41 protein-coding genes and 1 other RNA gene are annotated in these 57,671 nt (G+C 54.3%); 16 read left to right on the top strand and 26 right to left on the bottom strand.

Annotated elements, in window-relative coordinates; all coding sequences use genetic code 11:
- Positions 1 to 57: 57 nt before the first annotated feature.
- Together MKJ04_RS12010 and pruA are read right to left on the bottom strand one after the other, a co-directional pair.
- A complete protein-coding gene (locus MKJ04_RS12010) occupies positions 58 to 438 on the bottom strand; it encodes an NADH-quinone oxidoreductase subunit A (protein ID WP_241641884.1) in 381 nt (126 codons plus the stop codon).
- Positions 439 to 648: 210 nt separating this feature from the next.
- A complete protein-coding gene (gene pruA, locus MKJ04_RS12005; protein ID WP_241641883.1) occupies positions 649 to 2,283 on the bottom strand; it encodes an L-glutamate gamma-semialdehyde dehydrogenase in 1,635 nt (544 codons plus the stop codon).
- A 24-nt stretch (positions 2,284 to 2,307) separates the two neighbouring features.
- Between pruA and MKJ04_RS12000 the strand changes: the two genes are divergently transcribed.
- Positions 2,308 to 2,532: a hypothetical protein gene (locus tag MKJ04_RS12000; protein WP_241641882.1), complete on the top strand. Its 225-nt coding sequence runs from the start codon at positions 2,308 to 2,310 to the stop codon at positions 2,530 to 2,532.
- Between the two features lie 93 nt (positions 2,533 to 2,625).
- Positions 2,626 to 3,039, top strand: coding sequence for a hypothetical protein (locus MKJ04_RS11995; RefSeq protein ID WP_241641881.1), 414 nt, complete (start codon positions 2,626 to 2,628; stop codon positions 3,037 to 3,039).
- A gap of 350 nt (positions 3,040 to 3,389) precedes the next feature.
- On the opposite strand, the gene MKJ04_RS11990 is transcribed toward MKJ04_RS11995, so the two are convergent.
- Together MKJ04_RS11990 and MKJ04_RS11985 are read right to left on the bottom strand one after the other, a co-directional pair.
- Positions 3,390 to 4,091 (bottom strand): YjjG family noncanonical pyrimidine nucleotidase, encoded by a 702-nt coding sequence (locus MKJ04_RS11990; RefSeq protein ID WP_241641880.1) that lies wholly within the window; start codon positions 4,089 to 4,091, stop codon positions 3,390 to 3,392.
- 205 nt (positions 4,092 to 4,296) lie between these two features.
- On the bottom strand, positions 4,297 to 4,683 hold the full coding sequence (locus tag MKJ04_RS11985; protein WP_241641879.1) for an ArsR/SmtB family transcription factor: 387 nt from the start codon (positions 4,681 to 4,683) through the stop codon (positions 4,297 to 4,299).
- A 74-nt stretch (positions 4,684 to 4,757) separates the two neighbouring features.
- Here MKJ04_RS11985 and MKJ04_RS11980 point away from each other — a divergent pair, with 74 nt between their 5' ends.
- Complete coding sequence (locus tag MKJ04_RS11980; RefSeq protein ID WP_241641878.1) at positions 4,758 to 5,432, top strand: carboxypeptidase-like regulatory domain-containing protein; 675 nt, start codon at positions 4,758 to 4,760, stop codon at positions 5,430 to 5,432.
- Positions 5,433 to 5,660: 228 nt separating this feature from the next.
- Positions 5,661 to 7,010 carry an NAD(P)/FAD-dependent oxidoreductase gene (locus tag MKJ04_RS11975; RefSeq protein ID WP_241641877.1) on the top strand — a complete coding sequence of 450 codons (1,350 nt, stop codon included), beginning with the start codon at positions 5,661 to 5,663 and terminating at the stop codon, positions 7,008 to 7,010.
- 130 nt (positions 7,011 to 7,140) lie between these two features.
- Here MKJ04_RS11975 and MKJ04_RS11970 read toward each other — a convergent pair whose 3' ends face one another.
- Positions 7,141 to 9,480 (bottom strand): M1 family metallopeptidase, encoded by a 2,340-nt coding sequence (locus tag MKJ04_RS11970; protein WP_241641876.1) that lies wholly within the window; start codon positions 9,478 to 9,480, stop codon positions 7,141 to 7,143.
- A gap of 73 nt (positions 9,481 to 9,553) precedes the next feature.
- On the bottom strand, positions 9,554 to 10,144 hold the full coding sequence (locus MKJ04_RS11965) for a HupE/UreJ family protein (RefSeq protein WP_241641875.1): 591 nt from the start codon (positions 10,142 to 10,144) through the stop codon (positions 9,554 to 9,556).
- A 221-nt stretch (positions 10,145 to 10,365) separates the two neighbouring features.
- On the opposite strand from MKJ04_RS11965, the gene MKJ04_RS11960 reads away from it, so the two are divergent.
- Both MKJ04_RS11960 and MKJ04_RS11955 read left to right on the top strand, forming a co-directional pair.
- A complete protein-coding gene (locus MKJ04_RS11960) occupies positions 10,366 to 11,604 on the top strand; it encodes a lactonase family protein (RefSeq protein ID WP_241641874.1) in 1,239 nt (412 codons plus the stop codon).
- A gap of 205 nt (positions 11,605 to 11,809) precedes the next feature.
- Entirely contained in the window at positions 11,810 to 12,871 is a 1,062-nt protein-coding gene (locus tag MKJ04_RS11955; RefSeq protein ID WP_241641873.1) for a Gfo/Idh/MocA family protein, read from the top strand.
- 158 nt (positions 12,872 to 13,029) lie between these two features.
- Here the strand turns inward: MKJ04_RS11955 and MKJ04_RS11950 are convergent, their stop codons facing one another.
- The 5 genes from MKJ04_RS11950 to MKJ04_RS11930 form a co-directional block, all read right to left on the bottom strand.
- Positions 13,030 to 13,920 carry an ATP-grasp fold amidoligase family protein gene (locus MKJ04_RS11950; RefSeq protein WP_241641872.1) on the bottom strand — a complete coding sequence of 297 codons (891 nt, stop codon included), beginning with the start codon at positions 13,918 to 13,920 and terminating at the stop codon, positions 13,030 to 13,032.
- Between the two features lie 250 nt (positions 13,921 to 14,170).
- Positions 14,171 to 16,309: a T9SS type A sorting domain-containing protein gene (locus MKJ04_RS11945; RefSeq protein ID WP_241641871.1), complete on the bottom strand. Its 2,139-nt coding sequence runs from the start codon at positions 16,307 to 16,309 to the stop codon at positions 14,171 to 14,173.
- A 424-nt stretch (positions 16,310 to 16,733) separates the two neighbouring features.
- Positions 16,734 to 19,358 carry an ATP-dependent chaperone ClpB gene (gene clpB / locus MKJ04_RS11940; protein WP_241641870.1) on the bottom strand — a complete coding sequence of 875 codons (2,625 nt, stop codon included), beginning with the start codon at positions 19,356 to 19,358 and terminating at the stop codon, positions 16,734 to 16,736.
- Positions 19,359 to 19,659: 301 nt separating this feature from the next.
- Complete coding sequence (nfi, locus tag MKJ04_RS11935) at positions 19,660 to 20,343, bottom strand: deoxyribonuclease V (RefSeq protein WP_241641869.1); 684 nt, start codon at positions 20,341 to 20,343, stop codon at positions 19,660 to 19,662.
- A gap of 98 nt (positions 20,344 to 20,441) precedes the next feature.
- Entirely contained in the window at positions 20,442 to 21,125 is a 684-nt protein-coding gene (locus MKJ04_RS11930; RefSeq protein ID WP_241641868.1) for a hypothetical protein, read from the bottom strand.
- Positions 21,126 to 21,250: 125 nt separating this feature from the next.
- On the opposite strand from MKJ04_RS11930, the gene MKJ04_RS11925 reads away from it, so the two are divergent.
- Both MKJ04_RS11925 and MKJ04_RS11920 read left to right on the top strand, forming a co-directional pair.
- On the top strand, positions 21,251 to 21,934 hold the full coding sequence (locus MKJ04_RS11925; RefSeq protein ID WP_241641867.1) for a dienelactone hydrolase family protein: 684 nt from the start codon (positions 21,251 to 21,253) through the stop codon (positions 21,932 to 21,934).
- Positions 21,935 to 22,067: 133 nt separating this feature from the next.
- Positions 22,068 to 22,694, top strand: a complete 627-nt coding sequence (locus tag MKJ04_RS11920) for a phosphoribosyltransferase (RefSeq protein WP_241641866.1) — start codon at positions 22,068 to 22,070, stop codon at positions 22,692 to 22,694.
- 4 nt (positions 22,695 to 22,698) lie between these two features.
- On the opposite strand, the gene MKJ04_RS11915 is transcribed toward MKJ04_RS11920, so the two are convergent.
- Positions 22,699 to 24,057: a GDSL-type esterase/lipase family protein gene (locus MKJ04_RS11915; protein ID WP_241641865.1), complete on the bottom strand. Its 1,359-nt coding sequence runs from the start codon at positions 24,055 to 24,057 to the stop codon at positions 22,699 to 22,701.
- A gap of 364 nt (positions 24,058 to 24,421) precedes the next feature.
- Between MKJ04_RS11915 and MKJ04_RS11910 the strand changes: the two genes are divergently transcribed.
- Positions 24,422 to 26,650, top strand: coding sequence for an NADP-dependent isocitrate dehydrogenase (locus MKJ04_RS11910; RefSeq protein ID WP_241641864.1), 2,229 nt, complete (start codon positions 24,422 to 24,424; stop codon positions 26,648 to 26,650).
- Positions 26,651 to 27,037: 387 nt separating this feature from the next.
- On the opposite strand, the gene MKJ04_RS11905 is transcribed toward MKJ04_RS11910, so the two are convergent.
- Together MKJ04_RS11905 and MKJ04_RS11900 are read right to left on the bottom strand one after the other, a co-directional pair.
- Positions 27,038 to 27,415 carry an endonuclease domain-containing protein gene (locus MKJ04_RS11905; protein ID WP_241641863.1) on the bottom strand — a complete coding sequence of 126 codons (378 nt, stop codon included), beginning with the start codon at positions 27,413 to 27,415 and terminating at the stop codon, positions 27,038 to 27,040.
- 228 nt (positions 27,416 to 27,643) lie between these two features.
- Entirely contained in the window at positions 27,644 to 28,147 is a 504-nt protein-coding gene (locus MKJ04_RS11900; RefSeq protein WP_241641862.1) for a DUF4920 domain-containing protein, read from the bottom strand.
- Between the two features lie 300 nt (positions 28,148 to 28,447).
- Between MKJ04_RS11900 and MKJ04_RS11895 the strand changes: the two genes are divergently transcribed.
- Positions 28,448 to 28,645 carry a hypothetical protein gene (locus MKJ04_RS11895; protein WP_241641861.1) on the top strand — a complete coding sequence of 66 codons (198 nt, stop codon included), beginning with the start codon at positions 28,448 to 28,450 and terminating at the stop codon, positions 28,643 to 28,645.
- A gap of 125 nt (positions 28,646 to 28,770) precedes the next feature.
- On the opposite strand, the gene MKJ04_RS11890 is transcribed toward MKJ04_RS11895, so the two are convergent.
- The 5 genes from MKJ04_RS11890 to MKJ04_RS11870 all read right to left on the bottom strand — a co-directional run bounded on the left by MKJ04_RS11890 (position 28,771) and on the right by MKJ04_RS11870 (position 38,182).
- Entirely contained in the window at positions 28,771 to 30,243 is a 1,473-nt protein-coding gene (locus MKJ04_RS11890; protein ID WP_241641860.1) for a glycosyltransferase family 39 protein, read from the bottom strand.
- A gap of 261 nt (positions 30,244 to 30,504) precedes the next feature.
- Positions 30,505 to 32,247 (bottom strand): SWIM zinc finger domain-containing protein, encoded by a 1,743-nt coding sequence (locus MKJ04_RS11885; RefSeq protein ID WP_241641859.1) that lies wholly within the window; start codon positions 32,245 to 32,247, stop codon positions 30,505 to 30,507.
- 91 nt (positions 32,248 to 32,338) lie between these two features.
- A complete protein-coding gene (locus MKJ04_RS11880) occupies positions 32,339 to 32,767 on the bottom strand; it encodes a hypothetical protein (RefSeq protein ID WP_241641858.1) in 429 nt (142 codons plus the stop codon).
- 466 nt (positions 32,768 to 33,233) lie between these two features.
- On the bottom strand, positions 33,234 to 36,197 hold the full coding sequence (locus MKJ04_RS11875) for a M16 family metallopeptidase (protein ID WP_241641857.1): 2,964 nt from the start codon (positions 36,195 to 36,197) through the stop codon (positions 33,234 to 33,236).
- 47 nt (positions 36,198 to 36,244) lie between these two features.
- Entirely contained in the window at positions 36,245 to 38,182 is a 1,938-nt protein-coding gene (locus tag MKJ04_RS11870; protein ID WP_241641856.1) for a DNA polymerase III subunit gamma/tau, read from the bottom strand.
- Between the two features lie 436 nt (positions 38,183 to 38,618).
- On the opposite strand from MKJ04_RS11870, the gene MKJ04_RS11865 reads away from it, so the two are divergent.
- Positions 38,619 to 41,756, top strand: a complete 3,138-nt coding sequence (locus MKJ04_RS11865; protein WP_241641855.1) for a T9SS-dependent M36 family metallopeptidase — start codon at positions 38,619 to 38,621, stop codon at positions 41,754 to 41,756.
- A 248-nt stretch (positions 41,757 to 42,004) separates the two neighbouring features.
- Here the strand turns inward: MKJ04_RS11865 and cfa are convergent, their stop codons facing one another.
- Positions 42,005 to 43,126, bottom strand: coding sequence for a cyclopropane fatty acyl phospholipid synthase (gene cfa / locus MKJ04_RS11860; protein WP_241641854.1), 1,122 nt, complete (start codon positions 43,124 to 43,126; stop codon positions 42,005 to 42,007).
- 288 nt (positions 43,127 to 43,414) lie between these two features.
- On the opposite strand from cfa, the gene ssrA reads away from it, so the two are divergent.
- Positions 43,415 to 43,785: a transfer-messenger RNA gene (gene ssrA, locus MKJ04_RS11855) on the top strand.
- Between the two features lie 557 nt (positions 43,786 to 44,342).
- On the opposite strand, the gene MKJ04_RS11850 is transcribed toward ssrA, so the two are convergent.
- The 4 genes from MKJ04_RS11850 to kaiC are packed head-to-tail and all read right to left on the bottom strand — an operon-like array spanning position 44,343 to position 47,826.
- Positions 44,343 to 45,635 carry a sensor histidine kinase gene (locus MKJ04_RS11850; RefSeq protein WP_241641853.1) on the bottom strand — a complete coding sequence of 431 codons (1,293 nt, stop codon included), beginning with the start codon at positions 45,633 to 45,635 and terminating at the stop codon, positions 44,343 to 44,345.
- A gap of 34 nt (positions 45,636 to 45,669) precedes the next feature.
- On the bottom strand, positions 45,670 to 46,002 hold the full coding sequence (gene kaiB / locus MKJ04_RS11845) for a circadian clock protein KaiB (RefSeq protein WP_241641852.1): 333 nt from the start codon (positions 46,000 to 46,002) through the stop codon (positions 45,670 to 45,672).
- Positions 45,999 to 46,295, bottom strand: a complete 297-nt coding sequence (locus MKJ04_RS11840; RefSeq protein WP_241641851.1) for a circadian clock KaiB family protein — start codon at positions 46,293 to 46,295, stop codon at positions 45,999 to 46,001. Before MKJ04_RS11840 ends, kaiB begins: the two co-directional genes overlap by 4 nt.
- 19 nt (positions 46,296 to 46,314) lie before the next feature.
- Positions 46,315 to 47,826 (bottom strand): circadian clock protein KaiC, encoded by a 1,512-nt coding sequence (gene kaiC / locus MKJ04_RS11835; protein ID WP_241641850.1) that lies wholly within the window; start codon positions 47,824 to 47,826, stop codon positions 46,315 to 46,317.
- Positions 47,827 to 48,436: 610 nt separating this feature from the next.
- Here kaiC and MKJ04_RS11830 point away from each other — a divergent pair.
- The 3 genes from MKJ04_RS11830 (at position 48,437) to MKJ04_RS11820 (ending at position 52,963) form a co-directional block, all read left to right on the top strand.
- A complete protein-coding gene (locus tag MKJ04_RS11830; RefSeq protein ID WP_241641849.1) occupies positions 48,437 to 50,569 on the top strand; it encodes a PAS domain-containing protein in 2,133 nt (710 codons plus the stop codon).
- Positions 50,570 to 50,813: 244 nt separating this feature from the next.
- Positions 50,814 to 52,076, top strand: a complete 1,263-nt coding sequence (locus tag MKJ04_RS11825; protein WP_241641848.1) for a DUF819 domain-containing protein — start codon at positions 50,814 to 50,816, stop codon at positions 52,074 to 52,076.
- Positions 52,077 to 52,246: 170 nt separating this feature from the next.
- Positions 52,247 to 52,963, top strand: coding sequence for a DUF6438 domain-containing protein (locus tag MKJ04_RS11820; protein ID WP_241641847.1), 717 nt, complete (start codon positions 52,247 to 52,249; stop codon positions 52,961 to 52,963).
- A 55-nt stretch (positions 52,964 to 53,018) separates the two neighbouring features.
- On the opposite strand, the gene MKJ04_RS11815 is transcribed toward MKJ04_RS11820, so the two are convergent.
- Positions 53,019 to 54,251 carry a nucleoside recognition domain-containing protein gene (locus tag MKJ04_RS11815; RefSeq protein WP_241641846.1) on the bottom strand — a complete coding sequence of 411 codons (1,233 nt, stop codon included), beginning with the start codon at positions 54,249 to 54,251 and terminating at the stop codon, positions 53,019 to 53,021.
- A gap of 186 nt (positions 54,252 to 54,437) precedes the next feature.
- Between MKJ04_RS11815 and MKJ04_RS11810 the strand changes: the two genes are divergently transcribed.
- Positions 54,438 to 57,254 (top strand): substrate-binding domain-containing protein, encoded by a 2,817-nt coding sequence (locus tag MKJ04_RS11810; RefSeq protein ID WP_241641845.1) that lies wholly within the window; start codon positions 54,438 to 54,440, stop codon positions 57,252 to 57,254.
- Between the two features lie 65 nt (positions 57,255 to 57,319).
- Here MKJ04_RS11810 and MKJ04_RS22785 read toward each other — a convergent pair whose 3' ends face one another.
- Positions 57,320 to 57,445, bottom strand: a complete 126-nt coding sequence (locus MKJ04_RS22785; protein ID WP_262918076.1) for a hypothetical protein — start codon at positions 57,443 to 57,445, stop codon at positions 57,320 to 57,322.
- Between the last annotated feature and the right edge of the window lie 226 nt (positions 57,446 to 57,671).

Here is a 57,671-nt window from a genome sequence, read left to right as displayed (position 1 = left end):
TGTAGGCGGCTGATGCCCAGTAGTGGAACACCGGTGCACTTGCAAAAGTTTAAAGCCCTATTCCCACTTCAGGATGCCTTTTTTGATCACGTAGAAGAAGCCCGCCAGCAGCAGGCCCATAAACACGAGCATCTGCAGGAAACCCTCCAGGCCGAAGCTGCGGAAGTTTACCGCCCACGGATAGAGGAATATAATCTCCACGTCGAACAGCACGAAGAGGATGGCCGTCATGAAGTACTTATAGGAGATTGGCGTGCGGGCGTCGCCCACCGACTCGATGCCGCTTTCCCAGGCGGCGCCTTTCACGGCACTGTCGCGCTTGGGGCCCAGCAAGTGTGTGAGCGTGAGCGCGAAAATCACGAAGCCAAGGGCGGCTGCAAACTGGATGAGAATGGGTAGGTAATCAGATGGTACATACTGATCCACAGTTGGTTCCATAATGCGGTGGTCCTTTTGTAAAAGTAAGGAACAAAATTAGGTATAAATAGCCAACAATCAAAAGCATAAATCTATAGTAGATAATGCATTTAATCAGGTGTGTGCAAGCAATCCCGGAGCGAAAGGTGGCAACCTTTGGCTGGCAGCAAAAACAAAGCGGCCATGCTCCTCTCAGAACATGGCCGCTTTACAATATATAACGTCAGAAACTTACTTGTTCTCGCCCAGGAAAGGGTAGCGGTAATCTACCGGCGGATTGAACGTTTCCTTGATCGAGCGGGCCGATACCCAGCGCAGCATGTTCAGCATAGAGCCGGCCTTGTCGTTGGTGCCAGAGGCGCGCGCGCCGCCAAACGGCTGCTGGCCCACCACGGCGCCTGTCGGCTTGTCGTTGATGTAGAAGTTACCGGCCGCGTTCTGCAGCTTGTTGGCCGCATACTCTATAAAGTAACGGTCCTGGCTGAAGATAGCGCCTGTCAGGGCGTAAGGGGAGGTGGAGTTCACCAGTTGCAGCGTTTCGTCAGCATTGTGCTCATCGTATACATACACCGTGATCACCGGCCCGAAGATCTCCTCGCACATGGTCACGTAGCTCGGGTTGTGCGCCAGCAGCACGGTTGGCTCAATAAAGTAGCCCTTCGACTTGTCGTGGCCGCCGCCCGCGATCAGCTCCACTTCGTTGCTGTCCTTGGCGTTGTCGATGTACCGGGCAATCTTGTCAAACGACTTCTCGTCGATCACCGCGTTGATGAAGTTGGAGAAATCCTCCGGAGGACCCATCTTGATCGACTTGAGGTCCTCGATCACGAAGTTTTTCACGTCTTCCCACAGGTTGCTCGGGATGTAGGCGCGCGAAGCGGCGGAGCATTTCTGGCCCTGGAACTCAAACGCGCCGCGCGTGATGGCCGTGGCCAGCGTCTTGGCATCCGTGGTTCTGTGCGCAAAGATAAAGTCCTTGCCGCCTGTCTCGCCCACAATGCGCGGGTATGATCTGTACTTGTGGATGTTGTTTCCGATGGTCTTCCAGATGTTCTGGAAAACGCCCGTGCTGCCCGTAAAGTGGATACCGGCAAAGTCAGGGTGGTTGAACACGATATCGCCCGTTGTCGGGCCGTCCACATACACCAGGTTGATCACGCCTTCCGGCAAACCAGCTTCCTGCAACAGCTCCATGATCATGTGCGCCGCATAAATCTGCGTGTGCGCCGGTTTCCATACCACCACGTTGCCCATCATGGCGGCAGAGGTTGGCAGGTTGCCCGCGATAGCCGTGAAGTTGAACGGGGTCAGAGCGAACACGAAGCCTTCCAGCGGACGGTGCTCGGTGCGGTTCCATACCCCCGGAGAAGACTCCGGCTGCATGCGGTAAATGTCGGTGGCGTACTGCACGTTAAAACGCAGGAAGTCCACCAGCTCGCAGGCTGAGTCGATCTCGGCCTGGTAAGCGTTCTTCGACTGGCCCAGCATGGTGGCCGCGTTCAGTCGTGCTCTCCAGGGGCCGGCCAACAGGTCGGCGGCTTTCAGGAAAATGCTCACGCGATGTTCCCAGGCCATATCGGCCCACATCTCGCGTGCGGCAAGGGCCGCGTTAATGGCTTGTTCCACGTGGGACGCGTCGCCTTCGCTGAAATGCCCCAGGATGTGCTGGTGGTCGTGAGGCTGCAGCATCGGCTGCTTGTTGTCGGTAAACACGCGGTCGCCGCCAATATACATGGGCACGTCCAGCTGCTTCGACTTTAGATCTTTGTAGGTGCGGAGTAGCTCGTCCTTTTCTGGGGAGCCCGGCGCGTAAGATAATACTGGTTCGTTAGTGGGAGTAGGTACTTTGAAGAATCCGGTTGCCATGCGTTTATAATTGTGATTATAAATATGAATAAGGTATTCCTGAAGGCGCTGCAAAACAACGGCCCTTCTAAACAAAGGTACAGGATTTTCCCCGGAAAAGCCTCATCCGAGGGCCGGTTCCGGGCCCGTGGCTTGCGCGTGACTCCTGCAGAAGAGGGCCGTTTGCGCCGGATGCCATCGGGGAAAATCATACCCCTGCAGCACAGGAAAGGCGGCTGCGTGGCTGTTACAGATAAATGCCGCACATAACTCCATGTTTGTTGTTCAGACAACCTTTTGGGGCCCAGATGCCGTAAAAGCCTTCCCTGCCGATTTGTATGGCAGGCATGAAACAACTCCATTATGAAAAACAGAAACAGAACATACGTAAAACTGATGCTGGCCCTGGCACTTGGTTTCTCTTTTGCCGCCGAGGCAACCAATTATACCATGGGCAAGCACCAGCCCACCCTAACGCTACAGGCAGACGAAAGCGTGACGCAATGGCAAAGAGAGCTCCTGGGAGACTACGCAGACATCCAATCGCTGACAGCCCTCAACCTGCGGCAGGCATACATCACGCTGCTGGAAAACGTGCGGGAGAAAAAGGGAGCCTGGGACGACCAGGACTGGAACAAGGCCCAGGCCGTGATCAACAAGCTGGACGCCCGGAAGAACAAGCTGGAGAAAAGACTCGGCCTGGACGACAAAGCCAAAATCAAGCTGCTGCAGGGAGAACTACGGGCACTGGAAACCGCTGCTGACGCAAAAGACTAAGCATAAGACTACCTCAAAAAAAAGCCCGGTGCTATACCCAAACAAGGTATGGCACCGGGCTTTTTTAGGTATGGATTGGGCTTTTGCTATGTGGATTCGCTGCTCTTTCTTTCGCTGTTCTGGATTTTTTTTCGTTCGCTGTTCTGGATTTCTTAATCCAGAACTAAGCCTGCCGGGGATTTCCTAATCCCCGTGTTCCATTAAACGGGGATTAGGAAATCCCCGGCAGGAAACTTTCGGGCTGGGAAGCCCGAAAGAGCAATTTACGGGAGCAGTTTCAGGTATACTATGCAACACATCTACTCTTTTCTGGGTCTCCATCCTTGAGACCACCAGCTAAGTGAGATCATTTACAAAAACTGCTTCAGCTCGCTGAGGCAGGAGATTTCGTGTGTCGGCTTGGGGCTGCGTTTCTGGCTGTGCTTCTCGGGGTTAAAGAATACCTGGTCGATACCGGCCTGGCGGGCGCCCTCGATGTCGCACTCGTAGTTGTCGCCTACCATCAGGCACTCGTCCGGCGTCACGTTAATGCGTTCCAGCAGGTGCTCAAACATGCGGCGGTCAGGCTTTTTGAAGCCACACGACTCCGACGTGATCACCTCCCGGAAATAGCCGTGCAGGTTGGATGCGCTCATTTTGATGTGCTGCACCTCCCGGAAGCCATTGGTGATGATGTGCAGGCCGTACTTTGGCTGCAGGTACTCCAGCACCTCGTAGGCATAGGGGAACACGGCCGTTTTGGTGGGGCACTGATCCGTATAGGCCTCCGCAATGCCCACCGGTATTTCGTGCGGCTCCAGGCCAAGCCCCGTCAGGGTTTTCACGAAGCGGCCCTCGCGCAGCTCCGCCTGCTTGATGCGGCCTTTGTTGTAGAGGTCCCAGAGGCGCACGTTCACAAACTTGTACTTCTTATAAAAGGAGTGGCTGTCGAACTTGCCGAAGCTGCCCAGGTCAAACTGCTCGTACAAGGCAAAGAGGGTTTCTTCGGAGTTTTTCTCAAAGTCCCAGAGGGTATGGTCGAGATCGAAGAAAATATGGGTATAGGTTTTCATGCGGGGATACTGAAATAAAGCGGTTTGAAAATCATCCTTTGCGCTGCAAAAATGAAATTTAAACAAGCTCCGGGAGTAGGTGAAACGCGCAGGGGCAACGGATGTTTTAGAAATTACCGTGTTTAGCCAGCGAGCGGAGAAGGTATTGGCCGAAGCCGGGCAATATATAAAGTGCCGCTAAGTTATAGGGAGAGCCGCACGAACGCTACTGGGCCGTCCAGCGGCGCGTCTGCAGTTTGTTCACGGCCAGCTCGCGGTTAGAGAACAGGATCTGGTATACCTCGTTGTCTTTCTGCAGCGCGGCGTCGCGCTCCATATACGAGAGTATCTGGCTGATAAAGTCTGCGGCCTCGTCTTTCACGGCATAAAACACCCACTGGTCCATCTTGCGCGGCGCTACCAGGCCCGCGTTACGCAGGTAGGAGAGGTGGCGCGAGGTTTTCGTCTGCGTAAAGTCGAGCACCTGCTCCAGGTCAGAGGTGCACATTTCCTTGTGGTGCAGGATCAGGTGAAGGATGCGGAGTCGTGACTCGTCGGCGAGGGCCTTCAGGACCTGCTCACCAAAAGAAAGACTGAAATGCTTAAGTCTCATAAATAAGGGGGCAACAGAACAAATTTAGGTAAAAGCTGTCAGTATAAAAGATAAATATAGTATAATTGTAACACATGGATTTTTCTGAATACACGTTTCTTCTTCGCGCACAGCCCCTGAAAAGGCTCTTGCTGCCACTGCTGGGCCTCTTGCTGCTGCTCGTATCCGCCCCGGAGCAGGCGGCGGCGCAACAGCAGAAGCGTGTGGTGCAGTTGTCGGGGTTCGTGGCCACCGGCGACAGCCTGTATGGCGTGACGGGCGTGAGCATCTTTGTGCCGGGTAGCAGCCGGGGCACCCAGTCCAACGAATACGGCTTTTTCTCGGTGCCCGTGCTGGCCGGCGACAGCGTGCTGTTCAGCGCCATTGGCTTTAAGCGGCAGTACCTGATCATCCCGAAGACCTATAGCAGCCAGAGTTACTCCATTATCATGCAGCTGCAGGAGGACCCGACCGAGCTCCCGACCGTGGACGTGTTTCCGTGGGCCACCGAGCGCGACTTCAGGGAGGCCGTCGCCAACGTGAAGCTGCCCGACGAGGGCCGGGCCATTGCCATGCGCAACCTGGACCCCGAGCGGCTGGAGGAGCTTTTCAAGTCGACCCCCATGGACGGCAGCGGCAACTTCAAGCACAGCATGCAGCAACAGCGGCAGCTGCAGCAGAACAGGTACATGATCCAGACCGGCATCAGCCCCTTCGCCATCCCGGCGCTCATCAAATCCATCATCAACGGCGATTTCAAGCAGAAGTAGCCCCGAAGCCTTCGGCTGATCTTTCTTCTATACCTCGGTTTTGCCCTTATTCCAGACGAATTGGCGGTACGCTGCCTTTGGGTAGTTGGCCGGGGTATGGGCTTGCAGGTAACCTAGCTGTATGGGTTTCGTTATTGCCGAGTGTAACTGTGCGTTTGCGGCCTCTGATATGATGAGGCCTCCCTGCCAGAGGGGCCACGGTTACAGACACCCTAAGTACAGAAAACAATGCTCAGAGAGGATCAGTTATCACTTAACATACCCGCCGCCACTAAGCCACGCGTCGTAATTGTCGGGGGAGGCTTCGGCGGCCTGAACCTGGCCAAGAAACTCAGCAACAAGGATTTCCAGGTGGTTATGTTCGACCGCCAGAACTACCACGGGTTCTGGCCGCTGCTCTACCAGGTGGCCACCGCCGGGCTGGAGCCCGATGCCATCGCCGAGCCCCTGCGCAAAATCTTCGGTAGCGACGATTACCAGGATTTCCATTTCCGGCTGGTGAAGGTAAAGGGCATCGACCCCACCACCAAAACCGTGCATACCCTCATCGGCGACATGCATTACGATTACCTGGTGGTGGCCACGGGCACCAAGTCCAACTACTTTGGCAACGACCAGATCAAGAAATACTCCTTCCCGCTCAAGCAGATACCGGATGCCCTGAACCTGCGGAGCCAGTTGCTCCAGTCGTTTGAGCAGGCCAGTATGACCAAAAACCCCGAGATCAGGCAGAGCCTGCTGAACATCGTGATTGTGGGCGGCGGGCCGACCGGCGTGGAACTGGCGGGTGCGCTGGCGGAGATGCGGCAACATGTGCTGCCTACCGACTACCCGGGGCTGGACTTTAGCCAGATGAACATCTACCTGGTGGAGGGCCTGGACCGGGTGCTGCCGCCCATGTCGGCAGAGGCAAGCGTCAAGACGAAGAAGTACCTCGAGGAGATGGACATCATCATCAAACTGAACACGCTGGTGGAGTCGTATGACGGGAATGTGGCTACCCTGAAAAACGGGGACCAGATCCGGACGCAGACCCTGATTTGGGCCGCCGGGGTGTCTGGTGCCCTGATAGACGGTATGCCCCAGGAGTCTGTGGAAAGGGGGCGCATTCTGGTGAACCAGTATAACCAGGTGCAGGGGGTAGAGGATGTGTATGCCATCGGCGACATTGCGCTCATGAAATCGGAGGAGTTCCCCAAGGGGCACCCCGGTGTGGCACAGCCCGCCATACAGCAGGGGCAGCTGCTGGCCAAAAACCTCGACAGGCTGGTGCGCAACGAGCCGCTGGAGCCGTTCAAGTACTTCGACAAGGGCTCGCTGGCCATCATCGGCCGCAACCGCGCTGTGGCAGACCTGCCCGGAAACAAGACCATTGGCGGCTTCTTTGCCTGGGCCATCTGGCTGTTTGTGCACATCGCCTACCTGGTCGGCTTCCGCAACAAGCTGGTCGTGGTCAGCAACTGGCTCTACCGCTTCTTCACCTACGAGCGTGGCACGCGCCTCATCATCCGCCCCTTCGTCCGGAAAGGCGACCGCGTGAAGCGCAAGTTCTTCGATCAGTATGACACCGATGCCTGAGAAAGTGAAGTAGGTAGGGTATAAAGCACACTGCGGTTACCGCTCCCTTCACAGCATCTTCATCAAAACAAAAAGCGCCCTCAGAACGAATCTGAAGGCGCTTTTTATATATGCGCTACACTAGCGAAGCTTACTGTGCAGTGTTGCCTGTGTTGCCAGCGCCACTGGTGCGGCTGGTGGTGCGTTGCTGCTGCATGGGGTTCAGCTGCTGCTGTCTGTTCTGCTGGTATAGCTCGAAGCGCGACGGGGCCATCTGGCGCGGGTAGCTGTTGTTCGACAGGTCCGTGTCTGCGGTTTGCAGATATGGGTCCAGCACAAAGCTTACCACGGGCTTCTCTGTGATAAATACCTTCGTGATGTCGTTGTTGTCGTAGCGCCAGATCTCAGCCGGGATGTTCACGATTTCCTCCGCGCCGTCCTCATACGTCATCTTCACCACCAGAGGCATCACCAGTCCGCCCTTGTTCTGGAAGCTCACCTCGTAGAAGTTGAGGCCCGATGCCAGCGCCTGCTTTTGGTCTTCGCTCAGGTTCTTCATGAAGCTCTGGTAGCGCTGCCGGTCTGCGGCCGTGGTGGCCAGCGGGTCGTAGTTGTTGTAGAAGTCTTTCAGCTCCGGCTTGTTCTCTACCAGCGTCTTGGAGATGTCCTGCAGGTTGCGCTGCTGCGACAGGGTTTTGGGCTCGCTGTTCAGGCGCTCCCGGCGCTGGGCGTTCACAAACTCAGGGTCCTGGGCGTCAATGGTATACCATTTCACGTCGGTCAGGGCAATGTCGGTATGGTCGGTGGTATAAAACCAGCCTCTCCAGAACCAGTCCAGGTCCACGCCGGAGGCATCTTCCATGGTGCGGAAGAAGTCGGCGGGCATCGGGTGCTTGAAGGCCCAGCGGGTGGCATACTCCTTAAACGCGTAGTCGAAAAGCTCGCGGCCCATCACGGTCTCGCGCAGAATGTTTAGGGCGGTGGCGGGCTTGCCGTAGGCGTTCGGGCCAAACTGCAGCACCGACTCCGAGTTGGTCATGATCGGCACCTGCGTGTTCTTGGCGCTCTTCATATACTCCACGATGTCCTGGGGCTCGCCGCGGCGCGACGGGTAGTTGCGCTCCCATTCCTGCTCCGAGAGGTACTGCATGAAGGTGTTCAGGCCCTCATCCATCCAGGTCCACTGGCGCTCGTCGGAGTTGATGATCATGGGGAAGAAGTTGTGGCCCACTTCGTGGATGATCACCGAGATGAGGCCATACTTGATCCGGTCTGAGTAGGTGCCGTCTTCCTCGGGGCGGTAGCCGTTGAAGGAAAGCATCGGGTACTCCATACCCCCCACCGGGCCGTGCACCGAAATCGCCACCGGGTATGGGTAGTCGATGGTGCGCTTGGAGTAGGTGCGGAGGGTATGGCCCACCGCCTCTGTGGAGTACTTGCCCCACAGCGGGTTCGCCTCTTTCGGGTAGTACGACATGGCCAGCACTTTCTTGCCGCCCACGTTCACGTTCATGGCATCCCAGATAAACTTGCGGGAGCTCGCCCAGGCAAAGTCGCGCACGTTTTTAGCCGAGTATACCCAGGTGTTCTTGCCTGTGGCCTTGTTCTGCTCCGCTTTCGCGGCCTCGTCCTGCGTCACGATCACTACCGGCGACTCGCTTTTGGCGGCCTCGGCCCAGCGCTTTTGCTGCGTGGAAGACAACACCTGGTTGGCGTTCTGCAGTTCGCCGGTGGCGCCCACCACGTGGTCGGCCGGAACGGTGATGCTCACTTTGTAGTCGCCAAAAGGCAGGGCAAACTCGCCGTTGCCCAGAAATTGCTTGTGCTGCCAGCCGTTCACGTCGTCGTACACAGCCATGCGCGGAAACCACTGTGCCATCTCATACAGGTAGTTGCCGTCTTTCGGGAAGTACTCATACCCAGAGCGGCCACCCAGGGCTTTCTGGTCGTTGATATTGTTCTTCCAGTCCACGTTGAAGGTGAAGCTCTGGTTTGGCTTGAGGGGGGAGGGCAAATCGACACGCATCATGGTGTTGTTGACGGTATACTTCAGGGCCTTTCCGCCGCGGTCGGTTACCTTGCTGATTTTAAAGCCGCCGTCAAACTCCTCGCGCGTGAGGTACTCCACCGCCTGCAGCGACATTTTGTCGTTCAGGTTACCCGTTTTGGTCAGGTTGCTCATGGAGTTTGGCTCGAAGATGTTCTGGTCGAGCTGCACCCACAGGTAGCTCAGCGCGTCCGGCGAGTTGTTGGTATAGGTCACGGTCTCGGAGCCGGTGATGGCCTGGTTCTGGTCGTCAAGCTCCACTTTGATGTTGTAATCGGCGCGCTGCTGCCAGTACTGGTGGCCGGGTGCGCCCGATGCGGAGCGGTAGGTGTTGGGGGTAGGGAGCTCTTGCCCCAGCTGGGCAAACTTGGTGTCTTGTGCCAGCGCCACCATCGGCCCTGCGGCCAGGCCCACCAGCGCCAAACCTGCTAAAAGGTTTCTCATAAGGTGTCAGGTAAGTTAGTTATGGTATAAGGAGTAAGTTGAGGTATAAAGTTCAGGCATAGTTGTTTGAACGCTAAAAGATATTGGTTTTCAGCATCAAAACCAAGGAAATGCCCACCGCCGCGCTTGAAAGCACTAAAATCCAGTCGCGCTTCTTGGTATGGAACACGTTCATCACCACGGCCCCGGCCACCAGGAGCAGCAGCACAATCAGCAGTTGTCCCAGCTCGATGCCGATGTTAAAGGCCAGCAGCTGCTGCCATTTGCTGCTCCGCCCCAGCATCGCCCCCAGGAAATTAGAGAAGCCCATGCCGTGTATCAGCCCAAAAAGCACCGCCATCAGGTTGTGCACCGACAGGATGGTGGGCTGCCTGGACGCGGCGCCATTCAGCTTGAAAAAATTGGAGAGGCTGGTGAGCAGGATAGTGACCGGAATGAGGAACTCGATCAAGGCAGCGTCGAACCGGATGATGTGGAAGGTGGCGAGGGCCAGCGTGATGGAGTGCCCGATCGTGAAGGAGGTAACCAGCGCGATGACCTTGCGCCAGTCGCTGAAGGTATAAATTGCGCTCAGGGCCAGCAAAAACAGCATATGGTCGTATGCCCTGAAATCGAAGATGTGGTGAAAGCCTAGCGTGATGTAGGTCTGGAAAACAGAAGACACGATGGGAGTCAGGTTTGGGTGATGCAGTGTAAGCAGGCAAATTAAGGCTTTGCCGAATGACTTGCAAACCTGTCGGCAAGGCCTTTCTTGTGCAGAAAATGCAACGCGCATGAACGAGATACCGCAATTTTGCTTACTTTGAGTTAGCGTAACCCCATGTCAGGTTCTGAGAGGGGTGCTGCTCGTGTACATTCCTCATCCATAAACCAGCAAAATAAAGCATGAACTATTTCCGAAACCATACCCCGCGTACCCTGGCAAGAACAGCGGCGGCAGGTATGATGAGTTTGACCCTGGCGCTTTCCGCCTGCAACTCCAACACCACAGACACCGCAGCCTCTGAAGAAGAAGCCACGGAATCCCAAACCGAAAACGACGCAACCGCTATGGTATATGTAGGCACCTACGCCGACGCAGGCAACGAAAGCATTTTTTTATACCGCCTGCACCCTGAAACCGGGGAGCTGACCCGCGTGAACGGCTATAAAGGCGGCGCGAACCCTTCGTTCCTCACCCTAAACGAGCAGCGGACCCACCTGTATGCTGTGAACGAAACCGGCGATTACGAGGGCCAGCAGAGCGGGGCCGTCAGCGCCTTCTCCGTAGACCAGCAAACCGGCAACCTGACCCTGCTTAACCAGGTCGCCTCCAAAGGCGGCGCTCCCTGCTATATCTCGGTTGGCGACGGGGGCAAAACGGTTATGGTGGCAAACTATATGGGCGGAAACGTGGCGGCCTTCCAGGTGCAGGACAACGGCACTTTGTCGGAGGCGACGGATGTGGCGCAGCACAAAGGCACCGGCCCCAACAAAAACCGCCAGGAGGCGCCGCATGCCCACTACATGGCCCCAAGCCCGGACAACCAGTATGCGTTTGGCGTTGACCTGGGCGTGGATAAGATTTACAGCTACCGCCTGGATGCCGGCAAAGGCACTTTAACGCCGGCCGAACCAGCCGTGGCTTTCGCCACAAAGCCGGGCGCGGGCCCACGGCAAATGGCGTTTCACCCGAACGGGAAGTATGCCTTCGTGATTAATGAGCTGAACTCGACCATGACAGCGCTCGCTTATAATAGCGATAACGGCACTTTTACCGAGATCCAGACACTGCCCACCATACCCGCAGACTTTAAAGAGAACAACCAGCCTGCCGCAGTGCGGGTGTCGCCGGACGGTAAATTCCTGTATGGCTCCAACCGCGGGCACAACAGCATCGTGGTGTACAGCATCGACGAAGGCACCGGCAAAATAGCGCACGTGGAGAACGTTGACTGCGGCGGCGACTGGCCCCGCGACATGACCATCGACCTGACCGGCAATATCCTGCTGGTGGCCAACGAGCGCGCCAACAACATTACCTCCTTTAAAATAGACAAGGCCACCGGCAAACTGACGGACACTGGCAACAAGGCAGAGCTGCCCAAGCCTGTGTGTGTGCAGGTGGTGCCGAGCTTTAACTAGGTATGGAAGGACACGAGTGGCCAGACTCAGGGTTTCATTGAAAGCCAGGACAGAAAATGTGCCTGGTACTGACTAATTTAAGCAAAATCGCGTCAGCCAATCGGCTGACGCGATTGTTTTTAGGGGAGTATGGGTATGGGGAAGCAGCGAGGCTAACATCCCCGGAAGTGCCGCGTATGAGAAAGCTTCTCAGCTGACCCGAGCCATGGTATTCAAAGACAACTATTCTGCTAAACTGCACCGGCCCTTAAAAGTGGCACTGGCAGGCCTGAGCCACGACCACGTAACCGGCGCCCTGGATCGGCTGTCGGAAACGGACGTGGTCTTGGTGGGCATTGCCGAAGCGAATCAGGAACTGGTGCAGCGCTTCCGGAGGAGCTACGAATTGCCGGAAACACTTTTTTACAAGGATTTGCCCACACTTTTAGAGCACGAGAAACCGGACGTAGTACTGGCCTACAATGCTATCGCGGAGCATATAAAAGTGGTGGAGGCCTGCGCTCTGCTGGGTGTGCACGTGATGGTGGAAAAGCCCCTGGCAACTACGCTAAAAGATGCCGAATATATGGCTAACCTGGCCCGCAAACACAAGATCCACCTGCTCACCAACTATGAGACTACCTGGTACCCGAGCAACCAGGAGTTGTATATTATGGCGGCGCACCAGATAGCGGTCGGGGAGATCCGGAAGATGATCGTGCATGACGGCAATGTCGGCCCGAAAGAGCGCGGCTGCTCCGGCGAGTTCCTGCACTGGCTGACAGACCCGGTTCAAAACGGCGGGGGAGCGATCATGGATTTCGGGTGCTACGGTGCCAACCTGATGACCTGGCTAATGCAGGGGCAGGAGCCTTTGGCCGTAACAGCCATCACGCGCCAGCTAAAGCCAACGGTATACCCGGAGGTGGACGACGATGCCACCATCATACTGGAGTATCCGCAGGCCACCGGCATCATCGAAGCCTCCTGGAACTGGCCCTATGATATCAAAGACCTCGAGGTTTTTGGCCAGACCGGCTACCTGCAAGCAGTCAACCACGGCACATTGCGCAGCAGGAAGGAGACAGACGTAGCGTTCCGGTTGCACAGCGTGGAGCCGCTGTCCAGCCCATACCAGGACTATATCTCATACCTCGCCGCTGTGGTGCGGGGCGAGCTCGTGCCGGGTCAGGACCTGTCTTCGCTGGAAAACAACCTCACCGTGATGCGGATTCTGGATGCGGCCCGGCAGTCGGCCCGGAAGGGGAAAAGGATAACGCTCGCTTAACCTCAGGGTGATGCTTGGATGTGAGGTGTGATGCGCTGCTGAGTAGAATGATATGGAAGTTATTGGTAACTTTACGATAAGAAATGTCCTGCGGGATGGGCATTATGGAGGGAGATATTAGCCGCAAACTACTTGGCTGATGCCGGTGGGAAGTTCGCTCAGATTAGCCCCGGACAATACTGGTCCCAATAGGTGGCCATAAGTTTGTCTTCTTTTGGGGGAAAGGCCTTGCCTAAGCTTGGAGTAGGGGTAAACTCCCCGAACACAGCGCCATTGTCTGTGGCATAAAAGTCAATCCGCACAAAGATGCCGTAAGCACTGCTCAGCTTTTTGGCGTCTGTCATGATCTCCGGAAGGCAAAGCGGCGGCGGCTGTGAAGGCGCTTGCTGATACTTTACTGCTGTGTTGGGTAGCATGTTCCAGTCCTTGTCATAACAGCTGGTTGCACCGGTTGTTGAGCTGATGCGGTTAATCACGTCAATAAGCGCTACCTCTCCATCGAATAAGAATATTTTGTAATCATCCGGGATCCTGTAAATTCCTTTTTCGTCTCTGACGAACTCTTCGACCAAAAACTCCATGTGTGGGTTTTGGGCCAGGGCTAATGTAAGCTGCTCTTTCAGTGCATCTGGGGTATAACTGCGCTTGTCCATCAGGTTCAGCGAATTCTTCATCAGGTATACATTGCGGCAGGAATGGCCGATAGAGGGCCGTATCACATAGTGCTCGGGCAGGCCGTTGAAGTTCAATCTGCTGACATCTTTGCCACGCCAGTATAAGTCGGGTACCCGGCAGCCGTGCATCCGGGCAAACTCGCGGGCATTGTGCTTGTTACTCAACTTGCGTTGCCAATGCACCACGTCCTTCCATTTTTCGATAGGATCATCTGCTCTCATGGGCGTGTTTCGGATGGCTTCAGCACCGGGGGTGTTCCAGAAAGTGCGGTGCCTGTACCGTATGCGCCTTTCAAACTCATTTTTGTTGATGCCTGTATTGTCTTTTATTATTCTGACAAGTGGCCATAAACCTTTTTTAAGATCCTGTAACATACAAAGCTTGTTTTTTTAGAGGCATACAAATGGCGAGAATTAGGCAGATTTACGCCATTTCGGAGGGTATGTTTTAATATTTTGTTAGAATTATTCTAAATTAATTAAAGGGTTTTTATCGGAAGTTCATGTTGTTTCGAGTAGATCTACAGCGCAGGCAATTCCTCATCTTTGCCACCTAAAACAATCGGGCCACCCTATATAGAGTGGCCCGCTTACGTTACCGATTGCCCTTTGGCAGGCAGCTATATTACCGGATCACGAGCTTCTGAGTCAGCAGGCTGTTTGCGGTAGCCACGCGCACGATGTAGGTGCCGGGCTTCAGGCCATCTGTCGGAAGGGTGGCGGCAGACTGGCGCAGGGGCTGCTGCAGCACAGTTCTTCCCATCAGGCCCGTCACCGTGAGGGTGGCTTCCTGTCCCTCTGGCAGGCCGGTGGCCGTTACTTCCACCTGGCCACCGTGGGCCGGGTTAGGGTATAGGCGCAGGGCCAGTGCCTGATCAGCGCCCACCGTCACGGCGCGCACGGGCAGGAGCGAGGCGGTGCCGTCGTGGTCCACCTGGCGCAGGCGGTAGTAGGAGGTGCCCGCCAGCGGGCTGGCGTCGGTATAGCCATAGTCGGAGCGGCTGGATGCGTTGCCCATACCCTGCACGCGGGCCACTTCGCTGAAGTCGATGCCGTCGGCGCTGCGCTCCACGGCGAAGAAGTCGCTGTCGCGCTCCTGGGCGGTGGCCCAGTTGAGCTGCACGGTGTTGCCTTTGGTCACGTTGGCCGCAAAGTGCAGCAGCTCCACTGGCATCGGGGAATTGTCTCTTGGCGATTCTACTCCCATCGGAGAGAAAGAGGTGATGCCCGGGCGCGAAATAGAATAATATGTTTTGCCGTCGGTACCCGTTGAGGAAGTTGCAAAACCAGAGGAATACTCATCCCAGGCACCGTTTTCGTAGTGCATGATGTGGCAATTGTCAGGGTCAAAACTCGTCAGCATATCGGCCGCAGGCCAGGTTAGGGTTAAGGTAATGTCTGATCCGCCTTTTACATCCTCGCTCACCACCCAGGATTTGTTTAGGGTATACTCCGTGCGTATATCACCGGTAGGCGCATCGCTTGCGTCGTAGGCGTCGTAAGTGCCGTCAACCAGTCCCACACTAAACACATCGTCCTGTGCGCCTGTGGCAAGCTTGATCTTCACGGGGCTATAGGCAGTCGCGCTGCGCCCAACGGGCAGGTTTACCTCTTCGCCTGCCTTCAGTGCTTTGCGCAAGCGGCCATTCCCTGTTACCATGATATAGCTACTGGCCGAGCCGTTTTCGATCGTCGCACCCTCGCCTAACTCCAGGTCGTAGTTGCCTAAGTCGAGCTTGCCGTTCTGCAAGTTTAAGTTGCCTTTGATCTTAAGTGACTTCGTCAGGCGATTGCTGTTTCCGGTGTTAAAAATGACTTTGCCAAACTCCACTCCCTCCGTAATGTCGGCCGGGGCGTTGCGCTCAAAAATAACGGTGCTCAACTGGCTCAATGTCCCGAAAGTGGGAATGGTCGAGGCGTCTACTTTAAGCGTGGCATAGTTCATAATATCAATCAAGCCCGCTCCTGCAAGGGTTTTACCGTTGGTGACAACAAGTGTAACCGGTTTAACATTGTTTCCGAGCACAATTTTGGTGCCCGTGCCCTGCACCGACCAGCTCTTATCAAGTGACAGCGTGGCGCCAGAGGTATAGTTTGTGATGTAGAATGTCTGGTTTGCGGCCGTGAAGTTAAGCGGGGGCAGCCCAGCTCCGCTTGCTTTAGATCCCCAACTGTTTACATCGGTAAGCTTGGTTGCGGAGGCGGCCTTGTTGTAGTATACGCTAGGCTCGGGAGTGTTTACGGCCACATCATCTACGATGACATCAACTTTTCCGCTGAAATCATTCACTTCAAACCCTAGTTTATATATCCCGTTGGTTGTTGGGGTAAACGTATGGGACTTCAGCGAACTGGTTCTGCTCGTGCCATAACTGGTAACCAGCACCTTTTGGCCCAGGCTGTTCTTCACAAAGAACCGCATCGCGGCATTTTGGGCGTTTTCATACATAAACGTAATCGTGTAGGATACACCGGCGTAAAGGGTGATTTCAGGTGAAAAAGCTGTAGCCCGTTCCCCGGACACGAACTTGCCTGAGTTTGATTTTTTTGAGATTTGTACGTTATCCAGCATGCTCCACGCTTCGCCTGAATTGGAGTAGCGAGACCAGCTTCCGGCAACAGTCGTGTCGTTAGAAAATGTAGGATTGCTGCTAAAGACCTCACTGAATACGATTCTGGACTGTGCGAGCGCCTGCCCTGCCAGGCACTGGAGGAACGACAGAATACAGGCTGTGTAGATTGCTTTGGAGAATGCTTTTTTCATTTGTTTATTCAAGCTGGAATTATTCAGAATAGTCAGGTCGTCTTATTTAATGCCGTTAAAGTTCAGCATCGCGGAGAAAGCCGAGGGATGCCGTGCCTTTCAGTGCAGCAACAGTACAAAGGTAGTATACATAAATTAAAATATATAAATATTTTCGATTTGGTTTTGATTTTTATCTATTTTGGTTTTTGTAAATCTTTGCTAGGTTATATCTATCTCTAAGTAGTATGGCTTTTTATTGAATTTGTATGCAATAAGTGATAAAATAAAAAGGTTGTAAAAATTATATATTCAATGGTAGCTATACCTCTTTTTGCACCTTTCAATAGCCTGGGCTTGGAAAAGTAATCCCGAAACCCGGTAAAAAATAAAAAGCGCTACCCCAACCGGGATAGCGCTTTTTCAGCTAAACTTAACTCTTTACTTATTGCTTGTCGGTGGGCAGCTCGATGGCAATGTTGTTAAAACGAATCTGGCCATTGTCCATCACGGCTTCCACCACGGCGTCTTTGCTGATTTGACCGGACAGGATTTCCTTCGACAGCTCGTTAAGCACCTGGCGCTGGATGACGCGCTTCAGCGGACGGGCACCAAACTGCGGATCAAAACCCTGGTCTCCCAGGTAATCCAGCACTTCGTCGGTGGCTATCAACTGGATGCCGCTGTCCTCGAGGCGCTGCTGGATGTGGTGGAACTGGATACTCACGATCTTGCGTAAATCGCCCCGACTCAGCGGACGGAACATCACCAGCTCGTCGATGCGGTTGAGGAACTCAGGCCGCACGGACTTCTTCAGCAAGTCAAACACCTCTTCCTTAGTGCGCTCAATCACTTCCTCCTTATTATACTCCTCCATCTGCTCAAAATTACTCTGGATGATGGTAGAGCCGATGTTGGAGGTCATGATGATGATGGTGTTCTTGAAGTTCACCACGCGGCCCTTACTGTCGGTCAGGCGGCCGTCGTCGAGCACCTGCAGCAGGATGTTGAACACGTCCGGGTGCGCTTTCTCGATCTCATCCAGCAGTACCACCGAGTAGGGCTTGCGGCGCACAGCCTCCGTCAGCTGCCCGCCCTCGTCGTAGCCCACATACCCCGGAGGCGCCCCGATCATGCGGCTTACGGCGTGGCGCTCCTGGTACTCGCTCATGTCGATGCGCACCAGCGCGTTCTCGTCGTTGAAGAGGTAGTCGGCCAGCGCCTTGGCAAGCTCCGTTTTACCTACCCCCGTTGTGCCGAGGAAGATGAACGAGCCGATCGGCCGCTTGGGGTCCTGCATTCCGGCGCGGCTGCGGCGCACTGCATCCGAAATAGCCTCGATGGCCTCTTCCTGACCCGCCACGCGCTTGCCCAGTTCCTGCTCCAGGTTCAGGAGCTTTTCGCGGTCGCTCTGCAGCATCTTGCTGACAGGTATACCTGTCCATTTAGCCACGATCTCGCCAATGTCTTCGGCAGTTACCTCTTCCTGCAGCATCGGGTTTTCGCCCTGCATCTGGTGCACTTGCTCTTTCAGGTTTTTCAGGTTTTCCTCTGCCTCCTGTATCTTGCCGTACCGCAGCTCCGCCACGCGGCCATAGTCGCCGGAGCGCTCGGCCTGCTCAGCCTCCAGTTTATAGTTCTCGATGCTTTCCTTCGCCTTCTGGATACCCTCGATGATCTGCTTCTCATTCTGCCACTTGGCCTTCAGGTCATCGCGCTTGCCAGACAGGTCCGCTATTTCTTTGGAGAGCACGGTTTCCTTGTCCTTGTCGTTCTCGCGGCGGATGGCCTCGCGCTCAATCTCGAGTTGCATGATGCGGCGCTGCAGCTCATCCAGCTCTACCGGAAGCGAGTCAATCTCGATGCGCAGCTTTGCCGCCGCCTCGTCCATCAGGTCGATGGCCTTGTCTGGCAGAAAGCGGTCGGTGATGTAGCGGTTAGACAGCTCTACCGCCGCAATGATCGCGTCGTCTTTGATGCGCACCCCATGATGCACCTCGTACTTGTCTTTGATGCCGCGCAGAATGGAAATGGCATCAGCCACATTCGGCTCATCCACCATCACCGCCTGGAAACGGCGCTCCAGCGCTTTATCCTTCTCAATATATTTCTGATACTCCTTCAGGGTAGTCGCGCCGATGGCATGGAGCTCGCCACGGGCCAGGGCCGGTTTCAGCAGGTTGGCGGCATCCATGGCGCTCTCGCCCCCGGCGCCCGCGCCAATCAGGGTATGGATTTCGTCGATGAACAGGATGATGTCGCCCTCAGCGTCGGTTACTTCCTTGATCACGGCCTTCAGGCGCTCTTCAAACTCGCCTTTATACTTGGCACCTGCCACCAGCAGGCCCATGTCGAGGCTCATCAGCGTTTTGTTTTTCAGGTTCTCCGGCACATCGCCGTTAACCATGCGTTGCGCCAGGCCTTCCACAATGGCGGTTTTACCCACGCCGGGCTCACCCAGCAGCACGGGGTTGTTTTTGGTGCGGCGACTCAGGATCTGGAGCACGCGCCGGATTTCCTCGTCGCGGCCAATCACCGGGTCTATTTTGCCGGAGCGGGCCATCTCGTTCAGGTCGCGGGCATAGCGCTTCAGCGAGTTATACTTCGCCTCGGCGTTCTGGTCGGTTACCTTGGCACCGCCGCGCAACTCTTTAATGGCTTTCTTGAGGTCTTTTTCGTTGAAACCCACATCTTTCATCAGGCCCGCCACCTTGTCGCGGCCAGCCAGCAAGCCCAGCAGCACATGCTCCACAGCCACGTACTCATCGCCAAACTCTTTGAGGTAAGCGGTGGCTTTCTGAAGCGCCGCATTGGCATCGTTTGCTATGTATGGGCCTCCGCCTCCGGTAACTTTCGGGTATGCGGCCACGGTTTCGTTTAGCTTGCTGTGCAGAATGTTGCCGTTGATGTTCAGTTTCTGCAGCAGGAAGTTGGTTACGTTCTCGTCGGTTTCCAGAATGGCCTTCAGAATATGGCCGGTTTCAATCGCCTGCTGCTGATTGCCCCCTGCTATCTCAGTGGCCTTCTGGATGGCCTCCTGCGCTTTTATGGTATAGTTGTTAAAGTTCATCGTGTTGCTCGTTTTCTATAGTTTTACTGTTGCTATCCATTCATTCAACTTACGAGCCAGTGGTACTTTAAGGTGGTTTTTATGTAATTTTGTCAGGATAATGGTATAGTAATGGATGTTAATGAGACAGAATGGCAGGCAGATGAATGCTGACCTCACAGCGTCTGAAAGACCTGTGAGTGTCTCGCAGGAACCACGGCTATCGGGGCAGACACTCACAGACGCGGAAGACACTCACAGGTTTTGCAAACACTGTGAGGTCTTTTTGATTGACGGGGATGGCAGTTATTTTTCTGAACAATCAGACATCTTTTTTAAACACCGCCGCATAGTGATCAGCCAGGCGCGTGGGTTCCGGCAACTTGTGTTTCAGGGCGCAGTGCAAGGCGATGGCGGTGGCTGACGCCAGGTCCATGAGATGCCCCGCCGAAACGAAGACAGGCTTTACCTTGTCCTTTGTGCGCAGCACGTTCGCGATGACCTCATCTTTATATACCAGGGGTGCCAAAGCGCCTTTGGTTGGCGCGGGTTCGGTATACCTGCCCACCAGCACTTTCTTGGCAACGCCCATGGTGGGTTTGTTCAGGTGCAGACCCAGGTGCGTGGCGATGCCGAGGCGACGCGGGTGCGAAATGCCGTGCCCGTCCACCATGATCAGGTCGGGTTGCTGTTGCAGTTTCGCGTAAGCCTTCAGCAGGTTAGGGGCTTCCCGGAAAGCCAGGAAACCGGGGATGTAGGGCAGTTCCACCGGGCCATGGTGCCATACCTTCTCCACCACATCCAAGGCGGGGTATGTCAGGAGCACAAACACCGACAGAATCGTGTCTTCACCGATAAAAGAGGAGTCGCAGCCTGCGATGAGCTTGAGCTCGAAATCGGGTTTTTGCAAGATGATGCGCGCTTGCATCTGTTGCTGTAAGGCTGTGAGTTCCTGGAGTACCTTCGGGTCGGGAGGGGGAGCGTCGAATCTTCTGTAATAAGCCATTTGCTTTATTTTTGAATAACTGAATTTGAATGGGTATAGGAGTTACGCATACGTGCTTTTTCATTCAGTAATTCAAAATTCAGTCTTCTAAAATTGAATCAGGCGCTGCACGGAATGCGGAGGTCGGCGAACAGGAGTTGCCAACGGCCCTTGCGATAGCCGAAGTGGAAACGGAAGTAACTGGCGGTGTGGAGCACGGTGATGGCCACTTGCTGCTGCAATTCCTGAACCTGCTCTGCTTGTTGGTCCGTGAGGCTGGCATACTGCCACATGTCAGTGTTCCGGAAACCTGCTGTGTTGGAGGTATAAAAGCAGCCGTCTTCGGTATAGCCTGAGGCAGTGCCGTCCATGGCACCGCAGTCGAACTCCGGCAGGACCTGGCGCGGCAGCAAATCGCACCGCCCCATATCCCGGCTTATACTGGTAAAAGGCAATTGCTGGTAGCTTCGCCTCACGTCCTGCACAGCGGTGTAATGGGTATAGGCGGGCAAGGCTCCCGGTTGCTCTATCAGCCAGAATCCAGTTTGGGCGGATACAAACCCATTTAAGGCAGCGGTATCCCCGCTTTGGAGCGCATGAAGAAAGTCGGTAAAGTCTTCCTCAAAACGCGAGGTGTCTGGCATGGTGGGCTCCCCTTTACGGTTTGGCTCTTCCTGCACAGCTTCCACCGAATCTATACCCTGGCCTTCCGGTATGGCTGTTCCTTGCCTTTCATGCCCGCAGCCAGCTAGCACAACAGCACTAATGCTGTATATAAGGTATTGCTTTATAAGACGTTGCATTTGTGTATGTACGGCCAGGCTCGCAAAGTGACCTGCACGAGGCTCCCTGAACTTTGCGTATACCGCGTCGTAAAATTTAAGTAGGCAGCCCCGCAAACAACTGCCCTGAACGATATCCACAGGCTATGACAAACTATACATTCAACAACAGCGTGCGCATCGAGGTGCAGGGCGTTTCCCTGGTTGGCGATCTGGTGATACCGGAACATGCCGCCGGGCTGATTATTTTCTCGCACGGTAGCGGAAGCAGCCGCCTGAGCACCCGCAACCGCACGGTGGCCAGTCACCTGCAGCGGTCTGGTTTCGCTACGCTGCTCTTCGATTTGCTGACCGAGGACGAAGACCGCGACGGCAGCAACCGCTTCGACATTCCGAAGCTTACCCGGCGCCTGATTGACACCACGTATTGGGTGCAGCAGGACCCACGGACGGAGCAGCTGAACATTGGCTTCTTCGGGGCCAGCACGGGGGCGGCATCGGCCATCGGGGCCGCCGCTGCCGAAGGGCCAGACATCATCAAGGCGGTGGTAAGCCGCGGCGGGCGGCCCGACCTGGCCGATGCCGTGCTGCCCGACCTGATGGTGCCCACCCTGCTGATCGTGGGGGGCAAGGACGAGGAGGTGCTTGAGTTGAACAAACAGGCACAGGACCGCATCCAATGCATAAAAGACCTGGAAATAGTGCCGGATGCCACGCACCTGTTCGAGGAGCCCGGTGCCCTGGAAATGGTGGCGCAACTGGCAACCGACTGGTTCCGGAAATACCTGAAGCCTGACAAGCAGCAGCCCCTGCACCAGCAACAGCCGTGAGGATCAATGCTGAAGAATTGAGTCCTGAATAACCGAATGAAGCATGTGTGAATGCAAAGGCGTGATTCACGACGGCTGGTTTGCGCGCTTTTATTCAGTCATTCAAAATTCAATTATTCAAAATCAAGACGCCATGGAAACGATACGAAACAGGGAGGAAGCCGCGCAGCTACTAGCCATGAGGCTAGCCAAGTATAAAGGCGAGAAAGGCGTGGTGCTGGCTATCCCGCGGGGCGGCGTGCCCATCGGCGCGCATATAGCCAGCGCACTGGGCATGCCCCTGGAGGTGACACTCACCAAGAAGATAGGGCACCCCCTGAACCCTGAGTTTGCCATCGGGGCCGTGAGCCTGGAGAGCGTGGCCGTGGACGAGCGGGCAGAAGTGCCGGCAGCGTATATAGCAGCCGAGGTGGAGCGTGTCCGCAAGAGCCTGCAGCAGAAGTATAAAACGTTTATGGGCGACCGGAAACCCATATCCCTCAAGGGCAGGGTGGTGATTATCGTGGACGACGGCATCGCGACAGGCAAAACGCTGGAGGCAACCGTGCAGTTGGTCCGGAAAGGCAATCCCCGGAAAGTGGTGGTGGCGGTGCCAGTGGCCCCACCCACCGCCGCTGCTCATTTCAGCGCGTTGGTAGATGACTTCGTGTGTTTGCTGGTGCCCCCTTTTTTTCAGGCGGTGGGGCAGTTCTACGAAGAGTTTCCGCAGGTATCGGATGAAGAGGTGATTCAGTTGCTGCAGGAGCAGGACCAGGGATAAGATACTACCTCCCCCCGATAATGAATTTACGTTGCAGCTGCCGGCTTTCTGTGTAGACATGCACAACATACAGGCCCGCCCCCAACTGACCGTACCCCGGCAGAAGCTGGGTCAGGCTGCCGCCGCTGTTGGTGCGCGCACGGGAGTGATCCACCAGTTTGCCCTCCGCTGAAATTACACGGACCTCTACCGCCGTGTCAGGTATAAAGTGCAGGAGCTGTATGGTTACCTGCTGGCTGCCATCGCTGGCGGTTGGGTATACCTGCAGGGTTTCGTTTCGCGGGGCCTTGGCAACATGCACTATTTTCGAAAACGCCCTGGTGCCATCCTCATCTACCTGCAGCAACCTATAGTATAAATCACCGGCGGAGGCTACCGTGTCAGCGAAGTGATATGCCTGAAACGTTTGCGTGTTGCCAGCCCCTTTTATGTGCCCGATTGGTATGAAGTCGGTGCCGGAGATGGCGCGTTGCACTTCAAAGTAGGCATTGTTCTTTTCTGAGGCGGTTTGCCAGGCAAGCTGGACAATGCCCGAGGAGGCAACCACGGCGGTGAAAGCGGTGAGCGATACCGGCAGGGTCGTGAAGAAAGGCTCCATGGCGGCCTGCCATTTCTGCGCCATTTTCAGTTCTCCGCTGGTGTTGGGGTGTATGCCGTCGTGGGTGTCCTGCCCGGTGGTGGCGTCAAATCCTTCCTGCTGGTCCACGAGCACCACCGGCGAGGCTGGCGTGTTCAGCTCCTGCACCAGTCCCGGGATCAGCTCATTCAGGCTCGTGATATTGTCGGCAGAGGCAGGGCCAACTTTCTGATCATAGGCCGGAATAAGTTTCGCCATAAAAATGATGACGCCCGCGTTCTTCGCTCTGATCTGCCGGACCACCTCTTTCAACTCGTCTATCGTTTCCTGGTAGCAGGGCTTCGGGTCGCCCGGAGCGTCGCATTGCCTGAACATATCGTTGGTGCCCAGGTGCAGCAGTACCATGTCGGGGGTATAGCCCTGCAGCCATTCCGCCAGCCTCCCCTTGCCATCCCTTCCGTTCAGGACTTCATCTGTGCTCCAGCCCCAGTGCCCCTCGTTTCGGTTTGTATAGGTCTTGCCTTTGTACACGGTGCCTTTCACTGCCGGGTCACCGCCGTCGTTCACGTCGTGGGAGCCCACCAAATCCACGTCGATGTTCGCGTCGATCAGCATTTTCCAAAGCTCATACCGGTAGCCTGGGTACGTGGTGTTGCCCTGTGTGATAGAGTTCCCCAGCACCATCACCTTATGCTGCGCTGAGGACGGCACCGCCGTGGTGGCGAAAAGGAACGTCAGCAGGTAGCGGAGGAGGTATAAATTGATGCATGCGAAAACGTGTGCCATGATGGGGAGTAAAAGAGTCACTTAAAGAGACGTATGCATTCGGGGGATGTTACGAAAATAGCTGGCCGGGTCCGATGGGGCGGTGCAGCCGTTCGCTGGCAGATGCTGAAAGCAGGCGCTAGCCGCGCAAAGTGCAAATGTTGAACATGTTTTTACCCCCGGTCAGGGTGCATACCCAAACAAAGTGCTCATCTTGTGCAGGAAAGCCACCGTGTTGGCCAGCCTATATCAAAAAGACTATTATATTTGCTATTGAGCCAGTTAATATACAAGTATCCGGCAAGCGTGCCGCCTTAAGCAACGATACCATCAAACCAGCCTCCCCATGTGGGCGGTGCCATAACCTTAAAACTATTAGAACAACATGACGACAAAAACAGCAAAAATTGTTTATACCATAACCGATGAGGCCCCCGCTTTAGCGACGCGCTCTTTTTTACCTATTGTCGAGACGTTTACCAAGGCCGCGGGCATCGCGGTAGAGACTCGGGACATCTCCCTTGCCGGACGCATCCTTGCCACCTTCCCGGAGAAGCTGACTGCCGAGCAGAAGCAGCAGGACGACCTGGCTTACCTGGGCGACCTGGCCAAAACGGCTGAGGCGAACATCATCAAACTTCCGAACATCAGTGCCTCCATACCGCAGCTCACAGCGGCGATCAAAGAATTGCAGGAGCAGGGGTATAACATCCCCGATTACCCATCGGACCCTAAAAGCGAAGAAGAAAAAGACATAAAGGCCCGCTACGCCAAGATCCTGGGTAGTGCCGTGAACCCGGTGCTGCGCGAGGGAAACTCGGATCGCCGCGTGGCCGAGGCGGTGAAGCAATACGCTAAAAAGCATCCGCACTCGATGGGTACCTGGAGTGCAGATTCCAAAACACACGTGGCGCACATGAGCGAGGGCGACTTTTATGGCAGCGAGAAATCTGCTGTGGTAGAGAAGGCCGGTGATGTGAAAATTGAGTTTGTGGGTGCCGACGGGGCAACTAAAACCCTGAAAGAGAAAACATCCCTGAAAGAAGGCGAAGTGATTGACGCGGCCGTGATGAGCCGCAAAGCCCTGCGCTCGTTTTTAGAGAAGGAGATAGCCGACGCCAAAGCGCAAGGCGTGCTGCTGTCGCTGCACCTGAAGGCGACCATGATGAAGGTATCGGACCCGATTATGTTTGGCCATGCCGTGACGGTGTTTTTCAAGGATGTTTTTGAGAAGCATGCTGAGACATTCAAGAAACTGGGCGTAACCCCAAACAACGGTCTGGGCGATGTATACGCCAAGATCAAGAACCTGCCGGAAGACCAGCGCGCAGCCATCGAAGCCGATATTAAGGCAGAGTATGCGAAGCGCCCTGAGCTGGCGATGGTAAACTCCGACAAGGGGATTACTAACCTGCACGTGCCAAGCGACGTGATCATCGATGCCTCTATGCCGGCGGCTATCCGCTCGTCTGGAAAAATGTGGGGCACCGATGGCCAGCTGCACGACACCAAAGCCATTATCCCGGACCGCAGCTACGCGGGTATATATCAGGAGGTGATCAAGTTCCATAAAGAGAATGGCGCCTTCGACGTAACGACCATGGGTACTGTGCCGAACATCGGCCTGATGGCGCAGAAAGCGGAAGAGTATGGCTCGCACGACAAGACCTTTGAGATGGCGGAAGCCGGCACTGTGCGTGTAGTGGATGCGTCGGGCAACACGCTGCTGGAGCAGAAAGTGGAGGAGGGCGATATCTTCCGGATGACGCAGACCAAAGACCTGCCGATCCAGGACTGGGTGAAGCTGGCCGTTACCAGAGCACGCCTCACTAACACGCCTGCCATCTTCTGGCTCGACCCACAGCGCGCACATGACGCCAACCTGATCAAAAAAGTAGAAAAGTATTTACAGGACCACGATACCAACGGCCTTGAGATTAAGATAATGTCTCCGGTAGAGGCCATGCGTTATACCCTCGACCGCGCAAAAGCCGGTAAGGATACCATCTCGGTAACGGGTAACGTGCTGCGCGACTACCTGACGGACCTTTTCCCGATTCTGGAGCTTGGAACCAGCGCCAAAATGCTTTCTATTGTGCCGTTGCTGGATGGCGGCGGGCTGTTTGAGACAGGTGCCGGTGGCTCTGCCCCGAAGCACGTGGAGCAGTTTACAGAAGAAAACTACCTGCGCTGGGATTCATTGGGTGAGTTCCTTGCCCTGGCCGTGTCTTTGGAAGACCTTGCCCAGAAAACCGACAACGAGAAGGCCCAGGTGCTGGCAGCAGCCCTGAACAAAGCCAACGCCGAGTTCCTGGACAAGGACAAATCGCCGGCCCGCAAAGTAGGCCAGATAGACAACCGCGGCAGCCACTTTTACCTGGCACTATACTGGGCACAGGCCATGGCCGAGCAGACCGAGAACCAGGAACTGAAAGACCGCTTCACAAAGTTTGCCACCGCCCTGACCGAGAACGAAACCAAGATCGTGGACGAGCTGATCGCCGCGCAAGGCAAGCCCGTTGACATTGGCGGCTACTTCCACCCGGATGCCTCCAAAACAGAGAAAGCCATGCGCCCAAGCGAAACGCTAAACAAGATTCTGGCTGATTTCTAGGAGACGTATTTTAGTATAAATGGAAAGGCTGCCTGATGCGAATCGGGTAGCCTTTCTGTTTTCTTGGCTTGTGCAGTATCATCGTAGTAGAGACGCAAAATTTTGCGTCTCTACCTATTTATGTATTTATACCCGCTGGCGCGAACTAACTGAGGAATTGATTATTGGAAGTGATGGGGAAAAATTGAAATTCACTAGACAAGAATTTTAATTAATGGCCTCTAAGATTGTCTATAGCTGATTCTCCCCTTGAGGGGAGTTAGAGGGGTGTCTGCAACCAACGGTAGTTCGGAGGTAGCAGAAAGCAGAATATCCAGCAACTGTATTTACACCCCTGTGGTCCCCTCAAGGGGACAATTTGCTTTGATTATACTTTTTTGATTATCTTTATTGTGTGGCGCTATTTTCTTGAATAAAATGAGTTATCTCGTCTAGGACATACCTGATATTCTTTTTTATATCCAGATCATCGAATCGGAGGAACGTCACTCCATAAGCTTCTATTTCGTTTTGCCTTACACTATCATATCCAACTTTATACTCATGGCTGTTACCATCCACCTCAATTGCCAGCTTTAACTCATGGCAGTAGAAGTCAACAATATAGTTCAACATAGGTACTTGCCTGTGAAATTGATAGCCAAACAGCTTCCTATCTTTTATTTCCAGCCAAAGCAGCACTTCCGAGAGTGTACTGTTATTTCTGAGTTCTCTTGCTTTTAGTTTTAGGTCTTGGCGGTATGGAATAATACTGTATCGTTTCATAGGTTCTAATTCCGCTAACGCATTCATATACTTGCTTTTTCGCCATTTGCAGACGGGCTACCAAATCATAGCACCAGTTCCTGCTAAGCTCAAACTTACAGTATAATTTTAGCTTAAAACGGGCTGCCATACATGGGAGCCCATTTTAAGTTGATAGAGGATGGTCAATATCATCTGACTAACTACCACACCTAATTCTTTTGGAGATTCTATACCTCTAAGGAACTTCTATTTCAGGATTACGCCATCTGCAACAAAACGCAATTCTTCTTTAGGGTAAGTGATTGCTGCAATTTCATAGTTAGACTTGCCTGCATCTTTTGCATAATGGCGTTGGTCATCCACAGAAATAGTTTCTCGTTTAGCAGTTCCTGTAAACACTACTGTGCGACCTTTCAAGTTCTCAGTAGGCAGAAAAAAACCATAATCCCGGAAGGTAACTTTCATGGTGCTGTTATCTTTCAGTTTCACATCCATCCAACAACCTTTTGCCTGGCAGCTTTCCATTATTTCAGCACTCACAACAGCTTCAACAGAGTCTTTGCCCTGTGCTAACGTTTGAAGTTCTGTAACGCCTATCACGTTATCTTCAGTGAAACTAGCCCCAAATGTGTTACTATTGGATTCCATTTCTGAAGTTGCAGTTGACTCGGGTAAACTTGCAGTTGGTTTACCTTGATTACATGCAAACAAAGTAATACTCATTAAAGGGATTAAGAAAGACCTTTTCATGCTTTTTATGGAATGATTTAGTAAGGTTAAGATAGAGAAAAATACTTGAATAAATATACCCCCATACCGCAAGTTACGCTTCTAATCTTTCGGCAAGAGATTCAATTGCGTAGTAGCAGAGACGCAAAATTTTACGTTTCTACATATTTGCTTTAACCCGACAGGCGCCGAACTATAAGCTTGCACTAGTAGAGAAAGCTAATGCTATAATTGACAAAGATATTTTGATCCAATTAAAATATGATCAACAATAATTCAAAATAAATTAATATTATAGACATATAATAAAGGATGAAGCTTATGGAAAGAATTTTTCTTGAGACGTTAGTGCTGCTAGACACTAGTACGTTAGATCATGCTACTCGTAAATACCCTGCTGAATATTCAAATGAATTTAATGAATTTACTCAGAGCCAAGCCAAATTAACTGGATCATTAATTCCAACAGTAACAGCCTTTGAAGAATGGCTTTTTAATGTAGAGAATCAATGTAAATGAGACATGTTGATTAATTGCATCTTGTTATTTGTGCTTTAGCAGTAAACTGAATTAGGTACACCAATTATAAATTTATTCCCCCTGCTCGCACCAGCTATTTTCTATACATCCACATTTCTCACCACCTAAAGCCCTCCTGCCAGCACGCCAGGCTTTACACGCAGCACATAGATGGTATAGGTATAAAGATGGTGGCCCCGGTAAATAAATGGCACTTGGCGTGTTTTGATGGTATCGTAATACAGCTGCACTTCAGGCGGAAGCGTGGGGTTGTCGGTTACAAACAGGGTGTTGGCGGGCTGCTGGCCCCAGCCGTTGGCAGCCCAGACGGTGAACTGGTTCGGCTGGCGGATGTTGGTGAGGCAGCGCACATCGGTGTTGCCGGTATAAAAGGCAAGCTCGGCGGCCACATGATAGTCTACAGCCACCACCTGAAACGGCGCCAACTCTGGATGTTCGTCGGTTATTTTCTGCACTCCCTGCCCAAGCATTTGCCACCCGATGAGCCGCTTCATGGCATCGGAGCGCACAGGTAGCACCCTGTTTATACCTGAATAATCCTGCAGCACGGGGTATAGAAAAAGTAGCAGGCACGTCGCCGTGAAGCCAAAGGCCAATTGGGTGCCGATCAGCTTTTTACTCTCGATTAACGCATAGGCCATCCCGATGGGGAGGAGCACACAGCCCACGTTATACCAGTTCACCTCCACGCGCTTGCTCAGGGCAACGAATGTGAAAAAAAGCAGGATGCCCATGGCCGGGGCAAGGAGCAATCCCAGCTTTTGCTTGTCGGCTTTGGGGTATGGCTGCTGCCCGAAGAAAAACGTGCGGAGCAGGAGCGGGAAAAAGAAAGGCGAGTTGATCAGGATAAATCCGCCAAAAAGCTCCCCAAGTTGCTTCAGGGCTTTTGAAAACTGAACCTGCTGCTCGGCACCGGCCAGGTTCATCAGGTGCCGCACCATGATCCAGTCGTGTTGGTAGTTCCACCAGAGCAGGGGCAGGTGAAAGACCAGGACAAGAACCAAAACGATTGCCTGTCCTTTCAGGTAGCGCTTCCCGTTGTGCCAGAACAGCGGAAGAAGGAGTGGCACCACAAAAAACAGCATCGCCTGCTTAGACAGGCAGCCCAGGCCAAAGCTAATGCCGGTCGCCACCCAAAACCAGGGGCTATTGTGCTGCAGCGCCTTCAGGAAAAAATAAAACGTGCTTACCCAGAAAAGCAGCACGAGCGAGTCGGTGGTGAAGAAGGTGGAGGCCAGCACAAAGAAAGGCATCACGCTCAGCAGCATGGTGGCCAGGTGCGCCAACTGCTTATTGGCAAACAGCTGCATGCTCACTTTGTAGAAAACGAACAGCGTGGCGGCACCCAAGGCAAGCGCCGTCGCCCGGATCACCCATTCCTGGTCGCCGAGCAGGCTGGTCGTGCCAAAGTTAACCCAGGCAATCAGCGGCGGCTTGGAATAGTAGGCCCAATCCAGGCGCTTCGACCAGAGCCAATACTGCGCCTCCTCCGAGAACAGGTTATAGCCTGACAGCATGAAACCTGCCTTTAAAATGAAGTACAGACTCCAGTAAAAGACGCGGTAGGGAGCAGGCATGGCAAGTTTGTTTGGTAGCGGTGCTGGGTGCGATTGGGGCTGAGCCATTCTTGTGCTAGCCCTTTTCAGCTAAACGTGGTTTGCCCTGTAACTGGCTGAGCATGTTATGTCAGCAGTATGAACTACAGCGTGGGGGGCTATAATTTGTAACCGAATGAAAAGGAGGGGTATGGGGTTTGGAAAGGGTGGAGGCGAATAATCTCTGCTGCAGCACAAGCAGCAAGCAGAAACTGGGCCGCCTACCCGTCCCTGCCAGCGGGCTCACTTTAAAATTTTGTCTAACTCTTCTACCATGGCAGGGCGGCGCGGGTACTGCTCTTTCAGGCTGCGGGCAACAGCCATGATCTTCTCTTTGCCTTCCGGAATGTCCTGCATCACTTTTTTCATTTTTTGTGCCAGATCGGCGTAAGCGCTTCGCCCGTTGGCTTCCTGCCCGGCCTGCTCAAAAGCGGGCAGGTATAGCCGCATCAGCTCGGTGGGGTAGCGGGAGGCCAGGTAGGTATGATATTTTAGAGTTGTGAGGTTGTCTTCCTGTTGCACCAGCGCCAGCAGCCTGTCCCAGTAGTGCTCCTGAACATATATGGGGGCCAGCGTTTGCAGCAAGGGCGGATGGGGTGGCCGCCAGAACTTGTTTTTGTTTTCCTTCCACGCCCTGGTTATCTCTTTTGTGGTGTCGGCAATGTATTTTTCAATCACGCCTTTCCACTCCTGCTCGCTGAAAGTGGCTTTCCATTGGGTATAGTACTCATCGCTGAACCACCTGTCGAACGCGAATTGCTTGGTGTAGCGCCGGACGGTGTCGGTGTCTTTCTCTAGCACCGCTATCCGCAGCAGCTCTTTCTGCCAGGTTGCCACAGTGCCGGGGTGGTCTTTGTCCTCAGCTATTCTGATGCCCTCGTTTATCAGCTTTTTTGCCGCTACGTAATCCTTTTTACTGAGAGCTTTTTCTACCTCCTGCTGCCGCACCTCCACAATGTCCAGGTGCTGCTGCACCAGTGCCGCGGCTTCCTCGGATTTGCCGGTTGCCGCTAAGAATTCAATCTTCTGTTTCTGTAAAAATTCTCGCTGGTAGTCGTCGTACTGGCCGGTGAGCCTAGCAGATTGGGCATCTAAGTAGCCGATGAACTCCTCTGGCTTGTGCAACTGCAGGGCAAGGTTTTCAAAAACACTCAAAAGCTCGTAGCCAAAGTCGCCGTAGTCAAAATACTCCTTGTTGCTGAGCTCTGTTTTCAGAAAAGAGAAAAGCTGCTCTTTTAAAGCAGGGGCAGCTGTGTCGGAAGTGGCAATGGCTTCTATCAGCTCAACCGCTTCGTAGAGGGTGCCGCCGATGTTGCCGGCAGAGTCATCGCATCCCATTTGCACTTCCAGCATCTCTTTCAGCACCACCCTGGCCAAGGCAAAGGCATCGCTAAAATTGTTTCTCGATATAAAGTCGTGGCCGCTGCCCAATAATTTCTCTACCTCTTTCGATAGCCCAACAGTGGCGCGGTAATCCACAAAGCCGTGGTCGCTATGCTTCCGGATGAGTTTCTGCAGCAGTTCCTCATACTTTTTGCCGACATCAATCCGCTCGTCTTTATCGGCAAAATACAGCTCAAATTCCGTTTTAAAGTCCTTGTGCCTGGCTGCATACTGCTGGATAAAATCCTGGTATTCTTTTAGGCTGATGCGCTGCAGCAGGTTTTTAAACAGGTTCCGTTCCGCCTTTTTCTTTTGCTGTTTGCCTGTAGGCTTTTGGGTTTCGGCCCGCACGGCAAAAAACACGGCAACCAAATGCTTGCAGATGTGGCCTTCATACGGGCAGTCGCAGGAGCAAGCCGCGATCTCGTGCTTGTTGGTGAGCGTAAGCGCTACCTCATAGGTATCGGTGCCTTCCACCTGTGCCTGCCATACGTTGTCTTCTGTTTCCTCGAGCCAGGAAATAGCTTGTTGGTTGTAATACCGTTTTCCTCTTTCCAGGATAGTTGAATTGACCTGTGTCTCAAAGTTCTGTAGTGTAAGCATGGCTTTAGAAATAGAAGATTTCCGATGCTATGTATACAAGCTGCCAGCGTTACAGGTTATGGCGATTTTTGTTCAAAGGAGGCGCTTGAGCCTACAGGATGTACACATATATAAATATCCATACCCCAATAATTACGGTCGGGATGAAGAGGGCGAAGGCATGGCCCAGCCATATAAACTTCTTGTCCCGGTTAAGCTGTGGGAAGTTGATCCGGTCTTCCTCGGTGATGTGAAACCGCTCCACAAAATCCACGGTGATGATTTTGAAATTGTGAAACCACACGCAGACAGCCGCAATCAGCGACATCAGCACCAGCACGGCAATCATGGCCCCCAGTACCAGAATCAGCTGCCTGATTTCGCGGGTGGCCTGGGTATACATGTTGAAGAGAAGCCCCTCGAAGAGCAGAAACCAGCCCAGGCGCGCCTTTATCAGGCTGTCTTCCTGCCGAAGTTCTTTCACATAGTTTTCGTACGTGCACTTCACCTGCTTGTAATCATCCCTGAATATATGGCTCATAGCCGTAAGGTTTATAGATCGACGAATAGATTCCTGACAGCCACGCGCATCCCGCACAACCGCCATCTATCTTAACAGCATTTTTCGTTGCACGGTTCTGTAACTGGTTGGCTATCAGTAATGAGTTTGCTGCGTGTGCGCAGGCATGTATAAAACAGAAGAAGGAGCAACCGTTGGCTGCTCCTTCTAAAATCTGGTACTATATACTGATGCGTGACTTATACCCTTATCAAGTGATTAGTACGCGTACTCACGGCTTTCACGGCTCTTCCGGACTTCCCAGTCCGGAAGCCCCTGCCGGGGATTCCCTAATCCCCGTGGTTTTGCTAACGCGGATTAGGAAATCCGCTTCAGGAAAAGTTTCGGATTGAGAAATCCGAAACAGCGGGGCGCAGGCAGGTATAAACAGAAGAAGGAGCAACCGTTAGCTGCTCCTTCTTCTGTTATCAAAACACGAACGGCTAACCTAATACCCGAATAAGGTTTTCAGGTCCAGTTGCTTCACGGTGCCATATTTTTCCAGCGCCTTAAAGTCGAGTTTGTCTTTGGAGCCGATCACCAGGATGGCCTGTGGCTGGCCTTTGATGTATTTCTGCTGAAACTCCTTCATCTGGTCGAACGTCATGGCGTTGGCGCTCTGGTATACATCCTGCCGGATATCGTAGTTGAGGCCCAGCTTTTTGGCGCGCTCATAATCGAACAGGATGCCGGCTTTGGTGATGCGCTCGGTGGAGATGCTGTTGCGCAGCGAGGCTTGTGCGTTCTGGAAGTTGGCGTCGGCCAGCGGCATGTCAGTCAGCAGGGCCTGCATGCCCGCCATCGCCTCCGAAAGCTTGTCGGCCTGCGCCCCGATGTAGGACTGCAGGTAGTTGGAGCGCTCTTTCTTGGATGCCGGGGCATAAAAAGAGTACGTGGAGTATGCCAGGGCTTTCGACTCGCGCAGATCCTGAAACACGATGCCGCCCATATACTCGTTGTAGAGGCGCACCACCGGCACGATGTCTTTGTTGTAAGGCACCGACTTGCTCAGAAACAGCATCTCGGCCTGCACCATGTCGTAATCGGCCCAGTATACGGTAGGCTGCTTAAAGTCGATCTCGGCATACATTTTTTCGGCAGGCACGGGCTTCAGCGTGGCAGGTATGTTGTGGCCAGTGTTCAGGGTCGCGACAAGCTTGTCGGTTTCACGTGGACCATAGTATAGCACGCGGTGCTCATACGTGGGGATGCTCTTGATGATGCTCACCAGCTCCTGGGGTTTCACGGCTTTCAGCTCTTTCTCGCTCAGCACCGTGTTGAAGGGGTTCTTCTTGCCATACTTGGCGTAGTTCACCATGGCCTGCTGCAGGATCACGCCCTTGTTTTTCTTGGCATCGGCACGCGCTTTCAGGATACCCGCCACCATGTCGCTCAGGGCCTGCTTGTCGGGCCGGGCATTGGCCAGCACGCTTTCGAACAGGTTCAGGCCCGCGTCGAAGTTCTCATCCAGGCCAGTCAGGCTCACATATACCTGGTCGCCGCTGGAAAACACGTCGAAGGAAGTGCCCAGCTTGTAGAACTCCTTCTGCAACTCCTCGGCGGTATAGTTGTCGGTGCCCAGGTACTTGAGGTAGTTCACGGCCATACCCAGTTTCGGGTCGTTGTTGGTGCCCATGTCCAGGATATAGTAGAGCTGGAACAGGCCGTTGTCTTTGTTGTGGGTATACAGCAGCGGGATGTCGCTTTTCAGCTTGGATTCCTGGATGTCCTTGGTATAATCGATGAACACCGGCTGCAGCGGCTCCACTTCCTTGGCCAGAAAGTCCTTGTAGTACTCTGACTTCGCATCGCGGTTCACGGCCACCGGCGTGATGGCTGGCTTCTCCACTTTCTGCGCGTTCGGGTCTTTGCCGTTGCGCTTGTACACCAGCACGTAGTTGTTGCCGAAGTACTTGTTGGCCACCTCCATCACGTCTTGCTTCGTTATCTGGGCAAACTCCTGCGGGAGGCTCACATACGTCTGCCACGGTATGTCATAGATAAAGGCAGACACGAATGCATCGGCGCGGTTTCCGTTGCTTTCGTAGGCCTTCACGGTGTTGATCTTGTCGTTGTTGACCACAGCTGTGATCAGGTCATCGTCAAAAGCACCTTTTTTAACCATCTCGAGCTGGGCGAGCAGCAGGTCGCGCACCTGGTCCAGGGTCTGGCCTTCGCGCGGCATGCCCGTCATCCGGAACGTGCCGTAGTCTTTCATCTGGGTGTCGTAGGCGTAGGCCTGCAGCACCTTCTGCTGCTGGTTCAGGTTCAGGTCAATCAGTCCGGCAGATCCGTTGTAGAGCATGTTGCTGATCATTTCCACCACCAGCGCATCTTTTGTGCTGGTGCCCGGCGTGCGGTAGGCGATGGACACATTCTCCGCGTCCGGCCCCAGCACCTCCTTCACGATCGGCTTCTGGATGGGCTGCTCCTGCGCCACCGTAAAAGTCGGGACAGTACTCTTTTCTATACCTCCCCAGTACTTGTCGATCAGGCGGATGGTCTGGTCAAAATCGATATCGCCGGACATGGCAATGGCCATGTTGTTGGGCACGTAGTACTTGTCGAAGTAGTTTTTGATGGCCGTTATCGACGGGTTTTTGAGGTGCTCGATGGTGCCGATGGTGGTTTGCGTGCCATACTGGTGCGTCGGGAAGAGCTCTGTGTTGATCACCTCCGCTACCTTGCGCCCGTCGCTGTCGAGGGTGCGGTTCTTCTCCTCATACACGGCCTCCAACTCGGTATGGAACAGGCGCGGCACCATCTCCTGGAAGCGGTCGGCCTCCAGTTCGAGCCAGCGCTCCAATTGGTTGCTCGGAATATCGTTCACATACACCGTCTGGTCTACCCAGGTATAGGCGTTCGTGCCTTTGGCCCCGATGGCCGTGGTGGCTTTGTCATACTCGTTGGCAATGGCATACGTGGCCGCTACTCCCGACACGCTATCGATCTGGTGGTAGATTTTTTTGCGGGCAGCCTCGTCAGAGGTATTTCTGTATTGCTCATACAGCGCCTCAATCTTGTCCAGCTCGGCTTTCTCCTGCTCCCAGTTGGCGGTGCCCAGTTGGGTGGTGCCCTTAAACACCATGTGCTCCAGGTAGTGGGCCAGGCCGGTCGCATCGGCGGGGTCGTTTTTGCTGCCTGCGCGCACCGCGATGTAGGTCTGGATGCGCGGGGCGTCCTCGTAATCCGTCAGGTATACCTTCAGTCCGTTATCGAGGGTATAGATGCGGGCGTTCAGCGGGTCGTTTGCCGCCGTCTCGTAGTTGTACTCTTTCTCGGCTGGCGCAGTGGTCGCCGTCGCCGCCGAGGTGTCGGTTGTCGACTGAGTCTGGTATGCCTCGTTTTTGCACTGCGTGAAGGTCAGGCCAAGCGCCAGCAGCAGTAGAGATGATCCGCGTGAGATAGTCATAGTCTTCCTAAGTTGTTTTCCCCCTAAATATAAGGATTATTACCGGATTAGAAATCCATGTCGAGGCCCAGGCGCTGCTTCATATCGACAAGCATCGGGTATTTATCGGCCAGGTAGTTAAATTTATCCTGCGAGGTGTACATTTTGTTCCCCTCCTGCACCTCCATCACCTCCGCCTTCAGCTTCAGGCTACGGTTGCCCAGTTCCTTTTTCAGCTCGGCCAGCAGCGCAGGGCGTAGGGCCGTGAACTGGTCGAGCATCACGTGGTTCTCGAGGTGCAGTGTGATTTCGTTCTCGTCGCTCACGTGGTACTGGCGGTTCATGAGGGTATACTCCATCATGTTCTCGTCCCGTTTGCGGCGCAGCACGCTGTGCCATACCGTTTTCAGGCGGGCCTGGTCCACGGCGGCCAGGGTGCCGTAGCTGGTGTCTTCCTCTTCCTCGGCCACGGCCGTTTGGGTGGCGGGAACCGGGGCCTGCTGCAAATCTTTCAGGCTGGGCAGCTTACTCAGTTTCTTGGGCGGCGGCAACTGCACACCGCTGCGCGGGGTATGGGCGCTCGGAATCGGGCTGGAGCCCGGCGGCGTTTGCGGGTTCGCGGGGGCAATGTGCGCGTCTGGCGTTACCTGCTGTGGGCTGGGCGGCTGCTGCAGCCCCTCCGACGGCACATGCGTGGGGGTGTGTGGCGACTGCATGCGCTCCGAGGGGACGCTGCCCGGCGTTTGCTGCTGCATGTCTTCGGATGGCACCCTGCCCGGGCTGTGCGTCGGCTGCATCGTTTCGGATGGTATAGCCGCAGGAGTGGCACCTGCTGAAGAACCGGTAGCGGCTGGTGCCGGCGCTGCTACCTTAGCTTTTTTTGATGCTTCTCCTCCTTGGGCAAAGCTCAGGGCCGCGTTCAGGTGGGCCATCTTCATCAGGCACAGTTCCACGTGCAGGCGCTGGTTCTTGCTGCTTTTGTAGTTGGTGTCGCAGGTGCTCACCAGGTTCAGGCCTGACAAGAGGAAGCTCACGCTGCTTTTCTGCGATTGCTCGGCATAGCGGGCCTTAATATTATCCGATACCTCCAGCAATTGCACCGTTGCCTGGTCTTTGCACACGAGCAGGCTGCGCAAATGCTCGCCAATCCCGATCAGGAAATTGTGCGCGTCGAAGCCGTTTTTCAGGATCTCATCAAACAGCAGCAGCGCTCCCGACAGGTTCTGGCCCAGCAGGTAATCCGTCAGCCGGAAGTAATAGTCATAGTCCAGGATGTGCAGGTTCTCGACGGTGGCTTTGTAGGTCACGTTACTGCCCGAGAAGGTCACCATCTGGTCGAAGATAGAGAGGGCGTCGCGCAGGGCACCGTCCGCTTTCTGCGAGATCAGGTGCAGCGCGTCAGGCTCCGCCTGTATATGCTCTTTCGTGGCGATGCCGCCCAAATGACGCACCATGTCATCGATCCGGATCCGGTTAAAGTCGAAGATCTGGCAACGCGATAGGATGGTCGGGATGATCTTGTGGCGCTCGGTGGTGGCCAGGATGAAGATGGCATAGGCCGGCGGCTCTTCCAGCGTCTTCAGAAACGCGTTGAAGGCCTGGTTCGAGAGCATGTGCACCTCATCTATGATATAGATTTTGTACTTGCCCGTTTGCGGCGCGTAGCGCACCTGCTCCACCAGGTTCCGGATATCCTCCACTGAGTTGTTGGAGGCGGCATCGAGCTCATGGATGTTGAACGAGCTGTTGCTGTTGAAGCTGCGGCACGACTCGCACTCATTGCAGGCCTCCACCTCCGGCGTGATGTTCTGGCAGTTGATGGTTTTGGCCAGAATACGGGCGCAAGTGGTTTTGCCCACACCGCGCGGCCCGCAGAAAAGGAACGCCTGCGCCAGGTGCTGGCTGCTGATGGCGTTCTTCAGGGTATTGGTTATATGATGTTGCCCCACCACGCTGTCGAACGTGGTCGGACGGTATTTACGCGCTGATACTACAAAATTTTCCATTACTACAAAGATAATCAAACTGAAGGTGAGATGGGAGGAGATTTTGGCAGTAGTTTTCCAGAGACTTATCCACCCGGCAGCCTGCCATACCGCCAGGGTTACGCAAGCGTGCAACCGGTTCTGGTATCTCCCCGCTGTATGTCGCATATCCCTGCATACCTCACCTAAAACATGCTCTTTTGTAAATAACGTCAGATGTTACTTATTGCCATTGTTTATGTTGCTTTTAGAGCTCCAAAACTGGTTTTTCCTAGTTGAAATGAGGCAATAAGGGGAGTGATATAACATTGAGTGTACGCTAAAAGTCATGTTACTTTATGCTTGCATAATTCCTTTATTTGCCTGCAGGATCGTCGCTATATTTACATTGATACTAAATATAGTATAATAAAAATATATCTACTTCACTCATTTTTTAACAATCTAATTTCTTTTTATGCACAAACCTTTACACTCCTTTGTGCGGCTGTCGTTAGCGGCTGCACTTTGTCTGGGTAGTACACTTTCCTTCGCTCAGGGAAAAGGGAATCCGGAGAAAAAACAAGTGCCGGCTGCGGCGCTTGAGCACATCAAGAAAAACAAGCAGAAGCTTGACCTCACAGACGAGGATATTGCCGACATCGAGCTAAGCAGTGAGTCTGTGAGTAAGAAGACGGGTGTAAAGCATGTATACATGAAGCAGCTTTACCAAGGCATCGAAATCCATGGTGCCATCACCAACATCAGCCTTGATAAAACAGACCACGTCCTGACCATGGGAAATGGCCTGCACAAAGGCGTGAGCAAAAAAGTGAAAGGCAAGGAGGCCGGGCTGGACGCCGAGGCAGCCGTGGCGGCAGCGACCCGCTACCTGAACATCTCTATCAAAGAAGCGCTCACGGTAAAGGAGCGGGGCAAGGGCAGAGACAAAGAGGTGCTGTTCTCTACGGGAGGCATTTCGCTGGAGCCGATTCCGGCCAGGCTGGTGTACCAGCCAATGGAAGACGGCAGCCTGGTGCTGGCCTGGGAGGTTTCCATATATGAGTTGGATGCCCAAAACTGGTGGAACCTGCGCCTTGACGCCAACACCGGCAAGGTGCTGGACAAAGACAACATGGTAACACAATGCCAGTTTGACAACGACGGCCCCGGCGGCCAGGCGCTGCACAACAGCCACAGCCATACCGCCGTGTCGCCATACATAGCGAACATGCAGCCAGCGGCGGCAGCCTCGGATGTTTCCAATGCCTATAGCGTGTTTGCCCTGCCGTTGGAGAGCCCGAAGCACGGTCCGCGCACTCTGGTCAGCACATCTGCCGCCGACCAGAACGCCTCGCCAAACGGATGGCATTATACCCCATTCGGGAACGAGACCAGAACACGCGGCAACAACGTGTTTGCGTATGAGGACCCCAATAACAACAACAACTTCACGACCAACTACAGCCCGGACGGTGGCGCAGCGCTGAACTTCGACTTCCCGGTTGACTTTACCCAGCAGCCGGCAACGTATACCGACGCTGCCACGGCTAACCTGTTCTACGTGAGCAACGTGATCCATGACGTGTGGTACCAGTATGGCTTCGACGAGACCAGCGGCAACTTCCAGTACGACAACTTCGGGAAGGGCGGCTTGCAGAGCGACCCGGTTATGGCCGAGTCGCAGGACAGCAGAAACATTGCGGCCACCCGCAACAACGCCAACTTCTCCACCCCGCGTGACGGGTTTTACCCGAGAATGCAGATGTACCTGTGGAGCGGCATCCCGGATGCCGACATGTTCAAAATAACCACTCCCTCTAACGTAGCGGGCAGCTATCCGGCGCTGGAGGGTACGTTCAGCAAGCCGCTCACGCCAACGCCCCTTACCGGCAAGCTGGTAGTGGTAGAGGCCGCCACCGGCAACGCCAACGAAGGCTGTTCAGAGATTATCAATACTGCGGCCCTTGGCGGCAACATCGCGGTTATCTACAGAGGCTCCTGCGGCTTTGCCGACAAAGTGCAGAATGCCCAGAAAGCCGGCGCCATTGCTGTGGTAGTAATCAACAATGTGGCCGGTGGGCCGAGTATTATGGGCGGTACGCCCACGCAGGCTGAGCCAGCCATAGCCATTCCGGCCGTGATGATCAGCCAGGCCGACGGCAAAACGGTGCAGGACCTGCTCACTGCGTCTGTGGAGGTAAGGATTGCGCTGAAGAACGATGGCTCCGGCCCCGAGTTCGACGGTGATTTCGACAACGGCATCATCGCCCACGAGTATGGCCACGGTATCTCTAACCGCCTGACAGGTGGAGCGCTTGTTACCAACTGCCTTGCCAACGCGGAGCAGATGGGAGAGGGCTGGAGCGACTGGATCGGACTGATGATGACCATGCGCCAAGGCGACAGCAGCGTGAAACCAAGAGGAATCGGAACGTACGCGTCTGGCCAGGCCGTAACGGGCAAGGGCATCCGACCTGCCCCGTACAGCACCGACTTCGGCGTGAACAACTATACCTATGGCACCACAAACAACCCGGCCCTTGCCGCTCCGCACGGGGTAGGCTTTGTGTGGGCAACCATGCTATGGGACATGACCTGGGCGATGGTGGACAAGTATGGCTACGATGCGGACCTGTACTATGGCAAAGGAGGCAACAACATGGCGATGCAACTGGTGATGGACGGGCTGAAAATGCAGCCATGCCGACCTGGTTTCGTGGATGGCCGTGATGCGATACTGGCTGCCGACAAACTGAACAACGGTGGGGCAAACCAGGAGCTGATCTGGAGAGTATTCGCTAAGCGCGGCCTCGGCTTCAGCGCCAGCCAGGGCTCCAGCGGCAGCAGATTAGATCAGGTTGAGGCCTTTGACCTGCCGCCTGTATACGCCTGCGACGCGCCTGTGATTGCCGTGACACCGTCTTCCAATGAGTTTACCGGCGGCGATGCCAAGACAGTCTACATCGGGTATGGCCCGCAGAGCGTTACCCTGACTGCAAGCGGCGACCCTACCTTTACCTATACCTGGGCCCCTGTTGCAGGACTGAGCAATACCGACAAGGCTAGCGCGGTGTTCGCGCCGAAGAGTGCCGGAACGTATACCCTCTCCGTGACCGCCGTGAACGGTGATCAGTGTACCCGATCTGCCACGGTTACCATCAAGGTGGTAGACGTGCGCTGCGGATCGAAGAACACCAAGGTGATGGTATGCGTGGATGGCGAGAACAACTGCGTAGACCCGAAAGCGGTGGCCAAGTTGCTGAAGAACGCTGGCGGCAAGCTGGGTGACTGCAGCATGAGCGTAAGCACAGTGGCAACTGCGGTAGCCGCGGAAGGAGCGTCAAGCCTGGATGAAAACCTGGTGAGCAGCTATCCGAACCCGTTCTCCGAGAGCACAAACATCCGTTTCACGGCAAAAGAAAGCGGCCACGCGTTGCTGAAGGTGTATGACGTGACCGGACGTGAGGTTGCCACGCTGTTTGATGGCACTGCCGAAAAGGGAGTGACGTATACCAAGACGTTCAAAGCAGCCAACAAGCAGGCTGGCCTCTACATCTACCGACTTGTAAACGGCGGCACCATGAAGTCTGGCACCATGCTTTTGGTAAAGTAAAGTGAAGGGGAGTGATTTTTAAATTTTGTCAGCGTGAGCACATGGATGTGATGATGATTTTGACGCGGAGTTTTTTGAGAGCAATAGTAATCCTGTTGCGCGAAGAATAGCCCTCATGCAGAGGACAGCTCGTTGCTTGAGCGACAGCTTTTAAAGCATACCCCACTATACCACCACATAATCAGTAAAAAGGGCACGGCTTCAGTCGTGCCCTTTTTGTTTTCCAAACATGTTGCTGGGCAAACTGCTTACCGCACCGCCTCATACCCCCCCAGGATGCCTTTCCTGGAGAGTACCAGCTGCCAGAGCTGATTGTTACGGGCACGGAACGAGCCGGCGCTGGACAGCAGGTAATACCGCCACATCCGGTAAAAGCGCTCATCATACCCATCCTTCAGCTCATCCCAGTGCCGGTTAAAATTCTCATACCAGGCCATGAGCGTGGGATCGTAGTAAGGGCCGAAATTGTGCAGGTCTTCGAGCACGAAAAGGTGCTCCATGGCGGCACCAAGCTGTTTAAGAGACGGGATAAGGCAGTTCGGGAAGATGTAAGTGTCGGTGAAGGGGTCGGCGGATGTTTTGGAAAAGGGATGCCCGATGGTATGCAGCAGAAACAGCCCGTCGGGTTTGAGGCAGCGGGCGGCGGTTTTCATAAACGCGCGGTGGTTGCGGTAGCCCACGTGCTCCACCATACCCACCGACACCACATGGTCAAACTGCTCGTTCACGTCGCGGTAATCCTGCATCCTGATTTCCACGGGCAAGCCCTGGCACAGCTTCCTGCCCAGTTCCACCTGCTCCCGCGATACCGTTACGCCCACCACCGTTGCGCCATACCGTTCGGCGGCAAACTTCGCGAAGCTTCCCCAGCCACAGCCAATGTCGAGTACCCGCTGGCCAGCCTGCAAGCCTATTTTCCGGCATATCAGGTCGAGCTTGTTTTCCTGGGCCATGTCCAGGTTGTCGGCCCCTTTCCAGTAGCCACAGCTGTAGGCCATACGCTTGTCGAGCATCAGTTGGTATAGCTTGTTGCCGATGTCGTAGTGGCGCTGCACATTTCGGGTGGCCATACCCTTTTTCTGCATGTTCCATACCTTTGCCAGCAGCATCTGCAGCACCGTTCTCCAGCCAAACCGGGCCTGCTTGTAAAGGTCCGCCCGAATTACCCGAAAGGCAAAACCGTCGATGCTGTCGCAGTCCCACCAGCCGTCCATGTACGACTCACCCAGCCCGAGTGTGCCCTCGCTGAGCACGCGTTTGTAAAACCGGTTGTCATGTATCTGCAGGTCCCAGGGGTTGGGGCCGTTCACGTGTACATCTGCTGTTGCCAAAAGGTCAGTTACCTGCTGTTGTAGTCCTTTGTTTTTCATGTGCCGAGGATCTGGAAGTATAGAAATCACAACCCCTCTTTCGTTCGCCACACTTGTTAACGTGGTGCTATGGTAATGGTTAATGGATCAGCGCTTTAGGTATGATGTCAGCTTGAGGCGACGGTGCAGGCGGCTTGGGCGGCAATGCAATTAGCGGGAGAAAGATGAAACCTTGTTCCGTGAAACGCTGTTTTAAATGCAGGCGAAAGCAGGGGAGTTCGCGCAAAAAGCGCTACATTTGTGGCATACTTCTTGGAGCATACCAGCCGAAGACGTTCTTTTACTTATGGGGTAGACTGGAATTGACAGCTTGCGCAGATTGCGTGTAAGCATGCCGGGTGATGAACGTACCACCTGTCAAAAATTCGTTCGAACAATAACTGGCGAATCTAATTACGCCATGGCTGCCTAGTCTAGGTACTAAGCAATTGCCATAGTCTCGTGCAGGTTTCGTGAAACTGCCTGCACATACGGGGCTTCGACTCGTTTTACTAGTCTGTGTAGCGATGTGATGCACAGGCGAAACTAAAGCATATAAGGAGTGCGCATAAGCCTGGCTTATACTTGCAAGCTCCCGACAATCCGAATAAGCCTAAGCATGTAGAAGGCACGACGGTTTCCTTGTCTGGACCAGGGTTCGAATCCCTGCTACTCCACTAGTTTTAAAACAAAAAGGCCTGCAAGTCATTGATTTGCAGGCCTTTTTGTTTTTTATACTATCCGTTCTTTCGGATTATACCAATATCAATTGATGAGTGCACACAGCCTTGCCTTTCAAGTAGTGCAATTCCCCTCTTGGGAGGGGCAGGGGTGGGTTATTCTGCGCTTTAGGCTGGCTCATTCAGAAGTAACGAAAGAATAACCCGCCCTACCCAAAAGCAGGACTATTTTATTCTAGCAGATTCTCCCCTTGAGGGGAGCTAGAGGGGTGTTTACAATAGAGAATATAATTCTAAGAGGTTGATTTTTGGCAAAATAGCTTCGGCTTTTACACTCCTATTGAGCTCCGCTCGCAAGCGGCAAACTGCTGTTCTTGCTTGTCCTCAAGGGGATAGTTTGGTAGAGCACACGGCCCTGCTCCCAAGATGGTTCTTGCCCCCAAGAGGGGTATTTCACTTGCTTATATGCGAGTGTTATGCGTGCTAATCAATTGCTAGTGATATTATACCCTCTGGCTACAGCATTTAGGTGTATGCGGCAGGCAGCTCTTGGAAGTTTAAGCGGTATGAAGGGTGCCAGGGACTATCTTAGGTGCTTGCGGCCTTTTAAAGTAGATGCTAAACGTAGAGCCTTTGCCCACCTCGCTTTCCACCGTTATTTTCCCGCCCGCATTGTCGATAATCCGCTTGACGATGTATAGCCCGACGCCGCTTCCCTCGACATGATTGTGCAGGCGCTCAAACATAGAAAAAAGCTTCGCCTCATGCTTCAGGTCAATCCCGAGGCCGTTGTCCTGCACGCGCAGCAAAATATACTCCTCCAACTTCTCCATCTTCACGTGCACCATCAGTCTCCTGTCGGGGGCGCGGTACTTAATGGCATTGCTTAGCAGGTTGTAGACGATGCTTTGAAAGTTTTTCCGCGAGAACTGAAACTCCGGGCAAATCCCAATGTCCAGGCTTACCTCGGCGTGCGCCGCCGTGATCATCTGCTGCAGTTCGGCCAGCACTTCCTGAATCGTTTGGTGGCAGTTTACCGATTCCACAGGAGCCGTTACCCCTTTCTGCACCTTCGAGATCTCGGTCAGGTCCAGGATGGTGGTTTTGAAACGGGCCACCGAGTTGTTGATCAGCTTCAGGACCACCTTTACCTCTTCCGTAGCGTTGTTTTCCAGAATCTCATCCAGCACGGCCACCAAACCTTCAATATTCAGGATAGGGTTTTTTAAGTCGTGGGAGGCAGTGTATACAAACGTGTCCAGGTCATCGTTGATTTTAATCAGCTCCTCGTTTTTCCGTGACAGCTCTTCCTGGGTCTGGGTGAGTTTCTCAAGCTCTTTTTGCTCAGACAGGTTGGTCACGATCATCCCCAGTACTTCCTCGTCCTTATCGGCAATGGTGGTCAGGGAAATGTAAACGTGCAGCGCATCGGAGTTGTCGGGTTGCACGATACACTCACTGCTGACTTGCTGTGTCCAGCCGCGCAGAAACATTCTCCGGAACTGCGCTTCGTACTCCGGGGAAACAAAGCGATCAAACGAGGAGCCGATTACCTCGCTCAGGGGCAAATTGATAAGCTTGGCAAACTGAGAGTTGCTGTAGAGAATAAGCCCATCTTGGTTCAGGGTAACAGCGCCTTCGCTCATGTTCTCCACCAGCACCCTGTAGGTTTGCTCAGCACCTTCGAGAGTGAAAATCTTGGTTACCCCATTGTCCTGCACGGCCAGGGCATCCACTGCCCCGGTGCGTATAGCCTCAATGGTGTCCTCGGCTACCTGTAGTTTGTAGTGTAGCTCGTTTATCTCATGCCGAAGCGCTTCAATGGATTTATTTTCCGAATGGGTGCTCAAAATTATCAATCCAGATCAACTGTCTAAGTTCAATTTATTCTTTTTTGTGCAGATCAAGGCCTAACAGCACTTTTTCAGTGTTAGACATGTCGCCGATCAATCTCCTTAGCGGGGAAGGCAGCTGTTTGATGAGCGTGGGGGCGGCAATAATCTGCTCTCCCTCCGCCAGCGTGGGTTCCTGAAAGATATCGATTACCTTCAATTCATACCTCCCGCTCAAGTGCTCTTCACAAATAGTCTTTAAGTTTGCAACGGCTCTCCTGGAGTTAGGCGTCATGCCGGTAATGTATAAGCGTAATATATACTTCTCGTTAGTTGGGGCAGGTATATTTAGCCACTCATCAATATCTTCTATTCCATCACTCATGCATGCATTATTCTAATATCCAGGCCCACCAGCACTTTCTCTTTGTTAGACAGGTCTCCAATAATTTTTCTCACAGGAAGCGGCACCTTTTTCACCAAAGTCGGGATGGCGACAATCTGGTCGCTCTCAGCCAATTCCGGATGTTTCAGCAGATCAATCACCTCGATCTTGTATTTGCCATTCAGGTGCTCCTCGCAGTACTTTTTGAGGTTAGCTATAGCAGCCATAGATTTTTGCGTCTGGCCTGCCACATACAACCTCAGTTCAAAAAACTCCTCTGTATCTTCAGTCATTTCTAGTATAGGTTTGAACTTATTGGTTGATAGTTTTAGCCCCAACAGCGTGCTTGCCGTTTTGGTTTGATTCGCGCGCTGAGCCAATCAGGATGTTGCCCGCCCTGTCCGTGTCGACGTCAATGAGGCGAAGTCCGTTGTCGTCTATGATAAACTCCCGCACCTTGTTGGAGTTGTGCATGCCTCTGGATTTAAGCACATACAGGCCGCGGTTGCGTTCGCCGTTCGCCTCTATGTCCCGAACCATGAGCCAGGTATCTATCAGAGACGAGATACCCTCGTCTTCCGGGTCCAGCAAATCCGAGTCCTTGATCTCCGAAACAAACAGCGCGGTTATACCCTCTGATTTCAGGAAATAGATCAGGCGGGTCAGCATGGCCTTCACTTCTTTGCAAGAGGCTATGGTGCGCAGGTTGGTGATCGGGTCTACAATCACTACGTCCGGCTTAAACGCCTTGATCGACTTGTGCATCGCCACCAGGTGCATTTCCAGGCCATGCACCGTTGGGCTGTTGGCCTGAACTTTTAGCAGGCCTTCTTCTACGTAAGGGGCGAGCTGAAGGTCTATAGACTCCATGTTGCGGATGATCTGCGCCTGCGATTCCTCGAAGGCAAAGTACAGGCAGCGCTTTTGATCCTGGCAGGCTTGGTTGGCAAAGTACGCGGCAATGCTCGTCTTGCCCGTGCCCGCAAACCCCGAAACAAGTACGCTGCTTCCCTTAAAGAACCCTCCGGCGCCCAGCATCTCATCAAGCTGCGGTATACCAGACGAGACAATCTCCTTGCTGGCACTGTATTTCAGCTCTAAAGAAGTGGCTGGTAACACCGAGATGCCGTCTTCGTCGATCAGGAACGGGTACTCGTTGGTGCCGTGCACCGTGCCCCTGTATTTTACGATGCGCAACCTGCGGGTCGACACCTGGTCAATCACGCGGTGGTCGAGCAGGATCACGCAGTCAGACACATACTCCTCAAGGCCCTGGCGGGTGAGGGTGCCATCTCCGCGCTCTCCGGTTATCACGGCCGTTACCCCTTTGTCTTTCAGAAACCTGAACAGCCTCCTGATCTCAGAGCGCAGGATGGCCTGGTTGCTGAGGCCGGAGAACAGGCTTTCGATAGTGTCCAGCACGACCCGTTTTGCCCCGATGGTATCGATGGCGTAGCCCAGGCGTATGAAGAGGCCCTCCAGGTCATACTCCCCGGTTTCCTCAATCTCGCTTCGCTCCACCTGCACATGGTCCAGTTTTAGCTTGCCTTCGGCCACAAGCTGGTTCAGGTCAAAGCCCAGGGACGCCACGTTGTAAGCCAACTCTTCCTTTGTTTCCTCAAAAGACATAAAAACACCCGGCTCGTCATACTCCACGATGCCCCGGATAAGGAACTCCATTGCCATCAGGGTCTTGCCGCAGCCTGCGCTTCCGCAAACAAGCGTGGGCCTTCCTGTCGGGAAGCCGCCGCCTGTGATGTCGTCGAGGCCCTGGATACCGGTTTTGGATTTGGGTAGTTGAAAAGAGTTAATTTTATGCGGCATAGTGATGGAAGGAAAATAGGACAATTTTGGAAATGCTAAGTTAGAGAATAATTATGGTATTTGTGGCAACAAATTAGCCGCATTTAATTTCCCCTCGCACAAAAAACCGTTTTTCTCCGGTCAGTTTCGCCCCTTTTGCTGCCGCGAAAGAGAAGTGGGGTATGCGGTGGCAACGTTCCGCAAAAGAGCAGGCGCAGAGTTGGTTATACGCCGTCTGTTGGCGCTGTATACCTTGCCGCGTATTGTACTTTTTTAGTTGGCTGCGCAACGGATTATGCAAAATCCGCTCCAGAATGCTGCCCGAGGCTGTTGCCTTGCCAGTCAGGGCGATTACGAGGATGTGTCGGGTGCCTGAAAAGCGCACGGAAAGGCTGGTAGCCTATGCAGGCAACGCGCTGGGTATTTGTGGCTTGTGTGTGGTGTCGACCACGGTGGGCTGGCCAGGCATCAGTTCAAAATCAATATATGTGAATTTACTACGCAACAGCTTCCTGCATCGTAGAAGAAGTAGAATAGCATACCCAGGCCTGCAAAAGGCATTGCCTACCCGTTGCCCTAGCGGTGCGTTTTGCAGCCCGGAAGAAGAAACTTAAACCTGCATTAAGCAACCATGGGGCCCATAACGCTACCCGATAACCCAACAACGGTGAAGCCAGCCATAAAAAAGAGGCTGGTTCTGCTGTCAGGGCTGGCCAGTGCGCTGGTTATCCTTGCGGGGGTATTGGTGCTGGCAGGCTGGACCTTCAGGATCGAAGTGTTGAAGCGGATCTGGGAGGAATACGTGGCTATGAACCCACTGACGGCCATCTGCTTTATCCTCTCCGGTATAGGCCTTGGGCTGCTGAAGAAACCGTGGGGCCCGGGGCTGCGGCTCTCCCGTATGTTTGGGGCCGCAGTGTTGCTGCTCTCCTCCCTTAAGTTTATCTCCCTGTTTATCGGCTGGGACTACCCCCTGGACCATGTGCTGTTTGCCGACGAGCTGCAGGAGACAAGCCGGGGCTTGCAAAACAGGATGGCCCCCAACACGGCCTTCTGCTTTGTCCTTTCCTCCCTGGCCATACTCCTGATTGATAAGGAAACCTCCGGAAAGAACAGGCCCGCGCAGTTCCTGAGCATACTGGTCACCCTGATTTCGCTGCTGTCGTTGTACGGGTATGTGTATGGGGTGAGCTACCTGATTGGGTATGCGGCCTATATACCCATGGCCCTGCACACGGCCCTTGTTTTCCTGATTCTGGCGGTGGGCCTGCTCTTTGCACGCCCAGACAAGGGAATTATGTTGCCGATATTTTGCGAGAACACCGGGGAGAAGCTCTTCGCGCGCCTGTTTGCCCTGGTGCTTCCGCTGTTGGTTGGCTGGATCAAGCTGCAGGGCGAATACTCGGGGTACTACTCCCAGGAGTTCGGCACGGCCGTGTTTGCGCTCCTGACGTACATCGTCTCGATGGTGCTGCTGGGCAGAAACGCCGTGGAGCGGTACCGCGCCAACCAGGAGCGTTACAGAGCCGACCTGATTCTCCGGGAGAACGCCCACAAACTGCAGTCTATCCTTGACAATACCACGACACCCATCTATATCAAAGACATAAACGGGCGGTTTGAGTTGGTGAACATGGAGTTCGAGCGGGTGTTTGAGGTCCGGTCCGAAGCGATAAAAGGGAAGACAGATGCCGAGGTGTTTCCGGAGAAAGTGGGCGAGCTGATTGAGGAACATGACCGGGAAGTGCTAGAGTTGGGCGAGACGAAGACCATGGAAGAGGTGTTTCTGGTGGAGCCAGAGGAGCGCACCTACATCACCGTCAAGTTTCCGCTGAAAGACACCAAGGGCCGCATCAATGCCCTGTGCAGCATCGCCACAGATATTACCGAGCGCAAGAAGGCGGAGGTGCTGCTGCGCGAGAGCGAACAGAAACTGAACGCCATCCTCTCCAGCCTGGGCGAGGCCGTGGTGGTGGCAGACGCCAGTGGCAACTTCACTTACTTCAACGATATCGCGGAGCAGATCCTGGGCCTCGGCATAACGGACACGGCCCTGCCTGACTGGTCGGCCAGGTATGGCTCCTTCAGGCCGGACGGCGTAACGCTTTACCCTTCCGAAGAGTTGCCGCTGGCACGGGGCCTCAGGGGAGAGTCTACCACAGACGTGGAGCTGTTCGTTCGCAACGACAACATCCCGGAGGGGAGGGCCATCAAAGTAACCGGCAGGCCCATACTGGATGACCAGGAAAAGGTGATCGGCAGCGTGGTGGTGTGCCGGGATGTTACGCACGAGAAACAGCTGGAGGCGCTTATCCAGGAAAGTGAGCAGCGCCTGAAAACCGTGATTGCTAACATCGGGGAGGGTGTAATTGTGGCAAACAGACAAGGCAAGTTTATCCTGTTCAACAAAAACGCAGAGGAGATTCTGGGAGTGGGTGCCGCGGAGGTTTCCATACCTGATTGGACTTCCGCATACGGCGTGTATAAGCTTGACGGAAAGACCGTGTTTCCTCCGGAAGAGCTGCCTTTGGCCAGGGCGCTTAAAGGGGAAATCACCGACAGTGTGGAGATGCTGATCAAGAACGAGCGCTACCCCAATGGGCGGTACATTAGCGTGACCGGCAGGCCCATCAAAAACGAGGAAGGGGAAATCACCGCTGGCGTTGTCGATTTCAGGGACGTGACGCAGATAAAGCTACTCGAGCAGACCATTAAAGACCTCCGCGACAAGTACTGGCAAGTGATCCACAGGCGAAAAAACTAAGGGGCAGCTTGCCGTAGCAGGTATGGCGGCTGATGGTCAGGTTGGGCTTTGCGGGGCAGTCAGCAGGAGGGCGCACCACCGGAGAGTTGCCCGAGGTGGGCTGTTTATACCCTCCGCAGGAAGTAATTCTCTGCACGTTTCTGGCGGCTGCGTGCAAAAAATGCTTTCTTTGGGAGATATAACCGGAACAGCGCCCCGACGCTTTTTTTATACCTCCTCACGCTCATACCTACTACGCACTCTTATGGAACCAGCCGCTGCGCAAACACCCCTTATTACCAACGATGCCGTGGTGCTTGGCATCCTGGTGCTGATCCTGGCCTTGGTGTTCAAGACCGCCTCCAGCAAGCGCCCGTTTTTCAGGAAGTTTTACGGCGTGGTGCCCTCGGTGCTGCTGTGCTACCTTATCCCGAGCCTGCTGAACTCGTTCGGCGTCATCTCCGGGGAGCAGTCGGGGCTATACCATGTCGCGTCGCGTTACCTGCTGCCGGCAAGCCTTGTGCTGTTCACCGTAAGCCTGGACCTGAAGGAAATCTGGAAGCTCCGGCACAAGGCGGGAGCCATGTTTATCACCGGCACCGTGGGCATCCTGATCGGCGGCCCGCTGGCCATCCTGATCGTTTCGTCGTTCGCCCCCGACATTGTGGGCGGCTCGGGGCCTTTTGCGGTATGGCGCGGCCTGACGACCATCGCCGGCAGCTGGATCGGCGGCGGGGCCAACCAACTGGCCATGTTCGAGGTGTTTCAGCCCGACCCGAACCTGTTCTCTGCCATGATCGCGGTGGATGTGATTGTGGGCAACGTATGGCTGGCGGTGCTGCTGTACGGGGCTGGAAAAGCAGAGCAGCTGGACCGCTTCTTCAAGGCCGACAGCACAGCCGTGAACGAGCTCAAGGATAAAGTAGAGAAATACCGGCTGAGCATCATGCGCATTCCCACCATGCCCGACACGATGATGGTGGTGGGCGTGGGGCTAGGTATAACCGGCATCTCGCACTTCTTCGCCGACCTGATCGCCCCGTGGATAACCTTGCACGCCCCTTATCTGGAACGGTTCAGCCTGACCTCAGGCTTTTTCTGGCTCGTGGTAATCGCCACGGGGTTCGGGGTGATGCTGTCGTTTACCAGGGCCCGTGAGCTGGAGGGAGTGGGGGCCTCGCGCATCGGGTCGGTCTTTTTATACCTGCTGGTGGCCACTATCGGCATGCAGATGGACATCACCGCTATCGTGAGCCAGCCCGGCTTGTTTTTGGTCGGCTTTATCTGGGTTTCCATCCACTTGTTGCTGCTGGTCGCTGTGGGTAAGCTGATCCGGGCTCCGTTCTTCTTTCTGGCCGTAGGCAGCGAGGCAAACATCGGCGGGGCGGCTTCCGCGCCTATCATCGCGAGCGCCTTCCATCCGGCGCTGGCTCCCGTGGGCGTGCTGCTGGCGATCTTCGGTTACGCCATCGGCACGTACGCCGCTTATATATGCGGGCTGTTGATGCAGATGGCGGCAGCTGTGTAGTAGGGAAAATCTGTTCAGGGTATGTATAGATAGCCCTCACGTGGTTTTGGGCTTCTAAATAAATATTGGGTATAAACGGGGTGGCAAAGCACATTTTGCCGCTTCTGTTTATAAACAGAAGGTAGGGGAGCTACTCTTGCTATTTATAATTTATGGAGAATTGGTAAAGTATGAAAACAATAATTTTACTTGTGTTTACTATTCTCGTTGCTTCTTGCTCACTGAAGCAGAAAGATGAGAATGGGGGTATTCAGGCAAGTGAAATAAAGGGTTATTGGGAAGGAGAACAGCGGCTCATCGTGGTATGGGATTCCATTATGCTTCATCCTATCAAAAGAACTTCAGGCTTTCATACCTATACCATTACAAATGATAAGCTGGCTATTGATAATGACAGCAGCACAGTTATCACAGCCAAGCTACTAAAGCTGAACTCAGACTCTCTCGTGTTCGAACAGGATAATGAAATTTTCCGCTATTCTAGAGCAAAGCCTGTCAGTACTGTTTTAAAATTCAGGAAGATAGATTTCAATACTGGTCCTTGTGAAGGGAACTGCCCTGTCTTTGATTTGAGAGTTGATGAAAACGGGGAGGTAACCTATAGTGGTAAAATGTACTCTGAAAAGTCAGGAATATATTATGGGCAGCTTCCTCAGCAACTAGTGGGAGAGCTAAATGAATTGCTAAGTTATATTGACTTTCAAAAAGCAAGCGAGAATCTTTTGCCACCACCAGCAGACAATCAGAAGTCTGAATTAAGAATTTGGTTCAAGAACCATCAAGTCGTGCAGGTAAAAAATGGAACAGGGGAAAGCAAGTATAATGCTCTTTTGAACGTGTTGTACAATTTAGGGGATATTGTAGAACTGAAAAGCAAAACCCCATAACAAGGTGCTTTCCTTATGCTTTGTTGTGCGCCGTCCATCGCCCGCACGAGTAACGTTAATGGAAAAACAGGTACGCGATGGCGATGGCGGCAATTATACCGGCAAAGTCGGCTAGCAGGCCGCAGATGAGCGCATACCTCGTTCGCCGCACCCCAACGGAGCCGAAGTATACCGCCAGCACATAAAACGTGGTTTCGGTGGAGCCCTGTATGGCTGAGGCCAGACGCCCCACAAAAGAGTCCACGCCGTAAGTGTTCATGGCTTCCACCATCATACCCCGCGCACCGCTGCCGCTCAGGGGTTTCATAAAGGCTACCGGCAGGGCAGGCACAAAGTCGGTGTTTAGTCCGGACAGGCTGGCCAGATACCCCAAACCCCCCACCAGCATATCCAATGCCCCCGACACCCGGAACACGCCAATAGCAACCAGAATCGCCACCAGGTAGGGAATGATGGTAATGGCCACCGAGAAACCCTCCTTGGCCCCTTCTATAAACGCCTCATACACATTCACCTTCCGGATCAGGGCCAGCGTGATAAATGAGATGATGATGGAGAACAGGATCACGTTGCTGGCAACCATCGAGATGGTGCTGATCTGCTCCTGCGGGATGGTGCTGAAGTAATAGATCAGGCCCACGATCAGCAGCAGCAGCGTGCCCAGGTACGCCATAATGACCGGGTTGAGTAGGTTGATGCGCTGGTATAGCGCCACGGCGATTAGCCCGACCATGGTGGAGAAAAACGTGGCGAGGAGGATAGGTATAAAAATGTCGGAAGGGTCGGCGGCACCTAGCTGCGCCCGGAACACCATGATGCTGATCGGGATAAGCGTGAGGCCGGAGGTGTTGAGCACCAGGAACATGATCTGGGCGTTGGAGGCCGTGTCCTTGTCCGGGTTCAGCTCCTGCATCTCCTTCATGGCCTTCAGGCCGAGGGGCGTGGCGGCGTTGTCCAGGCCCAGCATGTTGGCCGAGAAGTTCATCAGGATAGAACCGAACACCGGGTGGTTCCTGGGGATCTCGGGGAAGAGGCGGTTAAAGAACGGCCCCACCAGCCGGGCGAAAAGCGCGATCACGCCGCCGCGCTCGCCCACTTTCATCAGGCCGAGCCAGAGCGTCATCACGCCGGTCAGGCCCAGCGAGATCTCAAAGCCAAGCTTGGCGTTGTCGAAGGTGCTGGCCACCAGCTTCTGGAAAATCTCGATGTCCCCGAAAAAGACGAGTTGGAACAGGGCAATGCAGAAGGCGATCAGGAAGAAGCCCGCCCACAGGTAATTCAAAACCATGCAAAGGAGGTTAAGGTCGTGTCGTATAAACCGGAAAGATACAAAGCCCCCCGGCATAAAAAAACCGTGGGTGGCCATTTCGGATCCGGCGGCCAAAACGGGCCTATACCGGGCGTCGGCGCAGGGCTGGTTTTTGCGGTTTGAAGAATTAAGCTTAATTTAAGTGTCCCAAAAAATACTTCAGTTGTGCAAAAAAGCGGAAAGAGCGGAAAGACAAAGGTGGCGGTACTGAAATCCCTGGCAGTGATGTTTCTCCTGAGCCTGTCCTTTTTATTCTCGTGCGGCGTGGCAGAAGAAGAGAAGGAAATCGTGATCGGCTTTTCGCAGCCCACCGAGGGCGATGCCTGGCGCAGGGCCATGCACAAGGACCTGATGCGGGAGGCGTCGTTCCATCCGGAGATAAAACTGGAGATCAAGGATGCCCACAACAGCAGCGCCACCCAGATCAGGCACATCGAGGAGTTCATCGCACAGGGCGTAGACCTGCTGGTGGTCTCCCCGAACGAGGCCGAGCCGATCACGCCCGTCGTGGAGAGAGCCTTTGAGGCGGGGATTCCGGTGATCGTGGTGGACCGCAAAACCAGCTCGTCGAGTTATACCGCTTACGTGGGGGCCAACAACTACCAGATAGGCAAGCTGGCCGGCGACTACGTGGCCAAGATGATGAACGGGCAGGCCAAAATCATTGAAGTATGGGGGCTTCGGGGCTCTACACCGGCCATAGAGCGCCACAGAGGCTTTCTGGAGGCTATTTCCGCGTACGAGGGCATGCAGCTGGTGGCCGAGGTAAACGGGGAGTGGGAAAAAGACACCGCCAAGGCACGCTTTCCGGCGGTATACCGGCAGCACCCGGAGGCAGACCTGGTGCTGGCCCACAACGACGTGATGGCCCTGGGCGCTTACCAGAGTATCAGACCTTTGCTGAAGGAGAAGGACCTCAAGTTTATTGGGTTTGACGGGCTGGGAGGGCCGAACGGCGGCCTGCAGTTTGTGGAAGACGGGATACTGGACGCCACCTTTTTATACCCCACCGGCGGGGAGGAAGTGATACAGCTGGCCTACAACATCCTGCACAACCGCCCTTACGAAAAGGAAAACCTCCTGAACACAACCGTGATCGACAGCCGCAACGTGCACATCATGAAGCAGCAGTCCAACAAAATCCTGACGCAGGAACAAAGCATCGCGCGGCAGCAACACAGGATAAACGAGCAGATCAGGCTCTACAACAGCCAGCGCACGCTGCTGTATATCATGCTGTCGGGCCTCGTGATCATCATCGTGCTGGGGGCCCTGACCCTGCAGGCGCTGCGGGCCAAGCAGCTGGCGAACAGGGCCCTGACAGCGAAGCACGAGGAGGTGGTGCACCAGCGTAACGAGATTGAGCTGATGGCCCGGAAAGCCGACAAGGCCAACGAGGCCAAGCTGAAGTTCTTCACCAACATCTCCCACGAGTTCCGGACTCCGCTCACGCTCATTCTGGGGCCTGTGGAGGATGCCTTGCAAAGCAATATCCCCCCGGACGTGCGAAAAGACGTGCTGCTGGTAAAGCAGAATGCGGTGCGGCTGCTGCGCCTGGTAAACCAGCTGATGGACTTCAGGAAAGTGGAGAACAAGAAAATGAAGCTGCAGGCATCGGAGCAGGACATCGTGGGCTTTGTGCAGGAGATTGCCGCCTCCTTCGACAGGCTGGCGAAAAAGCGCAACATCCGCCTCCGGGTGCAGACAGACCTGAAAGAGCAAAAAGTGTACTTCGATGCCGACAAGCTGGACAAGGTGCTGTTCAACCTCCTCTCCAATGCCTTTAAGTTCACGAAAGAGGGCGGCTCCATTACCATAGGCATCGTCCTGACCGACGATTACGAGGGCGTGCAGCTAACAGTGGAGGACAGCGGAAAGGGAATGTCGGAGGCCCAGGCCGCACACGCGTTCGACCGCTTCTACTCCGGCGATGCCTCCAGCAGTCAGGGCACGGGCCTTGGCCTGGCGCTCTCCAAAGAGTTTATCAAGCTGCACAAAGGGAAAATCTCGGTGATGAGCGAAGCCGGAAAAGGAACCAGGTTTAGCATCCTGCTGCCCTTAGGCAACGCGCACCTCAGCCACGATGAGGTAGTGGCAGCCGTCAGCGACAAGGGCCGGCTTTTGGCCCCCGGCGTCCTGAGCACAGACCAGGAGGGAGCAGAAAGCGATGCCTATGTGGCGGAGGAGGGGAGCGAAAAACTGAAAGAGCATACCCTCCTGCTGATCGAGGACAACAAAGAGCTGCGCGAGTTTCTGAAGAAGCGGCTGGAACGCGATTTTAATGTAGTAGAGGCCCCACATGGCGCGTTCGGCCTGGCGCAGGCGTTTGAAACCGTGCCCGATCTGGTGATCAGCGACGTGATGCTGCCGGGGCAAAACGGCCTGGAGATCACTGCCGTGTTGAAGAACGACCTCCGCACCTCGCACATACCTGTTATTCTGCTCACTGCCCAGGATGCGATGGAGTATAAGATTGAGGGCATCCAGTCGGGGGCAGACCTGTATGTGACCAAGCCCTTCAGTTACCGCTACCTCCTCGAACGTATAAAAGGCCTGATCAAGAACCGGGAACTGCTGAAAGAGCACTACAGCAGCGAAATTGCCGTGGACACCAAAGCCGCCTCCCCGCCCAAGCAGCTCGACAAGAAGTTCCTCAACGAAGTGATGGCCGTGGTGGAGAAGAACCTGTCCAGCCCCGACCTGAACGCCAACAGCATTGCAGAGAGTTTGGGCATGTCGCGGGTGCAGGTATACCGCAAGATGAAAGCCCTGCTGGGTTATTCTGTGAATGACTACGTGGTGAAGGCCCGCCTGAAGAAAGCCCGCCACCTGTTGCTGCACAGCGACAAAAACATCTCGGAGGTTGCCTATGAGGTGGGCTTCTCGTCCCCGGCCTATTTCTCGACGGCCTTCAAAAACCATTTCGACATGAGCCCCTCTGACTTCAAAGCCGACAAAGCCCAGGAAGACAAAAGAGCATAGCCATACCATCCCGCCTTCCGGTTTACTTTTTTTCTTGCGCAGCCATGGGTGCGCAAACCAAGCCTTCATTTTCCAAAACCGACTCTTTTACTATTCTCCGGCATCCAGCCGCCATACCCATACCGTGCCGGATGCGGGTATGGGTATGCCCTGTTCACCAGCGACGATGAGTATAAACCACTGCAAGCCATACCGGGGAGGTATAGCTATAATACCATTATCGAATGATTCTTACGCATGCTTTGTTTTAGGGGCATGGCAAGTTTACATTATCCATCGCTTATACAAGAAGAGGCCTCAGCACTTCTGCTGCTAGAGAAAGAGCAAAGGCAGGCACGCATCCGGGACCGGGTTCGTTTCATCCGCCTGCTCAAGGAGGGCACGGCGCGGACCCAGCAGCAGGCCGGGGAGTTGGTG

The organism is Pontibacter sp. E15-1, from assembly GCF_022601975.1.
Classification (GTDB): Bacteria; Bacteroidota; Bacteroidia; order Cytophagales; family Hymenobacteraceae; genus Pontibacter.
The sequence above is the reverse complement of the archived record's forward strand: the minus strand, read 5'-3'. Positions and strand labels throughout refer to the sequence as shown.

Excerpts from the sequence above, each read along its gene's own strand:
- MKJ04_RS11900 (WP_241641862.1), bottom strand. The coding sequence starts at position 28,147 with ATGAAAAGGTCTTTCTTAATCCCTTTAATGAGTATTACTTTGTTTGCA.
- MKJ04_RS11945 (WP_241641871.1), bottom strand. The coding sequence starts at position 16,309 with ATGAAAAAAGCATTCTCCAAAGCAATCTACACAGCCTGTATTCTGTCG.
- MKJ04_RS11905 (WP_241641863.1), bottom strand. The coding sequence starts at position 27,415 with ATGAAACGATACAGTATTATTCCATACCGCCAAGACCTAAAACTAAAA.
- MKJ04_RS11930 (WP_241641868.1), bottom strand. The coding sequence starts at position 21,125 with ATGCAACGTCTTATAAAGCAATACCTTATATACAGCATTAGTGCTGTT.
- MKJ04_RS11985 (WP_241641879.1), bottom strand. The coding sequence starts at position 4,683 with ATGAGACTTAAGCATTTCAGTCTTTCTTTTGGTGAGCAGGTCCTGAAG.
- MKJ04_RS11885 (WP_241641859.1), bottom strand. The coding sequence starts at position 32,247 with ATGCTTACACTACAGAACTTTGAGACACAGGTCAATTCAACTATCCTG.
- MKJ04_RS11960 (WP_241641874.1), top strand. The coding sequence starts at position 10,366 with ATGAACTATTTCCGAAACCATACCCCGCGTACCCTGGCAAGAACAGCG.
- clpB (WP_241641870.1), bottom strand. The coding sequence starts at position 19,358 with ATGAACTTTAACAACTATACCATAAAAGCGCAGGAGGCCATCCAGAAG.
- MKJ04_RS11910 (WP_241641864.1), top strand. The coding sequence starts at position 24,422 with ATGACGACAAAAACAGCAAAAATTGTTTATACCATAACCGATGAGGCC.
- pruA (WP_241641883.1), bottom strand. The coding sequence starts at position 2,283 with ATGGCAACCGGATTCTTCAAAGTACCTACTCCCACTAACGAACCAGTA.
- MKJ04_RS11865 (WP_241641855.1), top strand. The coding sequence starts at position 38,619 with ATGCACAAACCTTTACACTCCTTTGTGCGGCTGTCGTTAGCGGCTGCA.
- MKJ04_RS11970 (WP_241641876.1), bottom strand. The coding sequence starts at position 9,480 with ATGAGAAACCTTTTAGCAGGTTTGGCGCTGGTGGGCCTGGCCGCAGGG.
- MKJ04_RS11925 (WP_241641867.1), top strand. The coding sequence starts at position 21,251 with ATGACAAACTATACATTCAACAACAGCGTGCGCATCGAGGTGCAGGGC.
- MKJ04_RS11995 (WP_241641881.1), top strand. The coding sequence starts at position 2,626 with ATGAAAAACAGAAACAGAACATACGTAAAACTGATGCTGGCCCTGGCA.
- MKJ04_RS11975 (WP_241641877.1), top strand. The coding sequence starts at position 5,661 with ATGCTCAGAGAGGATCAGTTATCACTTAACATACCCGCCGCCACTAAG.
- MKJ04_RS11890 (WP_241641860.1), bottom strand. The coding sequence starts at position 30,243 with ATGCCTGCTCCCTACCGCGTCTTTTACTGGAGTCTGTACTTCATTTTA.
- MKJ04_RS11870 (WP_241641856.1), bottom strand. The coding sequence starts at position 38,182 with ATGGAAAATTTTGTAGTATCAGCGCGTAAATACCGTCCGACCACGTTC.
- MKJ04_RS11895 (WP_241641861.1), top strand. The coding sequence starts at position 28,448 with ATGGAAAGAATTTTTCTTGAGACGTTAGTGCTGCTAGACACTAGTACG.
- MKJ04_RS11875 (WP_241641857.1), bottom strand. The coding sequence starts at position 36,197 with ATGACTATCTCACGCGGATCATCTCTACTGCTGCTGGCGCTTGGCCTG.
- cfa (WP_241641854.1), bottom strand. The coding sequence starts at position 43,126 with ATGAAAAACAAAGGACTACAACAGCAGGTAACTGACCTTTTGGCAACA.
- MKJ04_RS11915 (WP_241641865.1), bottom strand. The coding sequence starts at position 24,057 with ATGGCACACGTTTTCGCATGCATCAATTTATACCTCCTCCGCTACCTG.
- MKJ04_RS12010 (WP_241641884.1), bottom strand. The coding sequence starts at position 438 with ATGGAACCAACTGTGGATCAGTATGTACCATCTGATTACCTACCCATT.
- MKJ04_RS11980 (WP_241641878.1), top strand. The coding sequence starts at position 4,758 with ATGGATTTTTCTGAATACACGTTTCTTCTTCGCGCACAGCCCCTGAAA.
- MKJ04_RS11840 (WP_241641851.1), bottom strand. The coding sequence starts at position 46,295 with ATGACTGAAGATACAGAGGAGTTTTTTGAACTGAGGTTGTATGTGGCA.
- MKJ04_RS11955 (WP_241641873.1), top strand. The coding sequence starts at position 11,810 with ATGGTATTCAAAGACAACTATTCTGCTAAACTGCACCGGCCCTTAAAA.
- nfi (WP_241641869.1), bottom strand. The coding sequence starts at position 20,343 with ATGGCTTATTACAGAAGATTCGACGCTCCCCCTCCCGACCCGAAGGTA.
- MKJ04_RS11820 (WP_241641847.1), top strand. The coding sequence starts at position 52,247 with ATGAAAACAATAATTTTACTTGTGTTTACTATTCTCGTTGCTTCTTGC.
- kaiB (WP_241641852.1), bottom strand. The coding sequence starts at position 46,002 with ATGAGTGATGGAATAGAAGATATTGATGAGTGGCTAAATATACCTGCC.
- MKJ04_RS11825 (WP_241641848.1), top strand. The coding sequence starts at position 50,814 with ATGGAACCAGCCGCTGCGCAAACACCCCTTATTACCAACGATGCCGTG.
- MKJ04_RS12000 (WP_241641882.1), top strand. The coding sequence starts at position 2,308 with ATGAATAAGGTATTCCTGAAGGCGCTGCAAAACAACGGCCCTTCTAAA.
- MKJ04_RS22785 (WP_262918076.1), bottom strand. The coding sequence starts at position 57,445 with ATGGCTTGCAGTGGTTTATACTCATCGTCGCTGGTGAACAGGGCATAC.
- MKJ04_RS11830 (WP_241641849.1), top strand. The coding sequence starts at position 48,437 with ATGGGGCCCATAACGCTACCCGATAACCCAACAACGGTGAAGCCAGCC.
- MKJ04_RS11950 (WP_241641872.1), bottom strand. The coding sequence starts at position 13,920 with ATGTTACAGGATCTTAAAAAAGGTTTATGGCCACTTGTCAGAATAATA.
- MKJ04_RS11990 (WP_241641880.1), bottom strand. The coding sequence starts at position 4,091 with ATGAAAACCTATACCCATATTTTCTTCGATCTCGACCATACCCTCTGG.
- MKJ04_RS11920 (WP_241641866.1), top strand. The coding sequence starts at position 22,068 with ATGGAAACGATACGAAACAGGGAGGAAGCCGCGCAGCTACTAGCCATG.
- MKJ04_RS11815 (WP_241641846.1), bottom strand. The coding sequence starts at position 54,251 with ATGGTTTTGAATTACCTGTGGGCGGGCTTCTTCCTGATCGCCTTCTGC.
- MKJ04_RS11880 (WP_241641858.1), bottom strand. The coding sequence starts at position 32,767 with ATGAGCCATATATTCAGGGATGATTACAAGCAGGTGAAGTGCACGTAC.
- kaiC (WP_241641850.1), bottom strand. The coding sequence starts at position 47,826 with ATGCCGCATAAAATTAACTCTTTTCAACTACCCAAATCCAAAACCGGT.